Annotated in this window: 54 protein-coding genes; 25 read left to right on the top strand and 29 right to left on the bottom strand. The window is 59.4% G+C overall.

Features of this window, described 5'->3' with window-relative positions; translation table 11 throughout:
• Positions 1–335: 335 nt before the first annotated feature.
• Both PWJ82_RS03185 and PWJ82_RS03190 read left to right on the top strand, forming a co-directional pair.
• Positions 336–1,376, top strand: a complete 1,041-nt coding sequence (locus tag PWJ82_RS03185; protein ID WP_274735315.1) for a CHAP domain-containing protein — start codon at positions 336–338, stop codon at positions 1,374–1,376.
• A 15-nt stretch (positions 1,377–1,391) separates the two neighbouring features.
• Complete coding sequence (locus PWJ82_RS03190; RefSeq protein WP_274734332.1) at positions 1,392–2,228, top strand: hypothetical protein; 837 nt, start codon at positions 1,392–1,394, stop codon at positions 2,226–2,228.
• A 110-nt stretch (positions 2,229–2,338) separates the two neighbouring features.
• On the opposite strand, the gene PWJ82_RS03195 is transcribed toward PWJ82_RS03190, so the two are convergent.
• The 6 genes from PWJ82_RS03195 to PWJ82_RS09555 are packed head-to-tail and all read right to left on the bottom strand — an operon-like array spanning position 2,339 to position 7,316.
• Positions 2,339–4,024: a VirD4-like conjugal transfer protein, CD1115 family gene (locus PWJ82_RS03195; protein ID WP_274734334.1), complete on the bottom strand. Its 1,686-nt coding sequence runs from the start codon at positions 4,022–4,024 to the stop codon at positions 2,339–2,341.
• Positions 4,021–4,464, bottom strand: coding sequence for a hypothetical protein (locus tag PWJ82_RS03200; RefSeq protein WP_274735317.1), 444 nt, complete (start codon positions 4,462–4,464; stop codon positions 4,021–4,023). The genes PWJ82_RS03195 and PWJ82_RS03200 overlap by 4 nt, the downstream gene beginning before the upstream one ends.
• The gene (locus PWJ82_RS03205; RefSeq protein ID WP_101657624.1) at positions 4,461–4,733 is read right to left on the bottom strand and encodes a hypothetical protein; all 273 of its coding nucleotides are present in this window, start codon (positions 4,731–4,733) and stop codon (positions 4,461–4,463) included. The genes PWJ82_RS03200 and PWJ82_RS03205 overlap by 4 nt, the downstream gene beginning before the upstream one ends.
• Positions 4,734–4,739: 6 nt before the next feature.
• On the bottom strand, positions 4,740–5,570 hold the full coding sequence (locus tag PWJ82_RS03210; protein WP_274734336.1) for a PcfB family protein: 831 nt from the start codon (positions 5,568–5,570) through the stop codon (positions 4,740–4,742).
• On the bottom strand, positions 5,567–6,967 hold the full coding sequence (locus tag PWJ82_RS03215; RefSeq protein WP_274734337.1) for a relaxase/mobilization nuclease domain-containing protein: 1,401 nt from the start codon (positions 6,965–6,967) through the stop codon (positions 5,567–5,569). The genes PWJ82_RS03210 and PWJ82_RS03215 overlap by 4 nt, the downstream gene beginning before the upstream one ends.
• Positions 6,924–7,316 carry a plasmid mobilization protein gene (locus tag PWJ82_RS09555; protein WP_407705681.1) on the bottom strand — a complete coding sequence of 131 codons (393 nt, stop codon included), beginning with the start codon at positions 7,314–7,316 and terminating at the stop codon, positions 6,924–6,926. The genes PWJ82_RS03215 and PWJ82_RS09555 overlap by 44 nt, the downstream gene beginning before the upstream one ends.
• A 568-nt stretch (positions 7,317–7,884) precedes the next feature.
• Between PWJ82_RS09555 and PWJ82_RS03220 the strand changes: the two genes are divergently transcribed.
• Complete coding sequence (locus PWJ82_RS03220; protein ID WP_145989823.1) at positions 7,885–8,289, top strand: hypothetical protein; 405 nt, start codon at positions 7,885–7,887, stop codon at positions 8,287–8,289.
• A gap of 68 nt (positions 8,290–8,357) precedes the next feature.
• Here PWJ82_RS03220 and PWJ82_RS03225 read toward each other — a convergent pair whose 3' ends face one another.
• The 4 genes from PWJ82_RS03225 to PWJ82_RS03240 form a co-directional block, all read right to left on the bottom strand.
• Positions 8,358–13,286, bottom strand: coding sequence for a helicase-related protein (locus PWJ82_RS03225; RefSeq protein ID WP_274735319.1), 4,929 nt, complete (start codon positions 13,284–13,286; stop codon positions 8,358–8,360).
• A 62-nt stretch (positions 13,287–13,348) separates the two neighbouring features.
• Positions 13,349–13,996, bottom strand: a complete 648-nt coding sequence (locus tag PWJ82_RS03230) for a hypothetical protein (RefSeq protein ID WP_180948896.1) — start codon at positions 13,994–13,996, stop codon at positions 13,349–13,351.
• 395 nt (positions 13,997–14,391) lie between these two features.
• A complete protein-coding gene (locus PWJ82_RS03235) occupies positions 14,392–14,574 on the bottom strand; it encodes a hypothetical protein (protein WP_101657630.1) in 183 nt (60 codons plus the stop codon).
• A 233-nt stretch (positions 14,575–14,807) separates the two neighbouring features.
• On the bottom strand, positions 14,808–15,263 hold the full coding sequence (locus PWJ82_RS03240; RefSeq protein WP_101657631.1) for a Panacea domain-containing protein: 456 nt from the start codon (positions 15,261–15,263) through the stop codon (positions 14,808–14,810).
• Between the two features lie 45 nt (positions 15,264–15,308).
• On the opposite strand from PWJ82_RS03240, the gene PWJ82_RS03245 reads away from it, so the two are divergent.
• The gene (locus tag PWJ82_RS03245; RefSeq protein WP_101657632.1) at positions 15,309–16,388 is read left to right on the top strand and encodes a RelA/SpoT domain-containing protein; all 1,080 of its coding nucleotides are present in this window, start codon (positions 15,309–15,311) and stop codon (positions 16,386–16,388) included.
• 108 nt (positions 16,389–16,496) lie between these two features.
• On the opposite strand, the gene PWJ82_RS03250 is transcribed toward PWJ82_RS03245, so the two are convergent.
• The 10 genes from PWJ82_RS03250 to PWJ82_RS03295 are packed head-to-tail and all read right to left on the bottom strand — an operon-like array spanning position 16,497 to position 21,534.
• The gene (locus tag PWJ82_RS03250; protein WP_101657633.1) at positions 16,497–17,321 is read right to left on the bottom strand and encodes a hypothetical protein; all 825 of its coding nucleotides are present in this window, start codon (positions 17,319–17,321) and stop codon (positions 16,497–16,499) included.
• Complete coding sequence (locus tag PWJ82_RS03255) at positions 17,318–17,521, bottom strand: hypothetical protein (RefSeq protein WP_101657634.1); 204 nt, start codon at positions 17,519–17,521, stop codon at positions 17,318–17,320. Before PWJ82_RS03255 ends, PWJ82_RS03250 begins: the two co-directional genes overlap by 4 nt.
• Positions 17,514–17,738, bottom strand: a complete 225-nt coding sequence (locus PWJ82_RS03260) for a hypothetical protein (protein ID WP_101657635.1) — start codon at positions 17,736–17,738, stop codon at positions 17,514–17,516. The genes PWJ82_RS03255 and PWJ82_RS03260 overlap by 8 nt, the downstream gene beginning before the upstream one ends.
• The gene (locus PWJ82_RS03265; protein WP_101657636.1) at positions 17,738–18,106 is read right to left on the bottom strand and encodes a hypothetical protein; all 369 of its coding nucleotides are present in this window, start codon (positions 18,104–18,106) and stop codon (positions 17,738–17,740) included. The genes PWJ82_RS03260 and PWJ82_RS03265 overlap by 1 nt, the downstream gene beginning before the upstream one ends.
• On the bottom strand, positions 18,107–18,646 hold the full coding sequence (locus PWJ82_RS03270; protein WP_101657637.1) for a hypothetical protein: 540 nt from the start codon (positions 18,644–18,646) through the stop codon (positions 18,107–18,109).
• A gap of 29 nt (positions 18,647–18,675) precedes the next feature.
• Entirely contained in the window at positions 18,676–19,032 is a 357-nt protein-coding gene (locus tag PWJ82_RS03275) for a hypothetical protein (RefSeq protein ID WP_101657638.1), read from the bottom strand.
• Positions 19,033–19,034: 2 nt separating this feature from the next.
• Positions 19,035–19,343 carry a hypothetical protein gene (locus PWJ82_RS03280; RefSeq protein WP_101657639.1) on the bottom strand — a complete coding sequence of 103 codons (309 nt, stop codon included), beginning with the start codon at positions 19,341–19,343 and terminating at the stop codon, positions 19,035–19,037.
• Positions 19,340–19,825, bottom strand: coding sequence for a class I SAM-dependent methyltransferase (locus tag PWJ82_RS03285; protein ID WP_101657640.1), 486 nt, complete (start codon positions 19,823–19,825; stop codon positions 19,340–19,342). Before PWJ82_RS03285 ends, PWJ82_RS03280 begins: the two co-directional genes overlap by 4 nt.
• Entirely contained in the window at positions 19,822–20,703 is an 882-nt protein-coding gene (locus tag PWJ82_RS03290; RefSeq protein ID WP_101657641.1) for a ParA family protein, read from the bottom strand. Before PWJ82_RS03290 ends, PWJ82_RS03285 begins: the two co-directional genes overlap by 4 nt.
• Before the next feature lie 12 nt (positions 20,704–20,715).
• Positions 20,716–21,534, bottom strand: coding sequence for a tyrosine-type recombinase/integrase (locus PWJ82_RS03295; protein ID WP_180948897.1), 819 nt, complete (start codon positions 21,532–21,534; stop codon positions 20,716–20,718).
• A 399-nt stretch (positions 21,535–21,933) separates the two neighbouring features.
• Between PWJ82_RS03295 and PWJ82_RS03300 the strand changes: the two genes are divergently transcribed.
• A complete protein-coding gene (locus PWJ82_RS03300; RefSeq protein ID WP_274735321.1) occupies positions 21,934–22,845 on the top strand; it encodes an exonuclease domain-containing protein in 912 nt (303 codons plus the stop codon).
• A gap of 1,045 nt (positions 22,846–23,890) precedes the next feature.
• Complete coding sequence (locus PWJ82_RS09560) at positions 23,891–24,013, top strand: DUF4357 domain-containing protein (RefSeq protein ID WP_425536585.1); 123 nt, start codon at positions 23,891–23,893, stop codon at positions 24,011–24,013.
• A 125-nt stretch (positions 24,014–24,138) separates the two neighbouring features.
• Here the strand turns inward: PWJ82_RS09560 and PWJ82_RS03310 are convergent, their stop codons facing one another.
• The 4 genes from PWJ82_RS03310 to PWJ82_RS03325 form a co-directional block, all read right to left on the bottom strand.
• Entirely contained in the window at positions 24,139–24,885 is a 747-nt protein-coding gene (locus PWJ82_RS03310) for an amino acid ABC transporter ATP-binding protein (RefSeq protein WP_274734349.1), read from the bottom strand.
• Positions 24,878–25,546 carry an amino acid ABC transporter permease gene (locus tag PWJ82_RS03315; protein ID WP_126135326.1) on the bottom strand — a complete coding sequence of 223 codons (669 nt, stop codon included), beginning with the start codon at positions 25,544–25,546 and terminating at the stop codon, positions 24,878–24,880. The genes PWJ82_RS03310 and PWJ82_RS03315 overlap by 8 nt, the downstream gene beginning before the upstream one ends.
• 10 nt (positions 25,547–25,556) lie before the next feature.
• A complete protein-coding gene (locus PWJ82_RS03320) occupies positions 25,557–26,336 on the bottom strand; it encodes a transporter substrate-binding domain-containing protein (protein WP_274734350.1) in 780 nt (259 codons plus the stop codon).
• 74 nt (positions 26,337–26,410) lie between these two features.
• Positions 26,411–27,562 carry a trans-sulfuration enzyme family protein gene (locus PWJ82_RS03325; protein WP_274734351.1) on the bottom strand — a complete coding sequence of 384 codons (1,152 nt, stop codon included), beginning with the start codon at positions 27,560–27,562 and terminating at the stop codon, positions 26,411–26,413.
• Positions 27,563–27,987: 425 nt separating this feature from the next.
• Between PWJ82_RS03325 and PWJ82_RS03330 the strand changes: the two genes are divergently transcribed.
• The 10 genes from PWJ82_RS03330 (at position 27,988) to PWJ82_RS03375 (ending at position 41,011) form a co-directional block, all read left to right on the top strand.
• On the top strand, positions 27,988–28,509 hold the full coding sequence (locus PWJ82_RS03330) for a PadR family transcriptional regulator (RefSeq protein ID WP_274734353.1): 522 nt from the start codon (positions 27,988–27,990) through the stop codon (positions 28,507–28,509).
• Positions 28,506–29,201 (top strand): ABC transporter ATP-binding protein, encoded by a 696-nt coding sequence (locus PWJ82_RS03335; RefSeq protein ID WP_274735325.1) that lies wholly within the window; start codon positions 28,506–28,508, stop codon positions 29,199–29,201. Before PWJ82_RS03330 ends, PWJ82_RS03335 begins: the two co-directional genes overlap by 4 nt.
• 2 nt (positions 29,202–29,203) lie before the next feature.
• Positions 29,204–31,396, top strand: a complete 2,193-nt coding sequence (locus tag PWJ82_RS03340; protein WP_274735327.1) for an FtsX-like permease family protein — start codon at positions 29,204–29,206, stop codon at positions 31,394–31,396.
• Between the two features lie 751 nt (positions 31,397–32,147).
• Entirely contained in the window at positions 32,148–35,060 is a 2,913-nt protein-coding gene (gene adhE / locus PWJ82_RS03345) for a bifunctional acetaldehyde-CoA/alcohol dehydrogenase (protein WP_274734358.1), read from the top strand.
• 113 nt (positions 35,061–35,173) lie between these two features.
• On the top strand, positions 35,174–35,326 hold the full coding sequence (locus PWJ82_RS03350) for a hypothetical protein (protein WP_154653577.1): 153 nt from the start codon (positions 35,174–35,176) through the stop codon (positions 35,324–35,326).
• A gap of 132 nt (positions 35,327–35,458) precedes the next feature.
• The gene (locus PWJ82_RS03355) at positions 35,459–36,196 is read left to right on the top strand and encodes a phosphoglyceromutase (protein ID WP_016443345.1); all 738 of its coding nucleotides are present in this window, start codon (positions 35,459–35,461) and stop codon (positions 36,194–36,196) included.
• 393 nt (positions 36,197–36,589) lie between these two features.
• Complete coding sequence (locus PWJ82_RS03360; protein ID WP_274735329.1) at positions 36,590–38,296, top strand: anchored repeat ABC transporter, substrate-binding protein; 1,707 nt, start codon at positions 36,590–36,592, stop codon at positions 38,294–38,296.
• The gene (locus tag PWJ82_RS03365) at positions 38,293–39,399 is read left to right on the top strand and encodes a choice-of-anchor M domain-containing protein (protein ID WP_016443347.1); all 1,107 of its coding nucleotides are present in this window, start codon (positions 38,293–38,295) and stop codon (positions 39,397–39,399) included. Before PWJ82_RS03360 ends, PWJ82_RS03365 begins: the two co-directional genes overlap by 4 nt.
• The gene (locus tag PWJ82_RS03370) at positions 39,387–40,145 is read left to right on the top strand and encodes an anchored repeat-type ABC transporter ATP-binding subunit (RefSeq protein ID WP_016443348.1); all 759 of its coding nucleotides are present in this window, start codon (positions 39,387–39,389) and stop codon (positions 40,143–40,145) included. The genes PWJ82_RS03365 and PWJ82_RS03370 overlap by 13 nt, the downstream gene beginning before the upstream one ends.
• A complete protein-coding gene (locus PWJ82_RS03375; RefSeq protein ID WP_016443349.1) occupies positions 40,142–41,011 on the top strand; it encodes an anchored repeat-type ABC transporter permease subunit in 870 nt (289 codons plus the stop codon). The genes PWJ82_RS03370 and PWJ82_RS03375 overlap by 4 nt, the downstream gene beginning before the upstream one ends.
• 85 nt (positions 41,012–41,096) lie before the next feature.
• Here the strand turns inward: PWJ82_RS03375 and phoU are convergent, their stop codons facing one another.
• Positions 41,097–41,822, bottom strand: a complete 726-nt coding sequence (phoU, locus tag PWJ82_RS03380) for a phosphate signaling complex protein PhoU (protein WP_016443350.1) — start codon at positions 41,820–41,822, stop codon at positions 41,097–41,099.
• A 181-nt stretch (positions 41,823–42,003) separates the two neighbouring features.
• On the opposite strand from phoU, the gene PWJ82_RS03385 reads away from it, so the two are divergent.
• The 3 genes from PWJ82_RS03385 (at position 42,004) to PWJ82_RS03395 (ending at position 44,563) form a co-directional block, all read left to right on the top strand.
• The gene (locus PWJ82_RS03385) at positions 42,004–43,185 is read left to right on the top strand and encodes a sensor histidine kinase (protein WP_274735330.1); all 1,182 of its coding nucleotides are present in this window, start codon (positions 42,004–42,006) and stop codon (positions 43,183–43,185) included.
• 9 nt (positions 43,186–43,194) lie between these two features.
• Positions 43,195–43,884, top strand: a complete 690-nt coding sequence (locus PWJ82_RS03390) for a response regulator transcription factor (protein ID WP_016443352.1) — start codon at positions 43,195–43,197, stop codon at positions 43,882–43,884.
• A gap of 136 nt (positions 43,885–44,020) precedes the next feature.
• Positions 44,021–44,563, top strand: coding sequence for a CarD family transcriptional regulator (locus tag PWJ82_RS03395; RefSeq protein ID WP_274733343.1), 543 nt, complete (start codon positions 44,021–44,023; stop codon positions 44,561–44,563).
• Positions 44,564–44,680: 117 nt separating this feature from the next.
• On the opposite strand, the gene PWJ82_RS03400 is transcribed toward PWJ82_RS03395, so the two are convergent.
• Positions 44,681–45,991 carry an MFS transporter gene (locus tag PWJ82_RS03400; protein ID WP_274735332.1) on the bottom strand — a complete coding sequence of 437 codons (1,311 nt, stop codon included), beginning with the start codon at positions 45,989–45,991 and terminating at the stop codon, positions 44,681–44,683.
• 170 nt (positions 45,992–46,161) lie between these two features.
• Here PWJ82_RS03400 and cysS point away from each other — a divergent pair, with 170 nt between their 5' ends.
• The 4 genes from cysS to PWJ82_RS03420 are packed head-to-tail and all read left to right on the top strand — an operon-like array spanning position 46,162 to position 50,784.
• Entirely contained in the window at positions 46,162–47,685 is a 1,524-nt protein-coding gene (gene cysS / locus PWJ82_RS03405) for a cysteine--tRNA ligase (protein WP_016443355.1), read from the top strand.
• 7 nt (positions 47,686–47,692) lie between these two features.
• Complete coding sequence (rlmB, locus tag PWJ82_RS03410; protein ID WP_016443356.1) at positions 47,693–48,715, top strand: 23S rRNA (guanosine(2251)-2'-O)-methyltransferase RlmB; 1,023 nt, start codon at positions 47,693–47,695, stop codon at positions 48,713–48,715.
• Entirely contained in the window at positions 48,687–50,243 is a 1,557-nt protein-coding gene (locus PWJ82_RS03415) for a hypothetical protein (RefSeq protein ID WP_274735334.1), read from the top strand. The genes rlmB and PWJ82_RS03415 overlap by 29 nt, the downstream gene beginning before the upstream one ends.
• Positions 50,236–50,784: an ASCH domain-containing protein gene (locus tag PWJ82_RS03420; protein WP_274735335.1), complete on the top strand. Its 549-nt coding sequence runs from the start codon at positions 50,236–50,238 to the stop codon at positions 50,782–50,784. The genes PWJ82_RS03415 and PWJ82_RS03420 overlap by 8 nt, the downstream gene beginning before the upstream one ends.
• Before the next feature lie 71 nt (positions 50,785–50,855).
• Here the strand turns inward: PWJ82_RS03420 and PWJ82_RS03425 are convergent, their stop codons facing one another.
• Complete coding sequence (locus PWJ82_RS03425; protein ID WP_016443359.1) at positions 50,856–51,452, bottom strand: LytR C-terminal domain-containing protein; 597 nt, start codon at positions 51,450–51,452, stop codon at positions 50,856–50,858.
• Positions 51,453–51,858: 406 nt separating this feature from the next.
• On the opposite strand from PWJ82_RS03425, the gene PWJ82_RS03430 reads away from it, so the two are divergent.
• Positions 51,859–53,391 carry a uracil-xanthine permease family protein gene (locus PWJ82_RS03430; RefSeq protein ID WP_274735337.1) on the top strand — a complete coding sequence of 511 codons (1,533 nt, stop codon included), beginning with the start codon at positions 51,859–51,861 and terminating at the stop codon, positions 53,389–53,391.
• A gap of 211 nt (positions 53,392–53,602) precedes the next feature.
• On the opposite strand, the gene PWJ82_RS03435 is transcribed toward PWJ82_RS03430, so the two are convergent.
• Together PWJ82_RS03435 and PWJ82_RS03440 are read right to left on the bottom strand one after the other, a co-directional pair.
• Positions 53,603–53,974, bottom strand: a complete 372-nt coding sequence (locus tag PWJ82_RS03435; RefSeq protein WP_016443361.1) for a hypothetical protein — start codon at positions 53,972–53,974, stop codon at positions 53,603–53,605.
• Positions 53,971–54,168, bottom strand: coding sequence for a hypothetical protein (locus PWJ82_RS03440; protein WP_016443362.1), 198 nt, complete (start codon positions 54,166–54,168; stop codon positions 53,971–53,973). The genes PWJ82_RS03435 and PWJ82_RS03440 overlap by 4 nt, the downstream gene beginning before the upstream one ends.
• A 516-nt stretch (positions 54,169–54,684) precedes the next feature.
• Between PWJ82_RS03440 and PWJ82_RS03445 the strand changes: the two genes are divergently transcribed.
• Complete coding sequence (locus tag PWJ82_RS03445) at positions 54,685–55,065, top strand: hypothetical protein (RefSeq protein ID WP_274735339.1); 381 nt, start codon at positions 54,685–54,687, stop codon at positions 55,063–55,065.
• Positions 55,066–55,220 lie beyond the last annotated feature (155 nt).

Below are 55,220 nucleotides of genomic sequence, written 5' to 3' on the forward strand. Positions count from 1 at the left end.
GTGGGGTATTCGAGTTGGGGGGCCGATGAGGGGCGCATAAAAGCTGTAAGTGGGCCCGGGGAAATTTGCGGAACCGGCGCCCCGCGGCCCGGCCCACCTCGCGTGTCTCTCATCTTGCGGCTCGCCGCGCCGCGACGACACCGGCGACGTCGCCGGTACGCTCGGCATCGCTTGCGCGTTCGGGGTCGAGTGTCGTGCCCGGACTGCGCCGGGCGACCCCGGGCAGTCGGCAGGCCCGGCGGGCTGGCAGGAAAGCGGGCAGGGCTACCGCTCACCGGGGTGGGTACCGGCCTAGGCTCGCCTCCCGGGCATTGAATGCTGGGCGGGTGGTGTCCGTGAAAATCGCAGCCGCCATTGCGAGCACAGTATCCATGATCGCTGCCTCCCCGGTCTTGATAGCCGGGCTGGTGGCCTCCATCATGATCATCGCGATTATCTCGTTCATCCCCAACTGGATCGTTAACCTCGTTGTCGATGATGAGCTTCCAGAGGTTGCTTTCCCGATCCAAGACGACTACCCCTGGCGCGACAAAGTCAGGGATAGTAAAGGAAACGCGACGCCGGTGTTCAACACGGTGAATCCGGAAACGCTTTATTATTTCGGGAATTGCACCGACTTCGTGTATTGGCGGGTGAACCGGGACATGGGTGGCGGGCCTGGTAAATGGGTCTACACCCACGGTGACCTAACCCCTGCTGGTGGTAATGGCTCCCAGTGGGGAGATACCGCTAATTTGCCGGGCTGGCCTGTTATCAGTAACGCAAAAGACGTCAAAACCGGTGACGTCGTTTCGTTCAAGTCTGGGGTGGCTGGGCATGACCACCCGGCCGGACACGTCGGGTATGCGGCCGCAAACACCGACGGCACCCTCCTCACGGAGAATTACGGTAACGCCGCCTACTACCTCGAGCGCTTCACCCACACCGATCTTCAGAAGTTCCTGGATGACGGGCGTATCGTTGTGCGTCGCAACCCAGACCTGGGTAGGCGGGCAGCGACCGGTGAAATAGTTCGCGTGCCCGGCGGGTCGAGCGCAGTTCTGGATACGGCCCTCGCCTATCAAGGCGTGCCCTACGTGCACGGGGGACAATCCCCGAGCGGTTGGGACTGTATTGGGTTCGTTGCCTGGGTATATCGCCAGCACGGGGTGACCATCAACTACTTCGACACGACGGGTGTGTTGTCGTATGGGCGGCGCGTGCCTTATAGCCAAGCCAAGCCAGGAGACATTCTCTATTGGCCCGGGCACGTAGCGATCTCGCTAGGGGATGGCCGGAATGTTGCCGCGTGGAACGAAAAAATGGGGACAACGGTCGGCCCGGATTCGTGGTGCGGGGAAGAGCCTCCGGTTGTGATCCGCATGAGCGAAAACTAACAGGGAGGGCTAGTTGTGGCTGGGATTATTTTGGCGATGCTCACCGCGATTTTCGGCGGTAGCTTTGCGGGCGGGGTTGATGACCTGAAAACAGACATCGCCTCCTACAACCAGAGCGCTTTTGAGTTTTGCACGAGCCTCAATTCTGTTGCGGTAAAGCCTGTGGCGGCGACTATTCTCGCGATTATTCTCGTGCTCGAGCTAGCTAGGCTTTCTACCCGTTATGAGGGAGACAGCAAGAGCGGCACCCAGCAGATCGCTCTCGCGTTGCTGAAAGCCGCGTTGATATTGATCGCAATAGCAAATGTCGATCTCATTTTGTCCTCGATTAATGAGGCGGGTGAGAAAATCACCGCCGGAGTAGTAGCGCAAAGCCCGGACACGGTTGCCGGGGGTGATCTTCCGGCGTCGGTGAAAACAGCGGTAGACGACCTCGGGATGGCCGATAAGGCGGGTCTTATGTTGGTGTTGTTCTTGCCGTGGCTGCTTTCCATTGTTGCCTCTATCGGCGTGAAAATCATCGTGTTGTTGCGTTTCGCGGAAATTTATATTTTGAGTGCGGCCGCAACTCTTCCGCTTGTTTTCCTCTCGCACCCGGAGACGAAAAGCATCGGCGTGGGATATTTGCGGCGTTACGCCGGTGCGGTCTTGCATGGCGTGGTTATCATCTTGTGCATCACGATTTACTCGTATTTCCAAGTGGAGATGGTGGACGTGAATAGTTTGACGGGGGATAACATGCTCTCCACCTTGACGGCGAATTTGGCGGGGTTGATTGCTGGCCCGGTATTCTTCCTCACCTTGCTGTTCGGTTCCTCGCGCATGGCTAAAGCATTCCTCGGAGAAGGATAATGTCGACGGATAGTGAGCTATAGACACTAAAGATTTCCGGTTCGTGAAACCAGGATTCTTTGTGTCGGGAGACCCTTTAGAAGAGAGCGATTAAACCCGACTGGTTGCGGTTACACATTTGGTGCTTCGAGTTTTTTCGAGTAGAAAGGGTCAAGGCCACGCAGAAAATACAAGCAGTAGTCGGCCCTCATGTGGGCAATCTCGTCGGGTGTCATGAGTTCACGCCCGAGGCGTTTGTGGCCGCGTGTCCAGTTTCCGTTCCTGCCCCGGCTCTCAGAAACATCTGTGGTGGTGATCGTTTGCTTGCCGAGCATCTTCGAGAAGTATTCGGTGGTGGAGCGTTCTTGTCCGCCGAGGAAGAGGATTGAGTCGCAGTTGCCGACGATGGTGTCCCAGTCTTCCTTATAGAGCGCTTTGCCCTGCGCCATGTTCTGGACGATCACGGATACGGAGATGGCACGGGAGCGCATGACCGCAATCTTCCGCTCAAAAGACGGAATCCTGCCAATATTCGCGAACTCGTCCATAAACACCTGGAGTTGAACAGGAAGCCGTCGTGAAGCTTCGTGGTCGGCGATATAAATATTCGTTTCGAAGAGTTGCTCGAAGAAAATGGATGCGAGGAAGTTGAAGGCGGCGTGGGTGTCAGGGATGATCAAAAACAGCGCCGTCTTCTCCAAGCCGATGCGTTCGAGGTGGAGGGTATCGGTAGAAAGAAGTGTCCGCATGGGTGCCATGTGGAGGGGTGCACACCGCACTCCGAGGGAGATAATCACTGATTTTTTGGTTTCTCCCGCGCCTTGCAAATAGGTATTGTATTGGGAGGCGGCGAAGCGTAGCCCGTCGATCGCGGCTAAAGCTTCGGGGGAGAAGATGTCTTGGGTGGGGTCTTGGCGGGCTATTTCTGCTTCCTGGATTAGCTCGCTGGTTGCTTCGAAGAGCAGATCGACGTCGGACTTGCTCTCGTCTTCTTTTTCGAATGCTTGCATTTGCGCGAGCAGGTCGACGATATCGATGAGCGTGCCGGTGTTGCCTTTCGTGTAGTAGATATAGGCAACCAGGGCGGTGAGGAGTGCGCGTTCTGCTTTTTCCCAGAAGTCACTCGAGGTGGCGGGTTTGCGCCCGGTGGTATTCGAGATGAAGTTTTCGACGAGGATACTGATATCGATTTCACCGCGGGCATCTTTGAAGTAGGAGAGCGGGTTGAAGTTGGCGGAGAGGTTGAAGTCGACGAGGTTGAAGCATCGCACCTTGTATCCAGCGGCTTCGAGGTGGGAGCGTGTTTGGGCATAGAGTTCGCCTTTGGGGTCAGTGACCGCGAACGACGTATTGAATTGCGCGAGGTTGGGTAAAACGTAATAGCGGGATTTACCTGACCCGGATCCACCAACAACGAGGGCGTTGAGATTGCGTTGGGTTTTCCGACCGTCTAGGGACAAGCGCTCGGTGCGAGTAAAAAGCAGGTTGTTCGTATAGGTTTTGTCGCGGTAGGGGCGGATCGCGGCCTGGGTGGCGAAGCGCGCGGAGCCGTGCTCGGCGCCGTCGCGGCGGGTGCCTTTCATCGTTTTTTGGTAGAGGGCACTCAGGCCAATTGCGGCCGCAAGACACAATCCGACGGCGGCGTCGATCTCATGAAAAGAGACGTGGAAAGGCCGCTCAAGGAGATCGAGGTAGAAGCGGTCGAGAATATCCGTGAGTGGCAGTTCGGCTTCGATGTCGCTGCGTACCTGGAAACAGACCTTGTTGCCCGACCAGAAGGCGAGGAGGAGGCCGAGGATAGTGAGGATGTAGGTCATTGGTGTGCTTTCTTTTTCGCGCGGGTCTCGATCACAGCCGCAATATCAGCCCGGCCCTCATAAGTGAAAGAAACCCGCGGGATTTCCTGGGTGTCGGCAAGGTCGGGAGTGGAAGCGGTAGATGCGAGTGGCGGTGGGTGTGACGTCGTAAGAACAGAGACACCCACACCATCGGCGTCACCGACATCGGTCGTTGGTGTGCGTAGGCGGGTGAGGGTGTCGAAGATAGCGTGGGGGTCGATGGCCGTGTCGATCAAACACAAGCCAGGCTCGCGGTAAACAAGCGCTTCCACATTGGCGGGCAATAGGCGGGCGACATCGGGATGAGTGGGGGCCTCGGCTAGCGTGAGCGCGGTCAAGGGAGCGTGACCGCGTAGGAGCTGGGCGAGGGCGCGCTCTGCTGGCTCGCCCGTGATGAGCGTGAACGTCCCGCGGGTCATGGCGTGCTCCAGTCCGGGAAATAGTCGGGGGCTAGTGAATAGGGGGCGAGGAATATGCCGCCGTCTTCGCCTTGCTCGATTGCTCCGTAGGCAAGTACTTGAGTGCCGCGCTGTAATGCGAGTTCTTCGCCGAGGTAGCGGGCGAGGCGGCCACTAGCTATCACTGTGGTTTTGATAGCAGCCTGCGTTTCGATAATGAACCGCAAGGAGGTGTGTTCGAGGTTCCATTGTGGGGTGTTGGCGATAGTGCCGGCACAGAAAATATCCACGGGATTCTACCGGCCCATCTTTTTCGAGACCACCTGGGCAGGCACAGGCGGACGCCCGTTGAGTGCGGCTTTTTTGGCTCGGGCTTTCTTCTCAATAGCACGCGCCACATCGCTGCGGGTCTGGATTTTTTCTTTCGTGACCGGTTTCTTTCCCGGCGCGGCCTCTGACGTCGGCACCGTAGCGGTGGGCGTCGCGTCTGACGTCGGCAGTGTCTCCGACGTCGCCGGTGCCTGGGGTGTCTGGCTTTCCGAGGCAGACAGAGCGGCGGCGTCGGCGTTCGGGGTGGTATCGGCGGGTTGGGTGACGTCGCCGGTTTGCGCGGGCGCGTCTGCTTCTGGTGCTTTCTCGTCTTTCTTGGATGCCGTCTTCTCAGGTGTGTCTTTTTCCGGCGTATCTTTTTCGGTGCCCGGCTTGCTCTGGCTAGCCTGTTGCCGCGTGGGGGTGAGGTCGGCTTCGATGCGGGCCAAGGCGTGTTGCATGAGCGCCACGTCGCTTCCTTGGAAGTGGACGAAGTAGCCTTCTCCGGCACGCTCGAGCGCGAAGTCGATGCCGGTGCGCCGCAAGTATTTTTTGAGAGCGGCAAGGTTTTCCGGGGTGATCTCGGCCGAGTGGAGATCCCCACCTTTGCGCTGGAGCGTTTTGATGGTCATGCGGCCATGGTCACGCTGACTGGGCGCGACGCCTTTCATTTTGGCGAGGTGTTTGAGGCCGCCTTGGGCGGTGAGCCGAACGGCCTGGACGGAATTCGTGAGGAAGTAGCCGGTGATTTTTAGGCCAGCTTGCAGGAGTGTTGCCGTAACTGTATTGGCGATTTGTTCGCCTCCCATAATACTCATTTGGTGATGTCCTTTCCTTGGATCCTGGTTTGGGTGCGTTGGTCGATTCTTTTGAGTGCGGTCTCAAGCGTGGTGATGCGGGTGGTGGTGCGGTCGATCTTCCGATCAATAACCTCACTCGACTTTCCTTCATCAAGCGTGGCTTGGCGTTCGATAACGAGGCTCGCGTTTTTCTCGACGAGGTTATCGCGCTCAAGGCGAAGCTCATCGCGGTATGCGGTGAGTTCGCTTGTGCCCATATGTACGGCGCGGGCGGTGAGGTTCACGACGTCTGCCCGTGCTCGTAGCTTTTCGCACTGGTTGTCGATGGCGGCGAAGTAGGCGCGCTGGGCCGGTGTTTTCCCGCGCGGTATCTTCCCCGTAATCAAAGCTGGGGGTGCGTTCACGGGGAGAGTAAAGAACGTATAGAGCTGCCGTGGGGTGATCTGGGTGTGGAACGAAAAGTCTTTCGTGTTGATGATGGTCAGCTCGGCACCCGCGTCAATATAGAGCCGGTAGGCGCCCCCACTATCAGAGATAGCCGAGGCTGGGAGCACGAGGGCGAGACTGCCACGCGTTCCGGGTAGGAGTACTTCGATGGTGCCGTCCTCACGCATCTCGATAAGGTGTTTTTGGGCGACGTATTCGAAGACCTGGGTGCGCCCGAGGCGCGCGCGTAGCGCGGCTGGGGTGTAGGGTGCACCGAGCTTTGCACCTCTGATAGATCGCTTCGTGCCAGGGAGCGTGAAGAGGATGTGTTGGCCTTTGGTTTCCATTTTGATACCGCGGGCGACGAGTTCGGTTTGGAATCCCTCCCAGGTAGCGGTCTCGCTAATGGCGGCGTCGATGAGGCGCCGCAGATCGTCTTTACGCGAGTCGCCACGCGCTTGGGCATAAAGGTCACCGATGTTGTTATCGCGTCCGTGTCCGCGCCTGTTCTTGATGACTGACAGACCGTGCTGCCGGCAGAGTTTGTCGGATAGCTCGCGGATGTCATAGACACGGGTCTTCGGGCAACGCCAGCGCTTCCACGTGTCGCGGTTGACGGGGTTGAAAAGAATGTGGTTGTGGATGTGGTCTTTATCCACATGCGTTGCCACTACGTAATCATGGGCGTCTCCTAACAGCTCGTGAATCAATTCCATTCCGATATCGTGTGCCTCGTTGGCATCTGCTTCTCCGGGCTTGAAAGATTGAATGAGGTGGTGGGCGAGAACGCTCCCAGGCCGGCCAACACTCTTATGGAACGATGCCTCGGCGTGGGTGGCCATGAAGCCTTTCGTGATATCTTCAGGCACCCACGACAGGCCCGCATTCGAAGAAACAAGAAGATGCCCGTTGGTCTTGTATGCCTGGCATACATAGTCCACTGCCTTACCGAGCGTCGTCTTGATCTGGGTCAGTTTCGTTACCGCCACGGCCGCCTCCAGAGGTGAATCTTTCGATGAGAGTCCTGCTTTGTTCCATGAGTTTTCTGGCTGCCTCAACCTGCTCAAAAGACGCCACATGAGCAGAGTTCACGTTGCGTGCGATTTGGTTGAGGTTCACGCCTAGCCTGTTCAGCTCTCTCAGGAGTGCTTCCGCCTGCGGGCCTCGGTCTGGCCTGGTTGGTATGGGCCGGCCGAGCAGTAGTGTGCGCGTGAACGCAGAAAAGTTAGTGTGGCCCAGGGAGCGCATCCGCGCTTCCACCCGCATCCATTCTTCAGCGTCGAAATAGAGATGCTTCTCTATACGGCGCTTCCTCCCGGAGGATGGCGCGCTTGTCACGCTTCCTCCTTAACGGGTTTGGGTGTCCCCATACTATATCACCCCGCGGCGGCGGGCAAGCGCATTTGTATCCTCAAATGCTAAGCTTGCTAAGCCGGTCGGCTAGGGCTAAAGTCACGGCCCGTAGGGGCGACTTTCGTTCCTCGCTCCGTGAAAGTTTTTTCACGGGGTAGCCGGCCTGGCCAGCGGAAAAGATACACGCCGCCGGCGTGTATTCCGCTAGCCAAGCGAAGCTTGGCGCCACGTCTTGCGTGGCATAGCGTGTGGACATTTCATGTCCACACGCAGCCCAGACGGTCAGATGATTGTGGCGCACCCGCCGTGCCATTATAGCATTATTTTGTGGTGCGGAGTGGGTGGGAAAATGGTACAGAGCAGCGCCGGCAGCGCACATAGCTGGGTAGCGTTTTTGGTGGTGGGTGGGTTCATTTTTTAGATCAAAAATGACACGCACTCCGGCGGTAAACGTGGTGGCGTTGGTGGTGGGCGCGCGGGGCGCGTGGAATGGAAGAGTGGTGGGTGGTAATATTTTGTTTCGGGAACTTACGCCACACCGACAGGTATTGAAGTGGTGGTTGTGGTGAGGAAGAAAATAGCGGCCTTGAAAGACAGCCCGCTGATCGCTCCGGATTACGCAAAGCTGGAAAAGCGCATCGGTGCGGTCTCGGATTTCGAGAAAAGGCTGGGTGAATTGCGCGAGCTGCGAGCAACGCTCGTGGACTTACGCGGCGTGCTGGTTGAGTCGGGTTTGCCGGTCAAACAGATCGTGCAAGCGTTCGCGCTTGATAATAATGAGCGCCGCCTTTTGCTCAAAAAATACCGCAATGCGGGCACGGAAAACGCGGGCGAGGGTAACGCCCCGGGCGCGGACAGTGACTCGAATACCGGCGACGATGAGGCGAGGCCTGAACATCAAAGCGGTGTCGATGGGGGCGAAAATGTCGGCGTGAGTGAACACTTCCCGCAACAATAACGGAAGCTATAAGGTAAGGGCCGTACCGCGCACACCGCGCGCGGTACGGGCCTTACCGTGCTCGCGTTTTATAGGTTTATGGTTTGTTGCTGGGTGCGTTTACCTTCCCTGAGGCTCGCGGTAATCGTTTTGAGTTCGGCTTCCAGCGTGGCAAGTTTAGACTCACCCGACCAGCGCTCCTCCGTTTCGCTCCCGTAGCGCATTTTTTCGCGTTCGATATTGGCTTGGTATTCTTTTATCTTCTCCTGCAAACCATCGAGTTTGCCGATCATGTTCTCCAGCCTCACAAAATAGTGGTAGTCCAGGCGCGGGATGGTGGTTCCTTTGAACTGCACCTCCACGGAAATATCTAGGCCGCTTTTATCGGGAAAATAGCGGCGATAGTATTCAAGTTGCTGAGCAAACGCTGCGGGCACGGCGACCAGGCCGTGTCCGTTACCTAAATATGATGTCGTGATACCGAAGGCGATAGGAACGCCGTTGATCTCGATTTTAGGCAGGCTATAGACCGGATTCCACGAGATAGCGCCCGCGCCGCGCGATGCGGCCGTGCGGAAAATATAGCTTGGCAGTACGCTCAAAGCATCATTCAATTGCGTTGCGGCCACTTTACGTTCGGTCACGGTCGTGTCATCGAACTTGATAACCGGCGCAGGCGGATTGGTGAGGGTTTCTTGGACGCGCTCGAGAGCATCCCCATAGCGACCCAGGAACATACCCGTGGTTCCTAAGAGCCTTAAGTTCGAGGCTATGTTGGCGTTTTTTGTACGCCAGGCAGCCCGCTCATTCTTCAAGCCCTGGATCTGGTTTTTCAAATCAACCGACCGCATAAGCATGATATCTCCGGAGGCGATAGCTTTCGTTTCCGCATACGACATCTGGCGCTCGGCGACATCTTCAATGGAGCGCCCGGAGTATTTCCCGGTCATGACCTGGCCAATAAACGCGGCTTTCCGCTCCAGGGTTTGCCACTTCATGGTATCCAATGATTTGAGGGTGCAGTAGCGGTATTCGGCGACCTCATGGTTTTGGTTTTTCTGGCGGAAGACCCGCCCATTCCTCTGAATATGATCAGCTGGGCGCCAGGGCACATCAACATGATGAATCGCCACCGCCCGCGTTTGAATGTTCGCGCCTGTTCCGAGTTTCTCAGTCGAACCAATCAGTATTTGGATGGAGCCTGAGCGGGCACGCTTGTAGAGACCGTCGCGCTCAAGCGTATTTTTCGCTTCGTGAACAAACGCTATCGCGCTCTCTGGCACACCTTTCTCAACCAACAGCCGCTTGAGTTCGTGGTACATGTCAAAGCTGCCGTCTGTTTTGGGGGTGCCTTTATCGCAGAAAACAATCTGCAAGGCCCCGCGCGTGGGCGAGACTTCCCCGGTCTCATCCAGATACTGGTTGTCTTTGGTTTCGTTCCAGACCCGGTAGACGTTGTCGGCCACCACATCGACTTTCTGGTGGGTAATCGCCTCAGTATCGACCCCAATGAGCGCGGCCGCGTTTTTCTCGGTGAAGAGGCGGTAGTCGGTCGCGAACGTGATCCCGTCATTCGTGAGGCACAAATAGTTGTCTTCGGTGGGGCTGACCATGCCGGCTTTGATCGCGGTTTCTCGTTCCTCTAAACGCTCCCGGAATTCTTCCATCGGGCCGCCCAGATCAATCTCGAGGGTTTCCGCGCGCCGCTCCCCATCACTACGGGTTTTCATCTCGGGGAGGTTGAGTCCGAGTTCGCTGGTGAGTTTGACGTCGGCAAACGTCTGCCACATCGCGAGCAGCTCCGGCAAGTTGTTGAACGTGGTGAAGCGTTGCTTGACCTCGTAGGAGCCGCTGGCGTTCATTTCCACCGCAGTGGAGGCGGAGGCGAACTGGCGTGCCCAGGCAGTGAAGTCACCGACGCCAGCACCGGCGAGAATGTCGGGGCGTAGGTAGTGCATCATCACCCACATCTCGCCCATCGAGTTGGCTACCGGGGTGGCGGTGGCGAGCGTGCAGATACGCTCCCTTCCCTGGGAGCGTAGGTAGTTGATTTTCATGTCGAGGTCGAGGGCACGCGACGACGTGCCGCCGAGCAGGCCCGCGAATTTCTCCGCTCCTTTGACGGGCAGGTTTTTATAGGCGTGGGCCTCATCGACGACCAAATAGTCGACGCCGAGAGACTCAAACGACAAAAGGGTTTCGTCGTGCTGGTTTTGGGCGTCGTTGATCTCGCGCTTAATTGACGCTTCGCTCTCAAGCATTTTGCTCTCCAGCTTAGAGACAGAGACATCGCCGGATTGAGCGGCTTCAAAAGCAATACGGGCGCGAGTCTCGTCGAGCTTGGTCTGCTCGTAGACTTTGATGGTTTCTTTACCCAGGGGGAGCTGGCCGAAAGCATAGTGGGAGCAGATGATCGCATCCCAATTACCCATCCTTGCGCGGGCGAAAAACTCAGCCTTATTGGCCTTGGAGATGTCTTCACTCTCTAAAGTGAGCAGGCGTGCGGCCGGGTAGGCGGCTAGCCATTCGCTCCTGAATTGGCCCACCAAGTGGTTCGGGACGACGACGAGGGGTTTGGTGACGAGTCCGAGTCGGCGTTGTTCCATGACCGCGCAGACCATCGCGAGGGTTTTCCCGGCCCCGACCTCATGGAATAGCCCGCACGTGGGTTCATAGAGCATGCGGGCGATAGCGGTTTTTTGGTGGTCATAGAGCTGGATTGAGGAGGACAGACCGGGTAGGGTGAGGCCACTACCGATGTCGGTGTAATCGCGGCCCACTAGCGAGTTGAAGCGCTCGTTGTAGATTTGAACGAGGCGCTCGGTGCGGGTGGCGTCAGCGAAGAGCCATTCTTTGAAGTGGTCTTCGATTTCTTTGCCTTTCGCCACGGCCGCGGCCGTGGCCGCCATATCCACAATCTTTTTGTTTTTGTTATCGGGGTCTGGGTGTTCAACCTTGACCGGCGACGCATTCAAGAGACGTACGAAGATGTCGGAGGCTCGCATAGCGGTAGTGCCCCACCGGGTTTCTTGCTCATAGGAACGGGACTGGGCGCCGCTCAAGTTCACGGAGTATGCGCCGTCCTTCGTGAGCGTGAGGCTCGGGCGGCCGTCATCGAGCATTTCGCGCAGGAATTGCTGGTAATCCCGGATCGGGATCCAGCTCGCGCCTATGCTCGGGGTGATCTCCGTGAAGTCAATAGGCTCAGGCATGACTTTCTCAAGCGCCTCCACGTTCACGGAGTACTGGGGGTCGGTTTGAGCAGCCGATTGAGCAGTCTTGAGTTTTTCGCGTACGTTCCCGGACAAGTATTCGGGGGCGCGGGTAAGAACGCCGGTTTCGGGGTCAAGGAATGCTAGGCCCTCCTCGATCAGCTGACCGCCAATAACTTCTTCTCGGAAGCCTAGGAGGTAGTGCATATAGGCAAGGTCGATACCACCGGTTTGCTCCAGACTCATCGCAAGCGCTTCGCGGGTCGTTTGTGCGCCTTTAGGCGTATAGGGCGCATACAACTGCCGGGAGGTGAGAATATCAGCCGGCGTGGCGCGTTCTGTCTCGTCATCCCATTTCTCGAGAGCAAACAAGAGGGCGTGGCGGGGATCTTTCTTCAAGACTCGGACGGCTTGCGGGTAGGCCACCCGCAAGACTTCCTCGCCGTTCTTGTCGATACGGATGCTTTTCGTATTCCGATTCAGCGCACCATACTCGGCTACATACGCCTCATAGGCGGTGCGGGTTTGGGTGCGGAGCACTTCGAGCGCGGGGTCTGCGGCCGGCGCGGTTTCTTCCGCGCTAACCAGACGCGAGACAAGCGTGAACAGCTCATATAAGCGATGCGTCTCGGCAACGTATTTCTTCGCTAGACGCACGCTCTCCCACTCCCCACTAGCGGCGAGGCGCTCCATGCCTTGAGGTGTGGGACGCAAAGAACCAGCAACCATGCCCTCCTCGAGCGGGGCGGTGAGGGCTTCGGCGTCGATCTCAATAACCTGCGGGCTATATGCAAGACGCTCGGGAAGATCAGTAAATACGCGGGTGAGCGCGGCCGCGAGGCTACCTGCGACGTCGGTGGGTGTCTTTTTACCTTGCACGGTGAGCACGTCGCGCCCACCCATCCCGCTCCCGGCTTCAAGCTCACCAAGAATACTCGAGGGGTGGTCAAGGAAATAGTTATTGAGCGCAAATATCGCGGTACTTCCGTCTTTACGGGGTAGGCGCACGGGGTGGGTGTGTTCCCACGTGAACTCTTGCGGAGTTTCGCCTGGAGTGCGTTTGCGGAAGATCAACAGATCGCTAGCAACGCTGGTTCCGGCAGCCTCACTGTGAGCACCAGACGGCAGACGGATAGCTGCCACTAGGTCTGCGCGCTCATACATGTCGCGGCGTGCGGCCGGGTTTTTCGCGTCCAGGGTGTAGGTGGAGGTGATGAGCGCCGCATAGCCGCCAGATTTGAGCAAATCCAGGGATTTGATGATGAAGTGGTTGTGCATCGAGTGCCGGCCCGGATTATGGGCCGGGTCGAATAAAGCGAGGTCAGCGAACGGCACGTTCCCTACCGCCACATCAAAGACCGGGGGTAGCGTGGTGGTCTCGAAGCCTTCAGCTCGGATGGTGTCGCTGGGAGCGAGGAGCTGGGCCAGGCGTGCAGCCGTGCTGTCAAGCTCAATGCCGGTCATGGTGAGGTTGTTGGGTGCGTGCGCGATGAAATGCCCGATACCACACCCCGGCTCGAGTCCCGCACCGCTTTGAACGCCGGCAGCTTTGAGTGCATCCCAAATCGCCGCGACATATTTGGTGTGGGTGTAGTGGGCATTGACAGTAGAGCGCCGCGCAGCCTTATAGCCCTCCTCGCCGAGAATGTCGTGGAGACGCTCGCGCACGGCGGCCCACTGGGGTTTGGTTTCGTCGAAGACTTCCGCCAGCCCGCCCCACCCACTAAAGAGCGCGACCTGCTCGAGGTCACGCTCGGTTAGCCCGCCCTGCTCGGCTAGTTCGAGTGCGTGAATATTAGCGGACACGCGGGCACGCACGCCCGTGATCGTGTCTTGTGGCCGCGTGCGTAGATGAGGAACTGGTGGGTCTACCAACACCCCTCGATCTCGGAGGGCGTTGTCGGGTTCTCCCATTCGATTGGCGGGTTCTGGGCTTGCCACTGGGCTACCCAGGCCGGGCACTTGCGATCCGGTGTTGATTTCATCGTCTGCATTGAGGTGAACATGTCGATGATCTCCCCTCGCATCTTGCCCGTGTCCTCCATTGCCTGCCAGGCCAGATGGAAGAGCGGTGGCTCGTCCTGCCTCGGCTTGCCCGTCACTTTCTTCAGGGGTAGGTGTGCTACCTGGTAGGACTCGATCCAGAAGTCTTCCTTGATCAACTCGTCCAGGCTCATCGCTGTTCCCTCGATCCGCACCGCCAGGCCGCGCCGGAATACTCGCAGTAGTGCCTCGGTCAGGGTTTCCTTCATCCGCGGGACGTACAGCTCCTCGTAGTTCTCCTGATCGGTCAGAAACTCGTAGGGCATGTCCACTCCTATCCAGTCCCAATCCAGTGGGAAGAGTTCCCACGTCTCTACCTCGGCGTTCGGGTAGTAGTTCGGGGGTAGATACGTTTCCATCTCGAGGAAGAATTTGCGGGCTACCTCCCATTCGTCCGGGTTGCTTTGCGCCCAGCGACTCCACACTTCGCGTGTCTGGAGTGGCTGGCCGGCGTCCCTCGGGTCGATCAACATCGCTCGTCCTTTCTGTTAGCCCCATGAGGGCATCTAAGTCAAAAGCAAGCTGGCTAGGCGCAGGCGTCACCTTGCGCCTTTTGCTGGCTCTCCGGTTCCCAGAATACCCTCCATGTGGCGGTATATCCATATCTCCATACGCTGGTTTTGGTGTGGAAGCGTTTTTCGGGTTGTTGTCCATTGCTGTCCTTGAGGATAAGGGGTGGATTAAATAGGGGTGGCGCCACCCAAGGGGTGGCGCCATTTTTGTGCCTCAAGGGGTCGGCTCAAAACAAAAGGGAAAATTATTGGAGGGCCGGGCTTCTAAGTCGCGCGTTCTCCAGCTCACGGCCGCATCCAATATGGTCGCCCAGTGTGTGAGGTGGGCTGCTTCCATTACCAGCCAGCCTCAACAGTTACTGTTCTTGGTTTTCTATCTCTTCGAGGTAGTTTTCCAGGGCAGTAACAATCAGGGCGGTCAGGGTTGTTTCCTTGACCACTGCAAGAATTTGCAGTTTCTTGGCAAGGATTCCCGGACAGTTAAAGTGTACGTCTTTTGGGCCGGTGTCTTTAAGGCCCGCGAACATGTTCATATCCATATTTCCATGATGCCATGCTGGTGAGGCGTGTGGGAGTCACCGCGTGCTTCGGGTTTTCTTAGGGCTGGGACGTTGCGTGGTGGTATTGGGTGGTGTTTTTATCGGCCTGCCCCTGTGGGGCAAGGCCGGCCCGCGGGGGTCTGGGGGCACGGGTGTCTCCAGCGGGGTGTGGGGCAGCGCCCCGCAACGTTGAAGGGGCAGCGCAACGCTGCCCCTTCAACCGAGTATGACCGCTAAACCAGCAAGGATTCGACGACTGGATGTGTACGGTAGTAAGCCTTGATCGACTCCTTGGAGATGATCTCCTGGGAGTGTGACTGCGGGTCACAACCTTGACGCGCATCAAGCCACGGCTGCTCACCGTGAGTCTTTTCGACCAAAGCATTCGCGGTCAAGTCACCGAGTTCATCGCAAACGCCGTCAATAACAGTCAGTGCGTCAGCGGATAGTGTGCCGGCTTCACTGGTTAGCTCGCCGGGGTAAATAAAGAACTTACCGCGGTGCTTGCTGAATAACTCCGGAGAAACCGGGCCGTTAACCCAGGCGCGAAAATCTTCCTCAAAAATAGGAGATCCCGTTTCGGCGAGATATGCAGCCTGGCAATAGAACGTAAGCTTTTGCAATTTCATGGTGGTCATACGCCCGCAACGCTCAAGAATCTGCGCTGCTACATCTTCAACTTTAGCCATCTCGCCTCCTTTTACCTCAATATCCGTAATTGCTATGATTCTACCATGCAAGACAGTGTGCGGCCTATATCCAGGGGTGAAGCTAACAAAGCCGGAAAAGCCCTAGCGCAGGCGTACGTCGCACACGGTGGAGACCTTGCTCGCGTCGGAGAAGACGAGGAGATTCAAGAATACTTCCGCCTCGTGCAAGCATGGCGTTCTATGCAAATTGAGCCTACACGTACTGTTTTTGAGGAACTACAGCAAATATCCACGCTCATCCCGCACTCTCTTGTGACTTTCCGATTGAAGCGAATCAGCTCAATTCTCAAGAAACTCTCACGCAAGAACACCAACCTCAAGCTCGGCTCCATGGACGACATAGGCGGGTGCCGGCTTATCGTGGAAACCTGCGAGCAAGTAGACCTTGCCGTAGCCGAAGTACTACGCCGCTTGGATGTGAAAGAATCCCGCGGAATCAAAGACTATATTGCTTGTCCCCAAGATAGTGGCTACCGCTCATGTCACATCATCGTCGTCGTACCCGGTGAACCACTACCTTCTCGAGTGGAAATCCAGATCAGGACGAGACTCCAGCACTCGTGGGCAACGGGAGTCGAAGCAGCAAGCGCGATATACGGCCAGGATTACAAGAGCCCTGAAAAACTGGCAGGATCGCGCGCTTCCTACGAAGATATAAGGCGATTTTTCCAGCTGGCCTCGGCCCTTTTCACTCTCGAGGAAGACCGCCCGTTAGCATCTAATGTTCCCAATGGTCGGGAAGCGCTCAAACGCGAGCTCGAAGCGTTACCGTGCTCCAAGCAGATTTGCGTCGATCTTGTAGACGCAACAGATGCAACTTTCCAGAGTATCGGGAAGGCTTTCGGCTCTCTTGGCCCTAACCTGTATCTTCTCGAATATGACCGAGAAGAACAGGTTTTGTACGCTTCGCCTTTTTCCAGTAGTGATATTAGCCAGGCTATTGATTGGTATAACCAAAACGAAGAAGAAGACGTGTTTTCCGGGCGACGCGACACGGTACTCGTCTACGCCACAAGCACCGAGTACCTACACGCCGCGTTCCCTAATTACTCAACAAACCTAGGCGAGTTCACCAGCAACCTTCGCCGCTGTACGCACTCATAGGACATATCGGAACAGGATGTCCCAGCCCAGCCTTGCCAGCCACGTAAAAACTCCCAGTCCTCACGTTAGACACAACGCTAGGGGCTGGGAGTTTTGGGTTAGGGGCTCCTATTTTTTCTTCTTTTTCGGCCACGTGTATCGGGCGGTCTGGATCCCGTCTTCTTCCTTAGTGATCGCCGTGATCTTTACCGTTTGGGTGCCTTTGCGGGTAGAGACTCGTGCGTTTTGCCCGATAGCGAGGTTTTGGCCGATGACGAACCAGGTTCCGTCGATTTCCCGGAAGATACACCGCCCACCTTTGGTTAATTCGGCGTCAGTGAGCTTGTGTTTGATGTAGGTGGCAAGCACTGTGCCTTCCTCCGTGACCGTGATGACGTCATCAACCGTGACGGTGTGGGTTTTCCCGTTTTTGGTGATGACGGTGACGTCTTTGCCTTCTTCCAAATTCGGGCCTTCGATGAAGTATTCGTCGGTGTCGGGATTGTGCCGATAGATAGCTTGCCCTTCCGGGATGGGCGGGTAGTTACGACGGTAGAGCGCGGACTGGACAGTGCCGTCATCTGCTTGGATTTCCCCCACCGTTACCTCATGTTGTGTCCCGTTTTTGGTGATCACGGTTGCGGTAGCACCCTCTGTGAGGTCGCGTCCAACAATGATGTATTGACCTAAATGGTTGTCTTTGCGGTAGATCGCTTGGCCCGGCTCAAGGGTCTCGGTGGGGTCTTCCTCAATCCACTCGAACGTGGCGGTGCGGATTCCTTGTTGTTCGTCGATGATCTCACCAACCAGAACAGTGACAACGTCGCCGTTTTTTGTTGTGACAGCGGCCTGGCTGCCGGGGGTGAGGGCGACGCCGGTGATCCCGATTTCGTCTTCGCTGATTTTCTTGAAAATGATGGTGCCCTCGTCCAGGGGGCCGGTGCTCATGCTCATGAGAGTTCCTTTTCTTTTTGGTTTTTGAGTTGGGAGTATTTCCAGGTGTAGACATCGCCGTGGGTGTAGCGGATGGTGCAGTCGATACCGCGGTCGCGGTGATGGAGGGCGCGGTGTGCGGCGATGCCGAGATAATGCAGGGGTTTCTTGCAGGTGTAGCAGTAGGCGGTTTTCTTGCCTGGATAAATATTGTTACCCATCGGTGTCTCCCTCCTCGTCGCTAGTGTCTCGGTAGCTTTGCCAGGTGCCGTTTTGCTCTTTTTCTTTCATGCGGTTCATGAAACTGGCGAGCAGCTTCCAGCCGGCATTACGATCCATACCCGTGTTGCTGGCGGGTACGGCTGTGCCGGCATTGCTGGCGGGTGCGGCGGGTGTCTCGTTGCCGGCATGGCTGGCAAGGTTTTCTTCTGGCCGCATTACTTACTCACCTCCATCGGAGCATCTTCGGCCGGCTGGGCATCTGGGATACCGATTTCGGCCAGAGTAGGAACCTTGTCCAGGAATTCCCGAATATAGATCCGGTGTTTCCCGCACGCGTGATCCATGCCCCGCGCGTGCTCGTAGTGTGTGTATGCGTCGCGTGATCTTCCCCAGGCGTCATATTCAAGCTCTGAAAGACCGTGTTCGTGGGCATATTCAGCTTCCCTGCAAGCCTCAGAGTGGCTTTCATAAGCAGCGCTGGCTTCCCGGTCATATTCCCGTCCCATACGGAAAAGAAGATCAAGCATTTGTTTTGCGAAGTGTTCGCGGGTGGCCGCGATAATCTGCTCTGGTGTGGGGGTCATTTATTCGTCTCCGTCCGTGTCTGTGACGACGATGATCGGGTTGTCTTCTTTTTCCACGTCATCGAGTGTGGGGGTGAAGTGCCGGAGGTCGCTGATCCGGCAGCAATGCTCGATGCAAAGGAGGGCTTGAGCCTTGTGGTACATGTGCTTACCCCAGGCTTGTGTAGCGTCACAGCGTGCTTCGTCGGCGAGTTCTTGGTTATCGCATTCGAGGGCCGTTTCTGCCCGTGCTAGGCATTCCTTGTATTCCGAGCTGTAACGTTCGGCTTGCTTCATCCGCTTGTGGTTTCCGCTCGCGAGAGTTTCGGTGATTTCGTCGGCGAGGTGTCGGCGGGTGGCCTCGATGATGCTGGATACCCAGGCATCGAAAACAGCATCGGCGTCGTGTGCGAGTTTCCCGGTCGTGTCCTCAACATCGTGGGCACTATCGGGGATGCCGTGCTTCTCGATCTCAGCAAGGCCGGTGTCGATGACGAGATTACGTACCGCTTGACGCACATCCTGGGTGGTCAGTTGGGAGGTTGGGTTGAGGAAATACATGAGAATGTCTCCAATCTTGGGGTTGTGGGTTAGATGATTCCTTTAGGTGTGGCACCTGCCGGGACGGGGGTCACGTCCGTGTTGATGTGGTCGGTGATGATGGTGGTTGCCCATTCGGATAGGGAGATTCTGTTGCCTGTGGCGACGTCGGCGAGCCAGGCGCCGCGGATGATGTCTGCGGTTTCGCGGGGTAGGCGGAGGGTGATTTTCACTTTCTCTACCCCGCGTTTGCTAGGCGCACCGGCATTGCTGGCGGGTGCGGCAGGTGCGGGCGTGCCGGCGTTGCCGGCTGGTACGGCGGGTGTCTCGGTGCTGGCAGCGACGACGGGGTTGGTGATGGGTGCTTTCTTGAGTGTGCGCAACGCGTGTGTGTCTGGCTTTTTCATTGTTATTCCGTTTCCATGGTGGTTTCGTATGCGGCTTTGATCTTGTCTAGGTGTTTGACGACCCGCGCGAGTATGCCTTGGGCTTCGGCAAGCAGGAAGAAGAGATCCACGAGGTCTTTATCGGTGCCGTTTTTGATGACGTGGTTGCCGGCTTTCTTCCAGTCGTCTGAGGAGAGACGGCATTCGGCGAGGCTGGCGTTTATTGATGTTCCGTTCCAGGCTTCCACGGCCCCGTTTCTCAGGAGCTTGCGATAGATAGTGTCGGTTGGGTCGGAGAGGTAACGCAGTGCGTCTTTTTTCGTCATTTTCATTGCTGGGTTCCTTTACTGGTCGGTGTTTTGAGGAAAGTGATCCAGTGGGTTTTGCTGCTTGTTCCGGTGTGGCCGAAGAGTGGCTTTTCCGGGGTGAGGGTAAGGATGCGGGAGAGTGGGATTTGGGTTTCGTTCCATTTGAAGATGAGGACGCCGCCTGGGCGTAGGACTCGGAAGGCTTGCTCGAATCCGGCCCTGATGTCGTCTTCCCAGGAGGGTGCGAGCTTCCCGTATTTTTTCGCCAACCAGGAGGATTCTCCTAGGTGGTTGAGGTGGGGTGGGTCGAAGACCACGAGGTAAAACGTGTTGTCTGGGAACGAGAGGTCGCGGAAGTCTTCCCTTTGGTCGGGGTTGATTGTGAGGGTGCGGCCGTCGCAGAGCGTGTGGGTCTCGGCTGTGTTGTCGCAGTAGGTGACGCGCTCGTCGTGCTTGTTTACCCACATCATCCTGGCACCGCAGGTGAGGTCGAGGACGGGTTTCATGAGCAAGCCCCCAGGGCCGCCGTGCTGGTATGGCTGGCGGTGCTGGCGGGTGCGGCACTGCTGGCAAGTACGGCGGGTGCCCGAGTGCCGGCAGGCGCGGCAGGTACGGCTGGTGCGGCGTTGCCGGCAAGGGCGGCTTGTAGCGTCTTGAATGCTTCCTCAATCAGCGGGTCACCGTTATTGATGGGGGTGTGGTTGGTTGCGGTGTGGGGGAATGCTTCCCTCATCGGCATATACCGAGCGAGCAGGTAGTCGCCATAAGTGGCTTCTAGCTCGGTCAGCCACCGCTTCGTGTCCAAGCGCCCTTGCTGGTAGGAGTTCACGAGGATTCCCGCAAGCTCAAGAGCCGGGTTATATAGAGATTTAATAGTGGCGATGGTTGTGATCATTTCCGCGACGCCATCGCAGGCGGTTTCCCGTGCCGTGGTGACGATCAACGCCACATCGGCGGCGACGAGAGCGCCGGTGGTGAGCATCCCCAAGGATGGCGGACAGTCCACCACGATAGTTTCGTAAGCATCATGCAGGGGAGCGAGGATGGTTTTGATCCTGTATTCCCGGCCGAGCGTGGTGTCGTTTTCCCGATCCCACAACGCTCTATCGGCGGGGAGTAGATCAATACCCCAGCCAGGCACTTCCAGTATTGCTTGGCGGGCTGTTTCGGGTGGCGCTCCGGCGGACACCGCCGCAAGCACATCATTGACGGTCAAGGTATCGGCGTCTACTTCGACGCCGAGCGTCGTAGTTGCCGAGCCTTGCGGGTCAGCATCCACCAGCAACACATGAGCACTGGAGGTGCGGGCGATGCGGTGTGCGAGATTCGTGGCAATCGTCGTTTTACCAACGCCGCCTTTCTGGTTGCAGATAGCGATAATCATGGAGATTTCCTTCTATAGGTTTTCGATTGCAAGTTGTTGCTGAGCGTTTGTTACCTGGGTGTAGATGGCTGTGGATTGGATACTCTCGTGGCGCATGAGTGTTTGAACTACCCGAAGATTAACGCCTTTGGCAACGAGATCGGTTCCGAAGGAATGCCGTAACTGGTGAGCCGTCATCGTGATTCCGTGGCGCTTGAACGTCGTTTTTATCGTGTATCCTACCGATTTAGGGCTTATGTGCCCGGCTTTCACGTATGCGGGGAACCAGAAGCCGTGTTGAGGCATTTGTTTTGCAATTTCCTGCACTTTGGGGTGCGCGGCTATGAAAGCCATTTTTCCTCCTTTTCCGAGGATGGTTAGTTGGGTGGTTAGTGGGTCGTAGTCAGCTCCGCGGATTTTAGCGATTTCATGCGTTCTGAGACCCTCGTAATAGGCGAGAACGATCATCGCGCGCGTGCGGATATGGAGGTTTGAGGAGAGTACTGTGGTTATCAGTTCGGTCGGGATGGGGCGGGGTGCGCTCTTCGGTTTTTTGGGCGCAGGGATTACGTCAAGGGGATTCTTATTGATGAGAGCCATTCGTAATGCCCAGCGATAGAAGGCATTCAAATGGGTGTAGTAGCTCCACTTAGTGGAAGCGCTCGGGCGCTGGGCTAGCCAGGAGACGATGTCCTCGGATTTCATCTCAAGCGCAGTTACAGAGGTGTCTCTGCTTAGCGCACCGACGACCCGGATTCTCTCAGTAATCGTTGTTTGGGAAAGTGACTGGGCGGCCATCGCCAGACGCCACTGATCGAGGACGTGTTCGTTACGTGGATTGTCTTTTTCCATGAGGATATTTGTAACTGCCCCGGTAAGGCTGTATTGAATTATCGATGATGTAACGAAGCTCGTATTTGATCGTGCTATGTGTCGATGCAAAATTCCCGGACTTGCTGGCAATGCCGGCATGGGGACACTCGCCGTAGTTGCCGGACTTGCCAGCAGAAGAGTAAAAAAACTAAGCGTAGTGCTGAGCTGTTTTCAAGCGCCCCGGCAAAGGCATGGAACCTGTAATGAATAGGTCGAGAGTTCGATTCTCTCAGGTGGCTCTGGATGTAAGATACATTTTATCTCCCTGCTTCGTGTTAGCTCGCAGTCGGGAAAGTAGCCCAGGCGGACTTTTTGGCATGGAGGGGCTTGTGGCTACGTTGCTTGAAGGTTTCCCGCCGACCGTTGTAGAGAGGGCTCATGCGAGATTTTGTAGCGATAGACTTCGAGACGGCCAACGAGCAGCGTTGTTCTGCATGTGCCGTGGGTTTAACACTTTTTGACAGTGATGGGAATCCTGCAGACAGTTACTATCAGCTGCTAAAACCGCACCCGGAAGTTGCTTATTTTAACCCGGTAAATGTATGGGTTCATGGCATTACCGAGGCTGATGTACTGGACGCGCCTCAATGGTCGCAAGTGTCGGATCAGGTTGCGACTTTCGTCGGTGATAGGCCAATTATTGCTCACAATATGGCCTTTGACGGGTACGTTCTTTCCGATTTGGTAGATCTCTATGGTACCAAGCCGATTTTGAATAGACGATTTTGTACTGCGCGGCTTGCCAGAAAGATTCTGGCAGGTAAGTTAGAACGAAAATCTCTTGATCAAGTTTTCGGCTATTACTTCCCGGATAAGTCTTTTGATCATCATCACGCTGGTTCAGACGCCCAAGCCGCGGGCATGATTTTCGCCAGGATGCAACAAGAATTCGGTTTCGAGAGACTTGAAGAATTATGCCCTCCAACCGGTGGCAACGGGAAGAATGGACGTGCTGGAGTGCTCGTTGATCAGCTCGTCCTTGATGATTTGCTAGAACGGTACGGAAAATCACGGGTCCTCGAAGGTGAACATGTGGCGTTCACGGGTACGTTGAGGCATGGGCAACGCGCTGCCGTGCAGCAACTTGTTTCGGCGGTAGGAGGTACTGCCGATAAAAACCTCACCAAGAAAACAACTTTGCTTGTTGTTGGAATTCCAAATCCCGGGGCTTGGACAGAAGGATCCTCGGCCTCGCGAAAGTTGCACAAAGCCAGGCAATTGCGTGAAAGCGGTTCGTCAATTGAGGTCGTTAGCGAAGATGAATTCTTCAATCGATTAGCTGAAGGTTAGTGAGACTATCCCGTTTCCAAATTGCCTTTGTTAACACGCCAGTTGTGCAAGTTGGACCGTTTTTGTTGTGCAAGTTGGACCGCGGGGGCGAGAAAGGGAGGGGAGACGGGAGCGGGCGGATTCCCGTGGCTCACTCCCGGAGCCAGCTACCCGACCCGCTAGCCACCCGCTAGCGCGTCTATAATTTTGCATCAGTAACGTTATCGAGAACTTGAACGGTATTCGGAACCGGGGAACCCACGGGAAGGCGCTAGTGATATGGCACGGGGCAAAGCGATTGAGCTGTTCTTGGTGGATGGCACGCCCGGCGGGATTATGACGGCAAGCATCGCGGACTGGACGGGCGTCGTCGTTTCTGCGCGCCGCGACCAGTTATCCGAGCTGCTGCGGCGCGAGGACGCCCACGGTAACGGCGTCTACCTCCTCCTCGGCGCGGATCCGGACGCCATCGATAACACCTGGTGTTACATCGGCAAAACCGAGAATTTTGGCGAGCGGCTACGCACCCACGACCAGCGCAAACCGCAGTGGAACCGAGTTGTCATCATCGGCAGCATGCAAAAATCCTTCAACGAAGGGCATTGGGGCTACCTGGAATCGCGCCTCGTCGATATTGCTCAGGCCGCCGAACGCTGCTCTATGCCCGATAACAAGCAGGTCCCGCGACTGCGCAAACTCTCAGAAGGTCAGCAGGCTTCGGCGGAATCTTTCCTCGATAATGTCAAGGTTATTCTCCCGATTCTCGGCGTGAATGTGCTGCGCTCACGCTCAACAATCGCCGCGACTCCCGCTCCGGAAACGCCCGCTTCCGCCTCGGCGCTTTTCCACCTGCGCCAAGCCAATAAAGGTGTCGATGCGACGATGCAGCTGGTTGACGGTGAGTATTTCGTTCTCAGAGGTTCGCGCGTCGTCGCTGAATGGCACCTGCGTGGCGCCTCCGAATCGACCTTGCGTTCCTACACGTCCTACGCCGCGCTGCATAAAAAGCTCGTCGATGATGGCTCCATAAAAAGTTTCCGAAGGCGCCGCGGTTCTCACGCGCGATATTGCTTTCGGTTCGCCCTCCACCGCGGCCGCGGTGATCCTGGGCCGCTCCTCGAATGGCCGGCGCGAATGGCTCGCTGATGACGGCCGCACTTTCGGTGAATGGGAAGCGGATAACGCGTAGAAAGGCACGGGGCGTGCTGTGATGGTACGACGACGCCACACCTCCCACCCGGCGGGTCCGCCCGACTATCACCGCAACCCTCCGGTTCGGCAACCCTCCGGTTGTGCAACCCACCTCGCGCGTTTCTACAAGTTTTCTGCCGGGTCGTACACCGATAGGAACTTCACGATTCGCTCATTCTTCGAGGTAAAGAAATCTTCCGGGGCGCCTTCGTACTGGATGTGGCCCGCGTCCAAGAAAACCACCTGGTCTGCCACGCGCCTCGTGAAATTCATATCATGGCTCACCACGATGAGGCCCTGCCCCTGGCTGGCCAGTTCGGAAAGAACGTTGGAAACCTCAGCGGCGAGCTCGGGATCCAGCGCGGAGGTTGGCTCGTCGCACAAAAGATATTTCGGACGCATGGCTAGCGCCCTGGCGATTGCTGCCCGCTGGGCCTGGCCGCCAGAAAGCTCCGCGGGATAAGCGTGCGTCTTCGCGCTGAGTCCAACTCGCTCGAGCAATGACTCGCTGTCGATGCGCGCGGCTTTCTGGTCTTTTCCGTGCAGCCGTGGGGCAAGTTCAACGTTGTCGCGCACGGTCAGGTGCGGGAATAGATGAAAGCCCTGGAATACCATGGCTGAGTGCGAACGGATTTCTTCTTTGTCCGCCTTCGTTACTTGTGCTGGGAAGGTCAGGGAAAAATCCTCAACTTTGATGTGCCCGGAATCGGGAACTTCGAGCAGGTTGAGCGTGCGCAGCAGCGTGGATTTACCGGAACCGGAGGGGCCCACGATCACAGTTGTTTTGCCGGGTGAAAAGGCCGCGGTTACGCCCGCTAAGGCGTGGGTATCCCTGCCGAAGGTTTTAGTTAGGTCTTTTATCTCAATCATTTTTCACCACGTACTTAGAGGTTTTCTTTTCCAGATATGCCTGCAGCCACGCCAGCAGCGTGCAGATGGCCAGGTAAATAGCTGCGACTTCAACGTAAAGTATCAAGGGCTCATAGACGCGCGCTGTTATCTGCTGGCCGATCTGGAACACATCGGAAATGGTGATGACGGAGGCCAGGGACGTTGATTTCACCAGGTTCACGAATTCGTTACTGATGGAGGGCAGCGCGATCCGCCAGATCTGCGGGCCAATGACGTGGCGAAGCGTCTGCCAATGCGTCAGACGCAACGTAGCGGCGGCCTCCCATTGGCCCGAGGGGATAGAGAGTTGCGCTCCGCGGATTCCCTCGGAGATATACGCGCCGGTGTTCAGCGAAAAGGTGATGATAGCGGCTAGCCAGGCCGAAAGCGTGATGCCGACCTTGGGCAGCCCGAAAAAGACGATGAAGAGCTGCACGAGAAGCGGGGTTCCGCGGAAAATCCACACATACAACCACGCTATGGCCCGAGCTATCCGACTCTTAGATAGCCTCAGCTGGGCAGTAATAATGCCCAAAACGAGCGCTATTGCGAAAGAAATCAGGGAAAGCGGAATCGTAACTTTTAACGTGGCCGCTAAGAGTTGCGGAAAAGACTCGAGCCACAGCGTGATCGTATTCATGACGTACCTTTTAGTTAGGCGAAATATCTTCGCCGATGTACTTCTCAAAGATCTTTGCGTAGGAGCCGTTGCTCAGGCCCTTGGCAATAGATTCGTTGAGTTTCTCCTTGAGTGGTTCAGAACCCTTGGCCAGCATGACCGAAATCTGCACCGGCTCGGCGCCGGGCACCTTGATGCCGTCCAGATCGGTCGCGGAGGTTTTCTTCAGGAAGTCAGAAACCGTCACGACGTCGTTAACCGTGCAGTCTGCCTGGCCGTTAATGACTAGCTGTGTTGATTTAGAGAAACCTTGGCTGGGCACGATATCGGCGCCAGCTGCGGCGGCAGTCTGGCCGTAGTCAGAAGACGGAGTCTGGGCGCACTTCTTGCCTTTAAGATCTTCCAGCTTGGTAATGCCGGAGCCCTTTTTAACCAGGATCTCTGAACGAGAAATAGCGTAAGGAGCGGTGAAATCATATTTCTTCCGGCGCTCCTCCGTCGGGTTGATGTTATTGATGACGATGTCATACTTGCCCGTGTCGAGGCCGGCAATGAGGGAATCCCATTTAGTCTCAACGAATTCGGGTTCAACGCCGAGGTCTTGGGCGATGAGCTGGGCGATCTCCACTTCAAAGCCCACCAGCTTGCCTGATTTGTCATGGTAGCCGTAGGGCACGAACGTGCCCTCGATGCCTACTTTGAGTTTTCCGGTTTCTTCGATCTGGGCCAGCGAGTCTTTCTTGGCTCCGCAACCGCTCAAGACGGTCACAGCGGCAAGTCCGGCAGCCAGCACCTTAAATATTTTCTTCATTGCGGTTCCCTTAATTGATGGTTTGGGTACTTGATGGTTCGGATATTTGATGGTTCGGTTACTTGACGGTTCCCTTAGTTGATATGTGATAGGGCATTTTCTAGGTCGGCTTTGAGATCGTTGACGTCCTCGATGCCAACAGAGAGGCGCAGCAGGCGGTCAGAGATTCCCGCCTTTTCGCGTTCTTCCGGGCTCAGATTTTCGTGGATCATGGTTGCCGGGTGGCAGATCAGGGTTTCCACGGAGCCCAAAGAAACCGCGAAGCGCATAAGCTTCAGATTCTTCGCGAAGGTATGGAAGTCGATGCCGTCAGCAAGTTCAAAGGCGAAAAGTGCGCCGTCGCCCTTCGACTGGAGGGTGTGAATCTCCTTTTCTTTGGGTGAATACCAGCCGGGTGCTAATACCCGCGACACGGACGGGTGATTCTCGAGGTAGTTCCGGAGGATTGTGGCATTTTCTTGCTGGCGTTCGAGCCTGATAACAAGCGTCTTTAGCCCGCGCAGAATCGAATAAGAATCGAAAGGCGAGAGGGGATTACCGAGTGCCTTGGAGGCTATCTTCAGGCTGGAATACCATTCGTCGTCATTGGTCAGTATAAAACCGGCTAAGACATCGGAATGTCCGCCAAAATATTTCGTGCCCGAGTAAACGACGGCATCTGCGCCCAGTTCCAAGGGCCGTTGCAGGTATGCGGTTGAGAAGGTGTTATCAACTACGACCTTGGCATTTACTTTTTTAGCCAAAGATACGACATGGGAAATATCGGTAACCCGGAGGGTGGGGTTGGTGGGCGATTCCAGGAATATTATCGCGGTATCTGCGGGAACCTCCGTCAACTCATTGAAGTCGTCTACGAACTCGGCGGTTATCCCGCGGCGGGTGAAAAATTCGTCGACCAGTAGGAAAGTGCCTCCGTAAACTGACGAGGTAAGTAATACGCGGTCGCCTGTTGTCAGAGAGGAAAAGACCGTCGCGGTGGCGGCCATCCCGGTGGCAAAAGCCAGCGCGTGCTTAGCGTTTTCCACGTACGCAACCGCGGATTCAACAGAGCCGCGGGTCGGGTTGGAGCTGCGCTGATACCCGTACGGCCCCGCGGAGCCATCGGTGGGTTGCTCGAATGTGGATGCCAGATAAATAGGAGGTATGACAGCGCGGTATTGATCATCGGGGCGCGAGGCGGAGTAGTCGTTAACAACTCGGGTGGCAAAAGAATAGGGTTGAGGCATAGTTAATCCATTTTGGGTACGCGAAATTACGGATATTGCTATCCGAAAAATAAGGGGGAATTGTGCCCGCTGCGGGCGATGAGAATGTGCTAGCTGAAATTAGCAGGACATGCACATAGGCATACACATGCACATGCGGGTACCCATAGCCATGGAGGCGGATACGAATGTGACGGTGTTATTAGCCATGGTTGAAAGGATAACGGCAAACTGCGTGAGACGCAAACCGGGTGAGGAAAGTCCGTTCGCGGCTTTCTGCCGCGTTGAGCTGCGGTAATACGACGACGCCGCGCCTGCCGCCCCGCGCGGACGCCTGGCTATCACCGCAATTCCCGCGCTTCCCGCACCTCTTGCGCATCCCGCATCCATAGCTATACACTCGGTGACTAGCTGAACTAGTTACTGAGTGAGTAGTTGGTGGTGGGATGGAAGTTCAGTACGCATTCCTCGGTTTGCTTACCCGCGAACCGAGTTACGGCTACGAGTTAAAAAAGCTCTATGACCGCTATTTCGCCGGGGATAAGCCGATTTTGGCCGGCCAGGTATATGCCACCCTCGCGCGGCTGGCCCGCGATGCCAAGGTGACGCAGGTGGATGACCATGAAAGCTCCGGCGGCCCGAGCCGCACCCGCTACGCACTCACCACTACCGGGGAGCGCTCCTTACGCGAATGGCTGGCCACCCCGGAAGTCCCGGCGCTCGCGCTCCAGGAGGATCTCTATTTCAAAACGATTCTCGCGCTCCTCGTGACCGGGGATGCCTCCCGTTATCTCAAGGCACAGCGAGCTACCCACCAGCAGCGCATGCGTGAGCTCACCACCCGTAAGCAGGGCGCCCCGCTGGCTGAAAAACTTCTTCTCGATAGCGCCATTTTCCATATCGAGGCGGATCTGCGCTGGATCCAACTGACCTCCGCGCGTCTCGACCAGCTCAAGGAGGAGCTATGAGCGATAGTATTCTTTCCGCCCGGGATCTCAGGAAAAGCTACGGGAAAACGGCCGCGCTGCGCGGCGTGAGCCTGGAGATCCAGCGCGGGGAAATCCTGGCTATTATGGGGCCCTCCGGTTCGGGTAAATCAACTCTGCTTCACGCGCTGGCCGGTATCGAACTTCCCGATAGCGGTACGGTCTCCTACTTCGGCCGGGCCCTGGCGGGTGCCGCAAGTCTGCCGCGCGAACTCACCGCGCTGTCCGATAATGAACGCACTCGCTTGCGCCGCGAGGATTTCGGCTTCGTTTTCCAATTCAGCCAGCTCGTCCCGGAGCTCACCGCCCTGGATAATATCGCGGTGCCGCTTCTGCTGGGCGGTACCGCTAAGCGCACCGCCTACGCCACGGCGTATCACTGGCTCGAGCGCGTCGGTTTAGCGGACCACGCGAAGGCACTGCCTGGCGAAATGTCCGGTGGGGAAGCCCAGCGCATCGCCATCGCCCGGGCGCTGTGCCCCCAGCCCAGCATCCTTTTTGCCGACGAACCCACCGGCTCCCTCGATTCCCTCAACTCCGAATACGTGATGAGCGGCCTGGTGCACCTGGCCCGCGAACACACCATGACCGTCGTCCTCGTCACCCACGAACCAACCATCGCCGCCTACGCGGACCGCGAGGTCATCGTCCGCGACGGAATCCTGGAGGCCTAACCATGCACGTGGCCTGGATCGTGGTACGTCAATCCCTCGCCCAAACCAAGGGACGCCTCGCTCTTATTACCGGCGCGGTTGCTTTCGGAACCGTCCTCTTGCTCGCTTTCGCCGCTTTCACCCACGCGACTTTCGACCGCACCGCCGAATCCTGGCAGGAGGCACTGCATAATGCACCGTATGTTGAGGATGTGCCCGCAGCTGCGGCGTCGTCGCATATAAAAATGTATCGCCCCGGTATCGATGACCTCGCGGTGATCGGTGGGGCGCAGGTGGAGGTTCTGTATGTGGACGCGGCCGGGGTGAGCGATCCGGCGCAGCTGCACGGTATCACCTGGCCGGGGCGCGGCGAATATCTGCTGTCGCGCGGAACCCGCACCCTGCTGGAAACCAGCGCGAATCCCGCGGTGGCCGGCCGCTTCGGAACCACTGATCGGGGCATGCTGCCGCAAGAATTCACCAACGGTCCGGACGACCTCCTCGCCGTGGTGGGTGCAGATCTGAGCGAGGTGGGTGTTGCGCACAGCGTGGCCTCGTTCGAGCCGGCCGGGTCGAGTGGCAGCGACCCGAATTTCATCCTGCTCCTCATCGGCCTGGTCGTGCTGCTTTTCCCGGTGCTTTTCCTTATTTCTATTTCGGCGGCGCTCGGCAGTGCCCAGCGCGAACAGCGTTACGCCACGTTGCGCCTGGTGGGGGCCACCACGGCACAGGTGCGCGGGATTCTCATCCTCGAGGCGCTGGTGGGAGCGGCGGTCGGGTATGTGCTGGGCGCGGCGCTTTTCGTGGTGGCGCGGCCGCTGCTCGCGGAGATTCCGCTGGCGCGCGGGCGCTATTGGGCGGAGTCCCTCGCGGTCACGCCGCTGGCGTACGCCTTCGTCGCGCTCGCGATTATTGCGATGGTGGTGGGGGCGAATCTGTGGGGGCTGCGGCGCATTGATGCCACGCCCCTGGGGGTGGTACGACGCCGCCGCGCACCCACCCGCCCCTCTCCGCTCAGTTTCGCCGGTATCGCGCTGGCCTGCGCGATCTTCGGCTATCTGTATGTCACCAGCGAAGCGGATAATGCCACGAACTCCGAACAAACTCTTTTCCTGGCGGCTGTGGTCATCATGATGTTTGGCCTGGTGGTGGCAGCGCGCTGGTTGATCTACGCGCTGGCTGGCCTGAGCGCGCGGTGGGCGCGGCGGGCTCCTATGATTATCGGCCAAAAATACGTGCGGGCGCATTCTGGGCGGATCGCCCGCTCGGTTTCCGGGGTGATCCTCGCGCTTTTCGCCGGTACCTTCTTTATTACGACGGTTTCCGAGGTGGATTTCCTGGGTGCGCAGGTTCCTACGGTGGCGGAGAAAATGCCGGCCACTACCGCGGTGCTGGCGAACCTCAGCCCGGAGCAGGCCGAAGCCGCGTCCTGGGCGATTCCCGCGAATGTCCCGGGCGCCCGAGCCCTTACGGTGCCCTATCTCGCACGGTCCTGGGTGGTGCTTCCCTGCGATGGCACCGAGCGGTACGTGGGACTCACGTGCCAGGGCAGTGGGGTAGTAGGCGTGAATTTTTGGGACTTGGCCGATGCGCCGGGCACCGTCGTCGAAGCCCGTGATGCCACACAATTGGCCGGAACCGTGCAAGAAGAGTACAGCGCGCATATTTCCGGGCAGGCCCACGCGGTGCTGCTGTCCCTGCGCGAGCCGGGCGATATTGAAGCGGTGCGCACGATCCTCATGAATGCGCAGCTGGGCGAGCCGGGCGATATCTATGTGTTCGCCGGTGGGAGGGGTATCGCGGTGGCGGTGGACAAGACCGTGGAAACGATGACCTACCTCGTCTACGCCGGAATTGCGCTGACGTTTGCGGTGGCGATTGTATCGCTGCTGGTTTCTACGTACGCGGGGTTATTAGAACGACGCCGCTCTTTGCTGACCCTGCGCCTGAGCGGCATGCAGGTGCGCCAGCTGGCCGCCATGCTCGTGGTGGAGTCGGTGCTCCCGCTGGCTGTCATCGCCACGCTGACGACGGCCGCCGGTTTCGGCTCAGGCTGGCTGCTCATGGAGATGCGCTCGACCACCTTGGATGCCTCGTTCTCGCCTGTATTGCTGCTGGCCTTGCTGGCTGCGCTGGGCTTCTCCCTCCTCGCGGTCCTGGCACTCGTACCCGCGCTGCGCCGGGTCAGCGAGCCGGCCAATAACGCGCGGGAGTAGCGGGCTCGGCGCTGTAGGTATTTCCTGGCTGAGCCCTGCAAAGAGATCGTCACGCTAAGACGGCTTCTCGAATCAGCTCAGAGCGTGTCACGTTCCGCTCGTGTGCGCGGGCGTCACTAGCTTTAATTTCCTCGGGCGGGAGCTGTACTGCGCACGTATTACATACGTAGTACAGGTGTGAAAACACATACCGCCCTCTCTGGGAATGGTGTGGCTCTTGAGAAAAGCGAAACTTCACCCTGCTCGCCTCAACGTCTCCTGCCAGCGGTGCGGGGGAGCCCCCGAAACTCCACGCCGCCTTCCTGAGTGCCCTTTGCCAGGCTGGCGCCGTCGTGAAAAAAATAACTTTGCGCACGGCGAAGAAGGGGACATGAGTCCCGCGAAGTTGTCTGACTTTTACTTTTCGGGCTGGGTCGCGCGCGCGAACCGCGATTTTCTGAGGAATTTTCAGGGCTTTTCAGCGTGTTTTCCGTGCGTAAAACCGCAGGTAACGGGCAGAAAGTCCCGGCTCTGCTCCCGCTTGTCTCGCGGCACGCCCGGTGCGAGCTGCGCTACAACGCAGGCATCTTTCATTCGCTAAAGTAAAGGCGCGAGCGACGATGGAGCCGGCAACCGGCATCACGGCTCGTACGGAAACGCGCATGGTTCGTCAAGAGCCGGCGTCGCTCCCGCACCGCGGGTCTCCCGCAGCGCGGGGCGCGCTATATGCCGAAGGTGACACAGGCGCGGATCCATTGGGAGAAAGCGAACTATGGCTACCACTCAGCAAACTGGTGACCGCACCAACGTTGGTGACATGATCGATCGCTTGGCATCGCAGGCAATATCCGCCCTCGAAGAATTCGATGCCTTCGATCAAGAAAAGATTAATGCGATTGTGCACGCGATGGCCCTTGCCGGGGTTGATCAGCACATGGTGCTCGCCAAGGCCGCCATTGAGGAAACAGGCCGCGGCCTCTACGAAGATAAGTGCGTCAAGAATCTTTTCGCCACGGAATATATTTGGAATTCCATCAAGTATGACCGCACTGTGGGCATTATCCGGCAGGATAAGCAGAAGGGCATTATCGAGATCGCTGAGCCCGTGGGCGTGATTGCCGGGGTGACGCCGGTGACCAACCCGACATCCACCACGATGTTTAAGTGCATTATCTCCATCATGACCCGCAACCCGATTATTTTTGCGTTCCACCCCAGCGCGCAAAAGTCCTCGGCGCTCGCCGCGCAGGTCATGCTGGACGCCGCGATTGCCGCCGGCGCCCCCGAACACTGCATCCAGTGGATCGAAACTCCCTCCCTGGAAGCCACGAAGACCCTGCTCAACCACGATTCCATCTCCCTGGCCCTGGCCACCGGGGGTGCGGGCATGGTGGCCTCCGCCTACTCCACCGGCAAGCCGGCCCTGGGCGTGGGCCCGGGTAACGCCCCGGTGTACGTGCACAAGACCGCCAAGGTCAAGCGCACCGTCAACGACCTCATCCTCTCGAAGACTTTTGATAACGGCATGATCTGCGCCTCCGAGCAGTCCCTCGTGATCGATGCCTCGATCCGCGAGGAGCTCCTGGCCGAATTTGAGCGCATGGGTTGCCATATTGTCACGCCGGAAGAGAAGAAAGCCCTGGCCAAGTTCATGGTCAAGGAAGATGGCACGATCAGTGCCGACGTCGTCGGTATGAACGCGGACCGCATCGCGGAAGGTGCCGGCATTGACGTTCCCACCGGAACGAAGATCCTCCTCGTTGAGCTCGAGGGTCTCGGTCCCGAGGAACCCTTCTCGCGCGAAAAGCTGTGCCCGGTGCTCGGCTACACCACCGTGGAAAGCGATGCCGAAGGCTTCGACGTGGCCGAAAAGCTGCTGCGCTTCGGCGGTCTGGGCCACACCGCGGTCATCCACACGGAAGATAAGGACGTGGCGCGCGAATACGGCCTGCGCATGAAGGCCTGCCGCATTATCGTTAACGCTCCTTCCGCTCTGGGTGGCATCGGTGACGTCTACAACGGCCTCATCCCGTCCATGACGCTCGGCTGTGGCTCTTACGGGCGGAATTCCGTTTCGCATAACGTCAGCGCTACCGATCTCATTAATGTCAAGCGAATCGCGGAAAGGCGTAACAATATGCAGTGGTTCAAGGTTCCGCCGAAGACGTACTTCGAGCGGTACTCCACGCAGTACCTGCAGAAGATGCCCGCGATTTCGCGTGTCTTTATCGTCACCGACCCGGGCATGGTTATGAACGGCTACGTGGATGTTATTATCGATCACCTCAAGGCCCGCCGGGACGACGTCGCCTGGAACATTTTCCAGGACGTGGAACCCAACCCCTCCTCGACCACGGTGTTCCGCGGGGCGAAACTCATGGAAGAATTCCAGCCCGATTGCATTATCGCCCTGGGCGGCGGTTCTCCCATGGACGCCGCGAAGGCCATGTGGCTCTTCTACGAACACCCCGAATCCTCGTACTTCGGCATGAAGCAGAAGTTCATGGATATCCGCAAGCGCACCTACCGCTTCCCGAAGCTGGGGCGCAAGGCGCAGTTCGTGGCCATCCCGACCACGTCCGGTACCGGTTCGGAATGTACGCCGTTCGCGGTTATTACCGACGCCGAAACCCACGTCAAGTACCCCTTCGCCGATTACGCGATTACCCCGAACGTGGCGATTGTGGACGCGCAGTACGTGGACTCGGTGCCCGCCCGCACCGCGGCCGATTCGGGTATGGACGCGCTTACGCACGCCATCGAATCCTATGTCTCCACGATGGCCAGCGATTACACCCGCGGCCTGTCCATCCGCGCCGCCCAGCTCATCTTCGCTAACCTGCGCAAGTCCGTGCTGGAAGGCGATATGGAAGCCAAGGAAAAAGTGCACAACGCTTCGGCTATGGCCGGTATGGCCTTCGCCAATGCGTTCCTGGGCATTGTCCACTCGCTGTCGCACAAGGTTGGCGGTGAATTCGATATTGCGCACGGTCGCACCAACGCGATCTTCCTGCCGCATGTTATTCGCTACAACGCCACCAAGCCGTACAAGCACTCCATCTTCCCGGCCTACGAGCACTACCGCGCCGACGAAGACCTCGCGGAATTCGCGAGCTACATGGGCTTCCCGGCTTCGACCACCGAAGAGGGCGTGCAGTCCCTCATCGACGAGGTCACCAAGCTCGCCGAGGATCTCGGTATTGAGATGAGCCTCAAGGCGAACGGGGTGACCTGGGAAGCTCTCGAGCCCAAGCTTGACTGGCTGGCCGACCGCGCCCTCGAGGACCAGTGCACTCCGGCCAACCCGAAGGCCCCGCTCGTTTCCGAGCTGCGCACCCTCATCATCGATGCCTTCGAAGGCGAAGTCGGCTACACTGCCTCGCGCGGTGTGGACGTGCTCGCTGACCTCGGCACCGGTGAGGCGGCCCGTCGCAAGGCCGCGAAGGTGCGCAAGGGTGAGTCCAGCCGGCCCTCTGCCTCGCAATCGGCCACGAACGCCCAGGTAGAGATCTACGATCACAAGGCCAAGGCCAGCCTCGAGCACGCCGAAGCCGATCAGGATGATCCCGCCGTTGAAGAACTCGTTGATACCCAGCTTGAGAGCGGCTCTTCCGCGAAGGCGTCCGCGAAGGGCGCCAAGGCTGAGAAGAAGAACGACGGCGCAGCTGAGGGCGCGGCGAACTAATCCGACAAAGCCAGCCTGGCAGGTGGCGGGCGTCGGGGACACGCAGTCCGGCGCCCGCCGCGCTGGGCCTCAAGGCTCGCCTCCGGCGGGTTTCCATCGGTAGAGTGGGTAAGGTGAAGAAGAAACTACTGACTGTGGCGGGAGCGCTGCTGTGCTCGCTAGCCCTGGCCTCATGTTCCTCATCCCCTTCGGATAACCCCAGTTCCGATCCGAGCTCCTCGGGTCCCGGATCCTGCTCGGTGGAATCGAACGCGCCGGGCTGCTAATCGGCTATCAAGCCGCTGGTGGCCCGGTCCGCGCGCGGCCGGCAGCGATGCCGGGCGCGGGCGCCGTCGTTCCCCTTTAAGTTCCTGGCAAAGAGCGTGGTAAGCCGCGCCGTGACATGAAAGAATAACGATATGACCTACACACTGGTATTGCTCCGCCACGGCGAGAGCGATTGGAACGCAAAGAACCTGTTCACCGGTTGGGTTGATGTGCCGCTCTCGGAGAAGGGGCGTGCGGAAGCCGCTCACGGCGGCAAGCTCCTCAAGGAGAACAACATCCTCCCCGACCTCCTCTTCACCTCGCTGCTCCGGCGCGCGATCACCACGGCGAATATCGCCCTGGATGAATGTGATCGCCACTGGATCCCGGTGCAGCGGTCCTGGCACCTGAACGAACGCCACTACGGCGCGCTGCAGGGCAAGAACAAGAAGGAAATCCGCGACGAATACGGCGAAGAGCAGTTCATGCAGTGGCGCCGCTCCTATGATGTTCCGCCGCCGGCCATTGAGCTCGGTTCGGAATGGTCGCAGGATCAGGATCCTCGCTACGCCGGTGAGCCGATCCCGCGCTCGGAATGCCTCAAGGATGTGCTCGCGCGCGCGCTGCCCTACTGGGAATCCGATATCGTTCCCGCCATCAAGACCGGCAAAACGGTCATGATCGCGGCGCACGGTAACTCGCTGCGCGGCATCGTCAAGTACCTTGATGACATCTCCGATGATGACATCGTGGGCGTGAACATCCCCACCGGCATTCCGCTGGTGTACGAGCTTGATGAGGAAACCCTCAAGCCCGTCAAGAAGGGTGGTACCTACCTCGATCCCGAAGCGCAGAAGAAGATCGCGGAAGTCGCCAACCAGGGCAAGTAATTCGCATTCTCTAGCGCTAAGTTAGAGGGCTAAGAGTCAAGCAGGGCTCCGGTTATACCGGGGCCCTGCTGCTTGTTAACCACGGGCGCGCTGTGTGGCGGGGGTTGCGGGCCCGCTGTGGGGAAGCCCGCGGGCGCCCTAGCCATACTGCTCAGGGCCATGGAAGCTCCGGGTGCCCGCCAACACGGCCCGGCTATGAACTCAGTCACGGCTTCGCGGCCGGGACTTGTCCAAGCTCGCCCCACCCCCTACCATTGAGCTGGTAATGATAACGGTTATCGTTACGGCTTATGGGCGGCTCGGCCGCTGCCTGTGAAGCGCCCGGTCACATGCCGAGCGCAGCGCCGCCAGCCGGCGGCCTGGATTCACGTATCCGGAGGTGTGTGTCCGAGCATGATGAAGCTGCTACCCGCCGTCGCGTCCATCCTCGCGATGGTCTGCCCCGCCGGTATCCCTTCCGGTGGGAGCCAGGAAGCGCTGGCGGGTAGTGTTTCGGCCGCGGGAGTGAGGACCCGCGCCGAAACTGGCGATCGGAACTCCGATGCGCCACGGGTAGTCGCCTCCACTCCGATACTCGCGGACCTCGCCCAGAACGTTCTGGGCGAGCGGGGTGAGGTGACCTCCCTTGTGCCGCCCGGGGCGGACCCGCATTCTTTTGAACCGTCACTGCGGTCATTGCGGGAACTGGCCCGGGCGGACATCGTCTTCTCCAACCAATTGCTGCTGGAAGACCAAGCGCTGCTCGCCACCATGGATGCTACCAGGCGCCCCGGCGTGAAGAACGTCGGTTTGGGTGAGGCGGCCGTCGCATACGGCGCGCGCCATATTGCACTTGTGGAGGATGCGGCGCTCAGCACTGTGTGGCTCGGTTTCCGGGCCGGTGCACCGGTTGCGCCCCAGTCGCAGGAGGGGAACGACGCCGCACCGTCCGCTTCCACCACCTCCGCTCCCATTGTTTCGCTGCGCGCGCTCTCGGTTACCGGCCCGGGCACCCTCGCCGCTTTCACCACCGGAACGTTCGGGCAGCCCAAGGTCTATATCGATTCCTCGCGTGACGAACTCGGGCACGTGGATCTTCCGGCCCAGGCCCATACCCATATGTCCTGGGCTTTTTCCGCCCCCGGTATTTACGAATTGCGCATGCGCGCCGAAGTGCAGGAAAACGGGCAGAGCCGCAGCCTCGGGGAAGGAACAGTGGTCTTTGCGGTCGGGGTGGACCCGGCCACAACCGGGCGTAGCCGCGTGATCGACGCCGGCCACGTGGATATCACCATGGCCGATAGCGGCGCCATTACCCTGCGCGGGGAAATCGAATCGGCCCGCACCACCGAGGTATCCCCGGATAGCGCGGTCATCGCGGTCCCGCACACCGTAGCCACCCATATTCCCGGTGAGCCCGCCTGGCGTTTCCTGGGGCGAGCCGGGGATACCAGCTGGGTATTGGCTCAGGCGGTTCTGGGGGAACACGTGCACGGCGATGTTGATCCGCACCTTTGGCTGGATGCCTCCAATGCCGTCGCTTACGTGGAAACCATCGCCGCCGAGCTCAGCGCCCTGGATCCCGCCGGCGCCCCGACGTACGCGGCGAATGCGCAAGCCTATATCGCCAGATTGCAGGGGCTGGATGAGTGGCTGCGCGGCGTCGTCGCCTCTATTCCAGCGCGGCAACGCAAACTCGTGACCGCGCACGATGGCTTCGGCTATCTGGCCCGCGCTTACGGCCTGGACACGGTTGGTTTCGTCACCCCGAATCCGGCGCTGGAACCCTCCGCGCGCCAGCTCGCCAATCTCACCCACACGCTCATGGACCTGCGTGTTCCCGCTGTTTTCGGGGAACCGACCACGGCGTCGCACGCCGGAGAGCTGCGGGCGGTGGCAAGCGCGGCGGGCGTGGCGGTCTGCCAGCTCTATTCTGATTCTTTCGACGGCGCTGCCACCACCTACGAAGCCATGATGATTGCCAATGGCCGCGCCCTGAAAAACTGCCTCGACCCGGGCGCACTGCCGGCCTGGCCTCCCGATTACGAGGTGCCGCGTCTGCCCCTGGCAACCGCTACCGATCAGCTTCCTGCCACCGAAACCACGAAGGACAACTCATGACTCGATTTGCCAACGTCCGCTCTGTTTGCGCACGCAGTCTCGCCGCGCTGGTTGTAGCTGCGCTCAGCTGTGCCCTGGTGCTGACGCTGCCCGCGCGCGCCTTCGCCCATCCGGACCCGGCACCCACCGCGCCTGGCTCCAGCACCGCGGTTGACCCGGCCCTCACCCAAACGGTGAGCGGGGATGAACAGCTGGCCCCGGCCGGCACCCCGGTGGAGATCAGCTCCGGTCACGTGGATATGGGCCCGCGCCTGACGGATGCCGGTTGGGATTTCCTGGTGCGCGATGATTCGGGTGCCGCGCCGGTATGGCGTTCCGTGGATGACGTGGTCTTCCGAGTGGGGGATGCAGCCCGCATGGAGGTGCCCGCCACCGACGCCTACTCCTTTATTCATGCTTCCGGCCCCGCCTACGTGATCCCGCAGCAGCAGCTCGCTGACGTGGTGTGGTTGGGCTGGAATACTCAGGATCCCGGCGTGGTCAGCCGCGTCAACGGGGATGTGGCCCTCACCTACGGCGGGCACGCCGGTGAAGGCCAATTCACCGCCTTCGTCGATTCGGGGAACTTCTCCGGACCCACCCTGCTGTGGAATTCCGAAGTGGCCACCTCGCAGCCGGTCCACGTTTCCCTCAATACCCACACCCACGCCAATTGGGTCTTCACCCAGCCCGGCGTACACCTGGTGCGCCTGACGGTATCCGCCCAGCTCACGGACGGTACCCAGGTGGAGAAAACCGTGACCTTGCGTTTCGCGGTGGGGGCGAATACTTCTGCCGACGCCGCCCGCGCGGCCCAGTGGCCCAGCGGCAGCGATGGTGCAGCTGCCACCGGCTCGGCCGCGGATAACGCCCGGGCGGGGCAATCCGGCGGCGGTCAATCCGGTACGGCGCAATCGGGCGCGAACGGTGCCCAGAACCCCGCTGGCGGCGAAGCGGAGATCCCGCTGCGCTGGGTTGTTATCGGCTGCGCCGGTGCTGTGATTCTCATTGCCGCCGGCTTTATCGGGGCGCGTGCTTCACGCCGCCGCCACCAGGCCGCCGCGCTCGCAGCCCGTACCCAGACCCGCGATAGCGCGGAAGGGGAGGAATCGTGCCGGCATTAACGGTCCGTGACCTGGCGGTTGTCCTCGGGGGAGTGCGGGTGCTCCGCGATGTCAATCTCGAGGTGGCAGCCGGTGAACTCGTTGGCCTCATCGGCCCGAACGGCGCCGGGAAAACCACCCTCATGCGCAGCATTATGGGGCTGCTCACGCCGGCAGCGGGCACGATTGAGGTGCGCGGGGAGCGGGTCCGGCCCGGCCGCCCACACCGTGCCATCGGCTACGTGCCGCAGTCGCGCGCAACCCAATGGGGTTACCCCATGAGCGTGGAAGAACTGGTGGCCACCGGCCTCGAACGCCGCGGGCTGCTCGCCCGCACCCGCCTCGGGCGGAACGCGTGGGAAAAGGTCTATGCCGCGCTCGATAGGGTCGATTTATTCGAGATGCGGCGTCGGCCCATCGGGCAGCTTTCCGGCGGGCAGCAACAGCGCATCCTCATCGCGCGCGCCCTTGTGCGCGACCCGGCCATCCTCCTCCTGGACGAGCCCTTTACCGGACTTGACCACCCCACCCAGGATTCCCTGGCCGATCTTTTCCTCTCGCTGCGCGCCGGCGGGGCCGGAATTATTATGTCCACCCACGACCTCACCCAGGCCGTCGATATTTCCACCCGGGTGGCCCTCCTCAATCGCACAATTATCGCGGCCGGTCCGCCCGCCGATATCCTCCGCGCCGACCTGTGGATGGAAACCTTCCAAGTGCGGGCTTCCTCGCCGCTGCTGCGCGTCCTCGGAATGGTGAAAGCATGAGTTTCTTCGATTTTCTAGCCGATTTATCCAATCCGGTGCTCGGCTTCCTCCCGCGCGCGCTCCTCGTTGCCATGCTCTCCGCGGTCGTGTGCGGGGCGGTGGGCGTACACGTGGTCCTGCGCGGCATGTCCTTCCTAGGAGATGCCCTCGCCCACGCCGTTTTCCCCGGTATCGTCATCGCTTTCGCGCTCCAGGGTTCCATTCTGGTGGGCGGAGCGGTCGCGGGCGGCGTCGTCGCCCTTCTTATCGCGCTCGCCTCGCAAAACCGCAACCTGCGCGAAGACTCGATCATCGGCATCTTTATGGCCGCGGCTTTCGCTTTCGGCGTGGCGCTCATCGCGCGCATCCCCGGCTATACCGGGTCCCTCGAATCTTTCCTTTTCGGTTCGCTCACCGGCGTGGATAGCTCCGACGTGCTCACGTCCGCCATCGTGGCCGCGGCCGTGCTTCTTTTCCTCGCCGTGCTCCACCCGGCGCTGCTCTCCGTGAGCGTGGACCGCGATTTCGCGCGCGCCACCGGCACCCGCGTCCTGCTTGTGGACGTGTGCCTCTACCTCACCGTGGCGCTCGCGGTGGTCATTTCCGTACAGTCCATCGGCAATATTCTGGTGCTGGCGCTGCTCGTCACCCCGGCCGCCACCGCCCGCCTGCTGACCGACCGGGTGGGCACGATGATGCTGCTCGCCCCGCTCCTCGGGTGCGCCAGCGCTTTCGTGGGGGTGTGGCTTTCCTGGGCGGCGGATATTCCGGCGGGCGCGGCTATCGTGCTGGTTACGACGGCGCTTTTCGCCCTCGTGTGGCTGAGTGTTCCGGTGCGTGGGAAACTGGTGCGGGCCCGCACCGCACGCGGTAGCGACCGCGCGTAGTACAGGCCCGTACGACGCCGCCGCGGCCAGCCGGCCGCCTGCCTAGCTGGCACGCGATCCTGGCCGGAGCGGCGGTAGTACTATATTAATCTTCCATATCCCCGGCGGAGAAACCTGCGGGGAAATCGCCACCGAGCATTTCTTCTTCGGTGCCCGGGGTGGATTCCACATCCACGCGCAAGCCGGTGACCAGGAAGTGCATGCGGCGCGCCACGGTGACCCCGTGATCCCCGTAGCGTTCCAGGAAACGGCCCAGCAGCACCACGTCCACGATTTCCTGGTGGCTCATGCCGTTATCTTCGTCGAGAACCAGCTGGAAGGACTGGCGGTGCAGATCGTCAAGAACTTCATCGCGTTCGTCAATCTCATCGGCGATGGCAAGATCCTGCTTGCGCACGAGCTCTTCCACCTGGCGGCCCACTCGCACGGCCTCATCGGCCATGCGTACGAGCAGGTCATAGCCGGGGCCGCCCACCACGCGTTCGGGGAAACGCCCGCGCGCGATATAGGCAACGTGCCGGGCCAGATCACCCATGCGCTCCAGGGTAATGGCGATGCGCATGGCAGTCACCACGGTCCGCAAATCCGAGGCAACCGGCGCCTGGCGCGCCAGCAGCGAAATAGCCATATCTTCAATCTGACGCTGCAGCTCATCAATATTTGCATCGGCATCGATAACCGATTCCGCCAGGGCCAGGTTGGCGTTCCGCAGCGAATCTGCGGCGTGTTCCATCGCCCGAGCGGCGCTGCGAGCCTGCTTGGCAAGCGTTTCCTCGAGCGTCTTCATTTCGTTGCGGAATTCTTGACGCATTAAAGCTCCTCATTTCTGTGCGCCCGCGGGCGCGTTTGTAGCGCACGGCGGCGCACCACAGGTCTTATTTCAGCAGTATGGGGTTAACACTAGCGGCATATTCCGTAAACAGTAGGTAAATAGCGGGCTTTCGGGGCCGTCGGGCGTGCCAGGCCGCGCTCGGACAGGCTAGTCTGGAACCATGGTTGAAGGAATCGCTGTGCTTGCCGCGGTCTGCGGGGGGATCGCCGTGGGCATTATCGCCTCCCTGGCTTTCGCCTATTCGCAGCGTTCGCTGCGCCCATTGCGGGTAACCGCGCCGGTAGAGCCGGTGGAGGACGCCGTGAAAGTCCTCGAGGCGATTCCGCAATTCTTTGTGCTGGTGTCCGCCCTTGACGTGGTGGAACGGGCCTCTACCCAAGCGTATAGTTTCGGGCTGGTGCGCGATGATCGCCTGGTGCGCCCGGAGTTCATCCAACTGGTGGCGCGGGTGCGCGATACCGGGGAGGTGCTCTCCCGCCCGCTCTCCATTAAACGATCCACGCTGAAAAATCAGAGCGATACCCGCCTGATGGTTTACGCCGCGCCGCTGTCCGGCGGGCGGGTGCTCGTGCTTTTCGAGGACAATACCGAGAAGCTCAAACTGGAAGAAACCCGGCGCGATTTCGTGGCGAATGTTTCCCATGAATTAAAGACCCCGGTGGGGGCAATTTCTTTGCTGGTGGAAACCCTGGAAAGCGCGGCGGATGATCCGCAAGCGGTCCGGCATTTCACCGCCCAGCTAGATACCGAAGTGGTGCGCTTGCGCGGTCTGGTGCAGGATATTATCGAGCTTTCGCGCCTCCAAGAAGGTAATGCCCTCACCACCACGGAACTTGTTGATGTGGATGCGGTGGTAGCCGAATCGGTGGCCCGCATGGATGTGGAAGCCGCTAATCGCGGGGTGAAAATTGTGAGCGGCGGGCAGCCGGGCCTCACGGTTTACGGCGATAGGCGCATGCTCGCCACCGCGGTTCGCAATCTGCTGGATAATGCGGTGCGCTATACCCGGCCGCACGGGCGGGTCTCGGTAGCAACATCGCTGGCGGATGGGCAGGTGCTTATTTCCGTCGTCGACCAAGGAGAGGGAATTGACGCGGCGCAACGCGAACGTATTTTTGAGCGTTTCTACCGCGGGGATGCGGCCCGGGATCGTAATTCCGGCGGCTCCGGGATCGGCCTCGCCATCGTCAAACATGTGGTGCAAGACCACGGCGGGCGCATCAAATTATGGAGCAAGGTAGGCCAGGGCTCCACCTTCACCATCTGCCTACCCGAACCCTATATTCCCGAGGCGGCTCCCAGCCCTGAAACTAATGCGCTTGAGCATTCGGAGAGGAAGTAACAAAACACCATGACCACGATTCTTGTTGTTGATGACGAACCTACCTACCGTGACACCCTCGCATTCAACCTGGGCCGGGACGGTTACGAGGTGGTCACCGCCGCGGATGGTACCGCGGCCCTGGAACAATTCCGGGTGGCGCGCCCCGATGTGGTGCTTCTTGACCTCATGCTTCCGGGCATGTCCGGCGAGGAAGTGTGCCGCCGGATTCGAGCCACCTCGGATGTGCCCATCATTATGCTCACCGCCAAAGATTCCGAAATCGATAAGGTGGTCGGTTTGGAGGTAGGGGCGGATGACTATGTCACCAAGCCCTATTCTTACCGGGAATTGGTGGCGCGGGTGCGGGCGGTGCTGCGCCGGGCGAGTACCGGGGCCGCGGACGACGTGGACGAAGACGTGCTGCGCGTGGGCCGGGTAGAAATGGATACCGATAAGCACGAAGTGTATGTGGGCGGAGAACTCATCAGTATGCCGCTGCGGGAATTCGAGCTGCTTGAACTCTTCTTGCGTAATCCGGATCGGGTGCTTACCCGTCCCCAGATTCTTGACCGTATCTGGGGTTTGGATTATATGGGTGATACCAAGACCCTGGATGTGCACGTCAAGCGGATTCGCTCGAAGATTGAGGTGGATCCTTCCGCGCCCACCGCGCTGGTTACGGTGCGTGGGCTCGGTTATAAGCTGGTTTCTGAATAGCGAAGCTGTGGCCCGCACCGCAGCCCTTTGTGGCTTGCAGCGCAAAAAAGATCAGAGACTACACCGTCAATGGTAAAATGTCTATCGGATATGCGCATATTGCGCGAACGCGCAGCGGAGAAAGGGTTCTGATTCAATGCCGTTCAAGGTCGGAGAAACCGTTATTTACCCGCATCACGGGGCAGCGGAAATTACTGATATTTCGGACAAGATTATCAGGGGTGAAAAGCGCACCTACCTCACGCTTAACGTCATGCAGGGCGATATGGTCATTCAGGTTCCGGCCGAATCCATCGAGGAAGTTGGGGTCCGCGATGTCTCCAACGAAGATCAGCTTGAAGTGGTGTTCCGGGTTCTGCGCGAACAGGATGTGGAAGAACCTTCCAATTGGAGCCGGCGTTTCAAGGCGAATACCGAAAAGCTCACCTCGGGAGATGTTAATAAGGTAGCCGAAGTGGTGCGTGACCTCACGCGCCGGGATACGGATCGTCACCTCTCCGCGGGGGAGAAGCGGATGCTCCAGCGCGCCCGCCAGATCCTCTGCTCGGAAATTGCCCTCGCCCGCGAATTGAGCGAAGAAGAAGCCGGTGAGCTCCTTGATGAGATCCTGGCCGAAGGTAACGAAGGCCGGGAACCCAGCTCGGAAGAAGGCGGCGCGGCGTCCACCTCATCCAACTAAAGAGCGGGGCCTCGTGCCCAGATACACGTGATTGAAGCGGCCTCGGGAATTTCCCGGGCCGCTTCATTCATGGTGGTACGACGCCGCGCCACCCTCGGCCAGTTGCGACTCAGTCCATCACCGCCGGCCAGCGCGCAGCGAACCGTAGAAGGCAGCCAGCCCCACCGCAAGCACCGCGATAATCCCGAGGATGCCGTAGTGGGCCGCGGCATCTCCGCTTACCCCGGCCAGCGCACCGAAGCTCATAATCGCAGCTGAATACAGCGCCGGGGTGAGGAAAGAAACCGCGCGGCCGGTGGTGGCGTAGAGGCCAAAAAGCTCGCCGCTATTCTCGCGGCCGGCGCGGCGCGCCAGGTAGGTACGCGAAGAACTCTGGACCGGCCCCACGAAAATGCACAGGAGGGAGCCAAAGACCCAGAAGAGGGATTTGCCGGCGTCGTGCATCAAGAACAATACGCAGCCGCACGCGATCATAAGAGTGAGCGACATGAAAATAACGCGGCGCGCGCCGATAATATCTTCCAACCACCCGAAAGCGATGGTCGCAACCCCCGCGATCACGTTCGCCGCGATGCCGAAAATCATGACTTCCCCAGGAGTGAAACCGAAAACGCGGGCCGCGAGCACCCCGCCGAAAGCGAAGACACCGGCCAGGCCGTCGCGGTAAATAGCGGAAGAAATCAGGAACCAGAACGTGGAGCGATCCGCGCGCCACAGCCGCGCGATGGAGCGGAAAATAGCTCGGTAGGCGGCGATGATGCCGCGGGATTGTTCGCCGCGCGGGGATTCATCGCGGGAGAGCACCATGAGCGGGGCGGAAAAAATCAGCGTCCACAGCGCGCAGGCGATCATGCAGACGCGAATATTCATGCCGTTCGCGCTCGTCACTCCGAACCAGCCGGTATCCGGGCTGATGAAGCCAATAAAGAGGATGAGGAGGAGCACGATGCCGCCCACGTATCCCATGCCCCAGCCGAAACCGGAGATGCGCCCCAGGGTGGCCGGTGTGGAAATATCGGTGACCATCGCGTTGTAGACCACCGAGCCAATTTCGAAAACGATATTGCCGACGGCCAGCAGCACCACCCCGAGCCACAGGTAGGAAGGCGACGGCGCCACAAAGAACAGCAGCGCCATGCACACAATGGTGACGAGGGTGGTGAGGGTGAGGAGGGAGTTTTTCTTCCCCGAACGGTCCGCCCATTGCCCCACCGCCGGGGCGATAAGTGCCACGAGCAGCCCGGCGAGTGCCAAGCCCCAGCCGATGAGCGCATTGGCCTGGTTCCCGAAGAACTTTTCGTTGGACAGATACGGGGTGAAAACGAAGGTGGTCACGACGGCGTTGAAAGCGGCCGAACCCCAGTCCCACAGCGCCCAGGGGAGAACCCGGCGGTTGAAAAGAGCGGAACGCGCGGAAGTGTTATGCATGGCTTCATCGTAGGCCAGGAGGGTAACGAGGCGTTGAACGGCGCTCGCGGGGAAGTAGTACGGGCATAGGTACGACGGCGCAGCTTCGGCCACCAGGCAGTAGCACGGCCCGGGTACACCAGCAGAGGAAGGGCGCTGCCTGGCCGGCAGGGAGCGGGTAAACTGGCTACGTGAGCTTCAAGATCTATGATTCGTCAGCCCGTGCCGTCCGGGATTTCGTTCCCCTGGAACCCGGGAAGGTCAGTGTGTACCTGTGCGGCGCTACGGTGCAGGGGTCCCCGCATATCGGGCATATTCGCTCCGCTCTGGCCTTCGATGTGCTGGTGCGGTGGCTGCGCCGCTGCGGTAATGAGGTGCGCCTGGTGCGCAATGTTACCGATATTGACGATAAGATCCTCGATAAGTCGGCGCAGGCCGGTGCCCCGTGGTGGGCATGGGCCTACCGTTTCGAAAAGGAATTCAGCGCCGCCTACCGCACCCTCGGCATCCTGGATCCCACGTATGAGCCGCGCGCTACCGGGCACATTCCCCAGATGATCACGCTTATTCAGGAGATTATCGATGCCGGCCACGCTTATGTGGGCAAGCCTGGCAATGTGTATTTCGACGTCGCATCGCTACCCGATTACGGTTCCCTCACCCGCCAAAAGCTTGAAAATATGGTGGTGGATGAGGAAGGCGGGGAAGCCGATAAGCGCAATCCGCACGATTTCGCGCTGTGGAAGGCCCCCAAGCCGGGCGAACCGGAAAGCGCGGCCTGGGATACTCCCTGGGGGCGCGGGCGGCCGGGCTGGCACCTGGAGTGCACCGCGATGTCCACCCACTACCTGGGTAAGGAATTTGATATTCACGGTGGTGGGATCGATTTGCGTTTCCCGCACCATGAAAATGAGCAGGCGCAAGCCCACGCTGCCGGGCGGAATTTCGCGCGGTACTGGATGCATAACGCCTGGGTGACCGTTAATGGCGAAAAAATAAGTAAGTCGCTGGGGAATGTCGTCTCCTTGGAGGATGTTACCGCGCAGGTATCCCCGGCGGTGGTGCGTTTCGCGCTGGGAACGGTCCACTACCGCTCCACCGTGGACTACTCGCCGCAAAACCTGGCGGAAGCCGGGGCGGTGTGGGAGCGCCTGGCCGGATTTGTGGAACGCTCGGTGGCCGCCACTGAAGAAGTACCGGCGGAAGAAATCGCGGCGGTGGGTCCGGCGGATCTACCTGAAGCATTCGTGCGGGCTCTCGATGATGATCTCAATGTCTCGAGTGGGCTGGCGGCGATCCATGAGGAGGTACGCCGCGGGAACGCCGCGCTCGCGGAGCGGGACAGCGCCGGAGTGCGCGCCGCCCAGGTGCGGGTGCGGGCCATGCTCGATGTGCTCGGGCTGGATCCCCTGGCTGCCCCCTGGCGTAATTCCAGTGGCGCTGACAAAGCAACCGCGCGGGCGCTGGGCGCCGTCGTCGATACGATGCTGGCGGAACGCGCGGCCGCGCGCGCCGCGAAAGACTGGGCTCGGGCCGATGCGCTCCGCGATGCTTTGCACGCGGCCGGCATCGCGGTGGAAGATTCGGCGGACGGCGCGCACTGGCACCTAGAAAACGCGCAAAAAACCGCCACCGCGGCGAAGGCTCCCGCCACCGGCACGGAAAAGTCCGCTACCAACGTAGAAGAATCCGCCACCGGCGCGGAAGAAAAGTAGGAGAAATATGGGAGACGGACGCACCCGGCGCCCCAAGGGCAAGAAGCGCGCCACGGTCGGCTCGGGCGGGAATAACCGCCGGCGCCTGGAAGGCAAGGGCCCCACTCCGAAAGCGGAGGAACGGGTCTACCACAAGGCCTATAAAGAAAAGCAAGTCCGCGATGCCCGCAAGGCGCAAGCCGAAGCGCGCGAACGCTCCAGCCTTAAGCTGCGCCGTGACTTGCATACCGCGGCCGGCCACGAACTGATTTGCGGGCGCAACCCGGTGCGCGAAGCGGTGCGGGCCGGCGTGCCTCTGACAAGGGTCTTTATGCAGACTTCCGCGGTGGGTGACGAGCGCCTGGCGGAGCTGGTGGCTCAGGCTACCGCGTTGGGTGCCCCGCTGGTGGAGGTTTCCCACGGGGAGCTCGACCGGATGACGGAGAACGCCGTGCACCAGGGCGTGGCTATTGAAGTGCCGCCCTATGAGTACGCGGATGCCATTGAGGAAGCACGCGCGGCCCTGGAGCGCCACGAAGCGGGCGGGCCGCTCCCACTTTTCGTGGCTCTCGATTCGGTAACCGACCCGCATAATCTGGGGGCGGTGCTGCGCAGCGCGGCGGCTTTCAACGCGGATGCGGTCATCGTGCCGGAGCGCCGCGCGGCCGGCGTGAATGCCACGGTGTGGAAGGTATCGGCCGGGGCGGTGTCGATTGTACCGACGGCGCGGGTAACGAACCTGGCGTCCACGCTCGACGAACTGAAGAAAATGGGATATTTCGTGGTCGGTTTGGACGGCGGCGGCTCCACCACGGTGGAGAACCTCAGCTTGGCCGATACCCCGCTGGTGCTGGTGACCGGTTCGGAAGGGCGCGGGTTGGCGCGGCTCATTCGTGATAAATGCGATGCGATTGCCTCAATTCCGATCGCTGCGCGCATGGAGTCGCTCAACGCCGCGGTCGCCACGGGAATTTCGCTCTACCAGGTTGATCGGATCCGGGCAAGGATGAACGGAGGGGACAATGTATCAGTGGAGGCCGGTTCGCGGTGAGGTGCAGCGGCTCGACCAGAGCCTGACCAGCCCCGCCCAGCTTGAAGATTTCTTCGCGCGCGAAGGCGTGGTGGTTCGCGGGGATCACGACGGCGATATTTTCCGTTTTGAGATTGCGGTGACCGGCAAGCGGCGCCGTGTGGCCACGATCCGGAGCGTCCTGGAGGCGGCCGAAGCGGAAGGTGACACCGCGGATCCCGGCGCTTCCGGTGCTGCGGGTGTGCCCGGCGTTCCTACGTCCGGTGCGCAGTCTGGAACGCGGTCTGGAGCGGATGAGGCAGACGCGGAGGGCGCAGAGCATCCCGGGAACGAGCGTTCCGGAACGGGTGTGGATATTGGGAACACACAGGAGGAACCCGGTATCGTTCCCGGCCTCAACCTCGTGGATTTCGCCCAAAAAATGGATCACGAACTGCGCAAAATCCACATTGAAGTGGATGGTTACGTGGTGTACCCGAATATTGATTTGGGTGAAGTGGATGTCACGGAAGCTGATCTCGCGTACGCGGACGCGCATTTTCATAACGACGACGCCGCCGCTCCCGCGGCGGATCCGGTCGCGAGCGAAGTTGGCGGGGATGCGCCGGTCTCTGATTCCCCGCTGCTGCCCGGTGGCGAAGGAAAAATACCGACCATGCACAACGGGCCTATGGTGGCGATTTCGGATGTGCCTTTTGCGCGGGTGCCGGGTCTGGCGGCGCGGATCAAAAAACCGGTGGCTGTTTTCGAGCATGGGAACGCCAATGTTATGGTGGCCGATGTGCCCCTGGCCCGCGACGCAGAGATCGGGCGGCGGCCCGAATTCGTGATCGTGCTCTCCACTGCCGGGGCGGCGCCGAGCTGGCGCAACCCGGTCTTGGTCATCCGGCAGAACTCCGGTATTACCTATTGGAAATGGCTCGATACTCTCCAGGACCTCCCGCACGTGGAAGCCGATAGCGCAGCTGCGGCTTTCTCCCGGGAAGAGCTGGGAGCGGGTGCGCGGGTGCGGCGTATCCTTGATGATTTCCCGGAGGTAGATGCCGGGGATCTGACCGAGGCACTGACCGCCCCGGTATCCGAAGCAGTGCCGCGTTTCCTCGAGGTGCTAGGCCTGCCGGCAGCTGTGGGCGAAGTATTACGTGGCGAGCGGGAAGCCGCGGATATTCCGGAGGCTACCGTTTTCACGCCGCAGGCTTTCCCGGAGCGCATGAAAGCATCCCTGGCGTATGAGGTATCCGGCTACGGTTCCGCCCCGGCTGGGATGTGGAAAGTATATCGGCGTCTCTACCTGGATCATCCACGGCTGTTGGAGATTATTTCTTCCGCTCAGGCCGGCCTGGGCTTGGCGATGGTTATCGCCGGAGCGCGGCGCTGGAATAAACGCGGGTATCGCGCGCTGACCATTGCGGGTGGGGCCCTGGGCGCTAATGCCCTGGTGCGCATTCTTACCACCCAATGGCTTAACGCTGCCCTGGAGGCCGAAGGCCTCAACCCGGGTGCTGCCACACAACCATTCGCACCGGCCGAGGAGGATACCCATGAGTGAGAACACCCAGGGGGAAGGCTTCCTCGAAGCTTTTTGGGCCCGTGCGGTCACCCGCGGGAAAATCAACCCGCTCGAGGTCATCACGGGTGGCGAATCGATTTCCGCTTTCCGGCCCCCGGCATTTAGTTTCGGCCTCAGCTCCGAAGAGGCCACCGAGATTGCCGAACTCATTGTGGCGGGGAGGAAAACTGCGACGTCGAGCTGGGCGGATAGTTACCGCGCCGAAGATGTGCCACTTCCCGAAAAAGGCGATTTAGCGATCGTGCTGGATGGGGCGGAGCGCCCGCGTGCCCTTATTCGCACCGATAGCGTGGAGGTCATGCCCTTCGCGGAGGTGGACACAGATATCGCGCGGGCCGAAGGTGAAGGGGATGGCAGTTTGGAGAGCTGGCGGGCTACCCACGCGGAGTTTTTCCGAGCGGAAGCGGCAGCTGCCGGGCTGAAATTTAATCCGGCAGGTGATGTCGTAGTCGAACGCTTTACCGTGCTGTACTCAGACCGCGATGATCACCTCGGGCCGGGCGCGGTGGCTGGAAAGTAGCCGGTTGCACGCAGCTAGGCTAGCGCCAGGCACAAACTGGCCGGGAACCGTGGGTGGCTAAAGCTTGCCGCCTACTTCCGTGCCTCGCTGACCGGTACGCAACTGTCCGGGGAAGTGAGTTGTCCGTCGGTAAGCTGGGCAGCGGCATCTTCTGGGCTGCGCAGCGCATCGAATTTCTCCCCCAGGATCACTGTGACCGTTTGGCCTGTGGTGTCATTAGAAAATCCCACCACCGAATCGGGAATGTACGTGGCTAAGGTGTAGGCAGCAGCCAGCCCATCGGGTCCGGCCTGCACAATAGCACCGTATTTATCCACACCGGCTGGCCAGTTCGCCGTCGTTCCTACGGTGACCCCCATTTCCGCGAGGTTATGCGCAACTTCCGCCGCGAGTCCGCTCGAGGATGTGGAGTTATACACATTCGCGTTAATTTTCGAGAGCTCCAGCGGCGCGGTGGGGGCGCTCAGGCAGGGAATGGTGACTTCATCGGGATCCGGATCGGCGGCGAATTCCTTATTGATCGGGGAAGGAATAATGCCGAGCCAGATGAGCAGGCAGAGGGCAAAAACAATCGCGAGCGCCCCGGACACGATGCTGAACACCACGGTCTGGCGCTGCTGGATCTTACGACGGTAGGCCTCGCGGGGCCCAAGATGCTGCTGGGTCACGGGTTTAACGCTAGTTCACCGGCCCCAAAAAAGCAGCTGCGCGCGCTGGGAGATAGCCCGCATTGCCGTGCGCGTGAGTGTGTTTGCGCAGGTGCTGGCATGGCAGCCGGCGGCCTAGGTGCGTGGGTTGCTCGTGTGTATGCTCATGCAGGCATTGTGACACATCCCATCTCCCCTCGTTTAGGTAGTGTTTACCTAGTTTTTGAGCGGTAGCGGCGTCGTCGCCCCTGTGAAGCGAGTCGCGCGGGACTTGCAGCGACCGCAAAAAGCCATACACTAATTCAGGTTCAAACGAGTGTGGGCGGGCCGGTCGCCACGCGGTACCCCGGTCGCCACTGCGAGATTGCGAACCCATTCCTTCTGATGTGCGGGTAAGCCCGCGCGAAGAGCAACGAGGAGAGCATTCATGGCACAAGTATGGAAACTTCACGGCGACGGTGTGCGCATCGCGCCGGGTGAGGTGGTTCAACCGGACGAACGGCTGGGGTGGCCAGCCACAATCGGCATTGGAATGCAGCACGTTGTTGCAATGTTTGGCGCAACGTTCCTCGTTCCCCTACTAACGGGTTTCGATCCTTCGACGACATTGTTCTTCACGGGATGCGGAACCCTTCTTTTTATCCTTATTACCGCCGGAAAATTGCCCAGTTACCTGGGCTCTTCTTTTGCCCTCATTGCGCCCATCGGTGCGGTGACCGGTTACACCCAGGGCGGCGGTCCCATTGATTCGCACGGGATGGCGCTCGCCCAGGGTGGCATTATTTCGACAGGTGCGGCCCTGCTGGTAGTCGGCCTCATTGTGATGGTCTTCGGTGCGGGGTGGATCGATAAGCTCATGCCCCCGGTGGTGACTGGCACGATCGTGGCACTCATCGGCTTCAACCTGGCTCCCGCTGCCTGGAATAACGTCAAGGCCGCGCCGGTGACCGCGGTGGTGACCATCGTGGCGGTGCTCGCGGTGACGGTTCTCTTCAAGGGCATTATCGGGCGTCTCTCCATCCTCATCGGCGTCATTATCGGTTATGTATGCGCCTGCATCCGCGGGGAAGTGGACTTCAGCGCGATTGGCGATGCTAGCTGGGTGGGTGTCCCCACTTTCCACGCCCCGGCTTTCGATGTGTCCACCCTCGGGCTGTTCGTCCCGGTGGTGCTGGTGCTGATTGCGGAGAACGTGGGTCACGTGAAGTCGGTGTCTGCGATGACCGGCCGCAATCTGGACGGGGTAACCGGCCGGGCGCTGTTCGCTGACGGCCTGTCGACCGTTTTCGCCGGTGCGGGCGGGGGCTCGGGTACCACGACGTACGCGGAAAACATCGGAGTGATGGCCGCGACTCGCGTCTACTCCACCGCGGCCTACATTGTGGCGGCAGTGAGCGCCTTGCTGCTGTCCATGTTCCCGAAGTTCGGCGTGGTCGTTGCAACGATTCCTCCCGGGGTGCTGGGTGGCGCGGCCACAATCCTCTACGGCATGATCGGGATGCTTGGGGTGCGTATCTGGGTGCAGAACCGCGTGGACTTCTCCGATCCGGTCAATCTCAATACCGCCGCGGTGGCGATGGTGGTTGCGATTGCGAACTACACCTGGGCGGTGGGGGATATGGTCTTCGAAGGAATCGCGCTCGGTTCCTTCGGTGCCATTATTATCTACCACTGCATGCGCGCGGTTTCGCGCCTGCGCGGTACGTCCCTCGAACCGGCGACGCCGGCCTCGGCCCCCGCGGGTGCGGAGCTTGCGGAAGGTCACCTGGAACGGTCCTGGGATGTTCAGCCCGATGGGAAGCTGGCGCGCACGCCGGCGAGCCAGCGGGTGCAGAGCACACCGGAGCTTGCAGAGCTTGCGGAGCACGCGGGCGGTGCCGCAGGTGCGGATAACGTGAGCGGCGCGGACGTTTCGCGCGATGCTTTGCGCGGTGCGGAGGGCACGCACGCTAGCAACTAGCGGCATCTTCTAGTACGACGGCGCAGCTAGGCGGCCCGGACTTTCGCTCACGATGTGGCGAGCCGGGGCGGCGGTTGGGCCGGCCTCAAAAAATAAATGGATGCACGCGGGGCGGGAAGCTGAAGAAGCTTCCCGCCCCGCGGTGGTTATGGGATAAGCATCGCACAACACGCTACTCAAAGCGTGGGTGCCCGGTGGTATTTCGTGGCTCCTAGGCTGTTTGTAGAATCTTGGAAATACGCCCGGGTGAAAGCTCCATAATCTCTGCAACTTCACGGACGGTCATACCCGAAGATCGCAAGCTGGCAGCGGCTTCTCGCGTAGCTTGCGATGCACGTGCCTGAAGTTCGTGAGCTTGCCGGGATAGTTTCTTGGCCTGGGCAATAGTTTCAGCGGTTGAGCCAACGTCTATGACTAAATCGAATCCGTGGTTTTCAATATTAAGAAGATTGAGCGCATCGGCGACGATATCGCTAATTTCGTCGAGTCTACGGGCTTGGGAATGGTAAATTTCCCCGTTTACTGTAAGTTCGAGCCCCCACCATCCGTGGTCGCGGAAGGCTCTCACGTGCGTCCTGCTCATAGCCCTAGTCCTTTCCTGAACTTACGGATTGTGGCCTTTGCGGTTTCCTCTGGAATGTCGCGGTGGCGCCCCACGATGTCGCTTACATTGCCGATGGTAACGCGCGTGTGGCGAGTGCCTTCGGTGGTTACGAGCGTATGGCCGGTCTGTTTCGCGATTTTCTTGAGCTCGTTCAAGAGGCGGGCCCGTTTCATAACGGATAGTTTACCCCTGTGAACATGCTTCGTCTATAGGGGTAAACGGATTGGGTTTTTCCTTCCGACTCTTACCGGAGTTGTGGCACCTGGCAAGTTCGCCGGCCTTGGTTTTCGTTCGCATGGTTCCCTCGGATTTCTTCCAAACGCGGTTGGACATTCCTACTGTGCCAATGGCTGTTAATTTGTGTACGAGAGGTGTGAGGATTTCCAAGTCGTGCTGTGCGGGAAGTGCTGTAGTCTCAAGATGCTCAGCAGTCACACGTGTCTCGGCGGGGGTGCTATGTCTTTTCGGAGCTGTGCTGCATTTGTTGTACGCGCGCAGTACATCTCGGAAAAACAACCCTTGCCCTGCTGGCGGCCGGGAAGATCGGGATGTTTAGAACCTTGGCCTGTTAGTGTTTAGTGGCTAAATTCGTAGGTGTGAAGGTGGGAGAAATCAACAAACGCATCGAAATGTTAGTGACGGTTGAAAAGTAACTCGCACCAATGCTCGGGGAAAGGGGGGCTCACAAAATGGAAACCTACCGTATGACTGTAACCGGGGAGGAGGGTGACTGGTTTGGTCAAGGGGTTGAATATCCCGAAGCTCTCGACTTTGCTCCCACCCTCAAAAAACTCTGCAAGGGAATGACCGACGCGATCATCCTTGCCGCAGACCTACCAGACGACGCCACATTCAACATCCAGCTAGAAGCCGGCGAAGGCTTAAGTTCGGAAATTGGAACGGCATTCGCAATCGCTAAGAAGCGGCTCGAACTCCAAACTGAACAGGCCCGTCTGCAAGAAGCAACCTTGCGTTCGATTCATGCTTTGCGGGAGGAAGGATACTCTACGCGGGAGATCGCGTCGGCTCTCGGTATTACTGCGGGGCGCGTCAGCCAGCTTGCTGCTTAGCTTTGGGGGTACTGCTTTGTACCCCGAACGGGTACCCCTGAATGGGGTAAATAGACAGAAATGGTTGCTAATACCCGGACTTTCCCTTGCTATACCAACAGAAAGTCCGGGTTATTGAGCTTTTCGACCTCAATAACCTTGCATGCTTGACAAAC

This window comes from Actinotignum schaalii (genome assembly GCF_028864145.1).
Taxonomy (GTDB): domain Bacteria; phylum Actinomycetota; class Actinomycetes; order Actinomycetales; family Actinomycetaceae; genus Actinotignum; species Actinotignum schaalii_B.

Excerpts from the sequence above, each read along its gene's own strand:
- PWJ82_RS03280 (WP_101657639.1), bottom strand. The coding sequence starts at position 19,343 with ATGAAAATGACGAAAAAAGACGCACTGCGTTACCTCTCCGACCCAACC.
- PWJ82_RS03330 (WP_274734353.1), top strand. The coding sequence starts at position 27,988 with ATGGAAGTTCAGTACGCATTCCTCGGTTTGCTTACCCGCGAACCGAGT.
- PWJ82_RS03400 (WP_274735332.1), bottom strand. The coding sequence starts at position 45,991 with ATGCATAACACTTCCGCGCGTTCCGCTCTTTTCAACCGCCGGGTTCTC.
- PWJ82_RS03445 (WP_274735339.1), top strand. The coding sequence starts at position 54,685 with ATGGAAACCTACCGTATGACTGTAACCGGGGAGGAGGGTGACTGGTTT.
- PWJ82_RS03365 (WP_016443347.1), top strand. The coding sequence starts at position 38,293 with ATGACTCGATTTGCCAACGTCCGCTCTGTTTGCGCACGCAGTCTCGCC.
- PWJ82_RS03440 (WP_016443362.1), bottom strand. The coding sequence starts at position 54,168 with ATGAAACGGGCCCGCCTCTTGAACGAGCTCAAGAAAATCGCGAAACAG.
- PWJ82_RS03385 (WP_274735330.1), top strand. The coding sequence starts at position 42,004 with ATGGTTGAAGGAATCGCTGTGCTTGCCGCGGTCTGCGGGGGGATCGCC.
- PWJ82_RS03250 (WP_101657633.1), bottom strand. The coding sequence starts at position 17,321 with ATGAGCATGAGCACCGGCCCCCTGGACGAGGGCACCATCATTTTCAAG.
- PWJ82_RS03325 (WP_274734351.1), bottom strand. The coding sequence starts at position 27,562 with ATGCCTCAACCCTATTCTTTTGCCACCCGAGTTGTTAACGACTACTCC.
- PWJ82_RS03420 (WP_274735335.1), top strand. The coding sequence starts at position 50,236 with ATGAGTGAGAACACCCAGGGGGAAGGCTTCCTCGAAGCTTTTTGGGCC.
- PWJ82_RS03355 (WP_016443345.1), top strand. The coding sequence starts at position 35,459 with ATGACCTACACACTGGTATTGCTCCGCCACGGCGAGAGCGATTGGAAC.
- PWJ82_RS03200 (WP_274735317.1), bottom strand. The coding sequence starts at position 4,464 with ATGACCCGCGGGACGTTCACGCTCATCACGGGCGAGCCAGCAGAGCGC.
- PWJ82_RS03290 (WP_101657641.1), bottom strand. The coding sequence starts at position 20,703 with ATGATTATCGCTATCTGCAACCAGAAAGGCGGCGTTGGTAAAACGACG.
- PWJ82_RS03435 (WP_016443361.1), bottom strand. The coding sequence starts at position 53,974 with ATGAGCAGGACGCACGTGAGAGCCTTCCGCGACCACGGATGGTGGGGG.
- phoU (WP_016443350.1), bottom strand. The coding sequence starts at position 41,822 with ATGCGTCAAGAATTCCGCAACGAAATGAAGACGCTCGAGGAAACGCTT.
- PWJ82_RS03295 (WP_180948897.1), bottom strand. The coding sequence starts at position 21,534 with ATGGAAAAAGACAATCCACGTAACGAACACGTCCTCGATCAGTGGCGT.
- adhE (WP_274734358.1), top strand. The coding sequence starts at position 32,148 with ATGGCTACCACTCAGCAAACTGGTGACCGCACCAACGTTGGTGACATG.
- PWJ82_RS03230 (WP_180948896.1), bottom strand. The coding sequence starts at position 13,996 with ATGTTGATCGACCCGAGGGACGCCGGCCAGCCACTCCAGACACGCGAA.
- PWJ82_RS03375 (WP_016443349.1), top strand. The coding sequence starts at position 40,142 with ATGAGTTTCTTCGATTTTCTAGCCGATTTATCCAATCCGGTGCTCGGC.
- PWJ82_RS03195 (WP_274734334.1), bottom strand. The coding sequence starts at position 4,024 with ATGACCTACATCCTCACTATCCTCGGCCTCCTCCTCGCCTTCTGGTCG.
- PWJ82_RS03245 (WP_101657632.1), top strand. The coding sequence starts at position 15,309 with ATGCAAGACAGTGTGCGGCCTATATCCAGGGGTGAAGCTAACAAAGCC.
- PWJ82_RS03390 (WP_016443352.1), top strand. The coding sequence starts at position 43,195 with ATGACCACGATTCTTGTTGTTGATGACGAACCTACCTACCGTGACACC.
- PWJ82_RS03210 (WP_274734336.1), bottom strand. The coding sequence starts at position 5,570 with ATGAGTATTATGGGAGGCGAACAAATCGCCAATACAGTTACGGCAACA.
- PWJ82_RS03340 (WP_274735327.1), top strand. The coding sequence starts at position 29,204 with ATGCACGTGGCCTGGATCGTGGTACGTCAATCCCTCGCCCAAACCAAG.
- PWJ82_RS03240 (WP_101657631.1), bottom strand. The coding sequence starts at position 15,263 with ATGGCTAAAGTTGAAGATGTAGCAGCGCAGATTCTTGAGCGTTGCGGG.
- PWJ82_RS03255 (WP_101657634.1), bottom strand. The coding sequence starts at position 17,521 with ATGGGTAACAATATTTATCCAGGCAAGAAAACCGCCTACTGCTACACC.
- PWJ82_RS03430 (WP_274735337.1), top strand. The coding sequence starts at position 51,859 with ATGGCACAAGTATGGAAACTTCACGGCGACGGTGTGCGCATCGCGCCG.
- PWJ82_RS03270 (WP_101657637.1), bottom strand. The coding sequence starts at position 18,646 with ATGTATTTCCTCAACCCAACCTCCCAACTGACCACCCAGGATGTGCGT.
- PWJ82_RS03275 (WP_101657638.1), bottom strand. The coding sequence starts at position 19,032 with ATGAAAAAGCCAGACACACACGCGTTGCGCACACTCAAGAAAGCACCC.
- PWJ82_RS03315 (WP_126135326.1), bottom strand. The coding sequence starts at position 25,546 with ATGAATACGATCACGCTGTGGCTCGAGTCTTTTCCGCAACTCTTAGCG.
- PWJ82_RS03235 (WP_101657630.1), bottom strand. The coding sequence starts at position 14,574 with ATGGATATGAACATGTTCGCGGGCCTTAAAGACACCGGCCCAAAAGAC.
- rlmB (WP_016443356.1), top strand. The coding sequence starts at position 47,693 with ATGGGAGACGGACGCACCCGGCGCCCCAAGGGCAAGAAGCGCGCCACG.
- PWJ82_RS03310 (WP_274734349.1), bottom strand. The coding sequence starts at position 24,885 with ATGATTGAGATAAAAGACCTAACTAAAACCTTCGGCAGGGATACCCAC.
- PWJ82_RS03335 (WP_274735325.1), top strand. The coding sequence starts at position 28,506 with ATGAGCGATAGTATTCTTTCCGCCCGGGATCTCAGGAAAAGCTACGGG.
- PWJ82_RS03395 (WP_274733343.1), top strand. The coding sequence starts at position 44,021 with ATGCCGTTCAAGGTCGGAGAAACCGTTATTTACCCGCATCACGGGGCA.
- PWJ82_RS03300 (WP_274735321.1), top strand. The coding sequence starts at position 21,934 with ATGCGAGATTTTGTAGCGATAGACTTCGAGACGGCCAACGAGCAGCGT.
- PWJ82_RS03260 (WP_101657635.1), bottom strand. The coding sequence starts at position 17,738 with ATGCGGCCAGAAGAAAACCTTGCCAGCCATGCCGGCAACGAGACACCC.
- PWJ82_RS03265 (WP_101657636.1), bottom strand. The coding sequence starts at position 18,106 with ATGACCCCCACACCAGAGCAGATTATCGCGGCCACCCGCGAACACTTC.
- PWJ82_RS03285 (WP_101657640.1), bottom strand. The coding sequence starts at position 19,825 with ATGAAACCCGTCCTCGACCTCACCTGCGGTGCCAGGATGATGTGGGTA.
- PWJ82_RS03415 (WP_274735334.1), top strand. The coding sequence starts at position 48,687 with ATGTATCAGTGGAGGCCGGTTCGCGGTGAGGTGCAGCGGCTCGACCAG.
- PWJ82_RS03360 (WP_274735329.1), top strand. The coding sequence starts at position 36,590 with ATGATGAAGCTGCTACCCGCCGTCGCGTCCATCCTCGCGATGGTCTGC.
- PWJ82_RS03320 (WP_274734350.1), bottom strand. The coding sequence starts at position 26,336 with ATGAAGAAAATATTTAAGGTGCTGGCTGCCGGACTTGCCGCTGTGACC.